At 65.1% G+C, this 50,336-nt stretch carries 49 protein-coding genes and 1 other RNA gene (1 of these 50 cut by a window edge); 22 read left to right on the top strand and 28 right to left on the bottom strand.

Annotated elements, in window-relative coordinates; translation table 11 throughout:
* The first annotated feature begins 69 nt into the window (after positions 1-69).
* Complete coding sequence (gene rsmA / locus Q8Q53_RS12665) at positions 70-903, top strand: 16S rRNA (adenine(1518)-N(6)/adenine(1519)-N(6))-dimethyltransferase RsmA (protein WP_305702134.1); 834 nt, start codon at positions 70-72, stop codon at positions 901-903.
* A 153-nt stretch (positions 904-1,056) separates the two neighbouring features.
* On the opposite strand, the gene Q8Q53_RS12660 is transcribed toward rsmA, so the two are convergent.
* Positions 1,057-3,132 (bottom strand): malate synthase G, encoded by a 2,076-nt coding sequence (locus Q8Q53_RS12660; RefSeq protein WP_305702133.1) that lies wholly within the window; start codon positions 3,130-3,132, stop codon positions 1,057-1,059.
* Between the two features lie 181 nt (positions 3,133-3,313).
* Here Q8Q53_RS12660 and Q8Q53_RS12655 point away from each other — a divergent pair, with 181 nt between their 5' ends.
* The 4 genes from Q8Q53_RS12655 to Q8Q53_RS12640 all read left to right on the top strand — a co-directional run bounded on the left by Q8Q53_RS12655 (position 3,314) and on the right by Q8Q53_RS12640 (position 7,177).
* Entirely contained in the window at positions 3,314-4,525 is a 1,212-nt protein-coding gene (locus Q8Q53_RS12655; protein ID WP_305702132.1) for a hydrolase, read from the top strand.
* Positions 4,522-5,553, top strand: coding sequence for an arginine N-succinyltransferase (locus Q8Q53_RS12650; protein ID WP_305702131.1), 1,032 nt, complete (start codon positions 4,522-4,524; stop codon positions 5,551-5,553). Before Q8Q53_RS12655 ends, Q8Q53_RS12650 begins: the two co-directional genes overlap by 4 nt.
* A 3-nt stretch (positions 5,554-5,556) precedes the next feature.
* On the top strand, positions 5,557-6,807 hold the full coding sequence (locus Q8Q53_RS12645) for an N-succinylarginine dihydrolase (RefSeq protein ID WP_305702130.1): 1,251 nt from the start codon (positions 5,557-5,559) through the stop codon (positions 6,805-6,807).
* Between the two features lie 127 nt (positions 6,808-6,934).
* The gene (locus Q8Q53_RS12640) at positions 6,935-7,177 is read left to right on the top strand and encodes a hypothetical protein (RefSeq protein WP_305702129.1); all 243 of its coding nucleotides are present in this window, start codon (positions 6,935-6,937) and stop codon (positions 7,175-7,177) included.
* Between the two features lie 100 nt (positions 7,178-7,277).
* Here the strand turns inward: Q8Q53_RS12640 and ssrA are convergent.
* Positions 7,278-7,652: a transfer-messenger RNA gene (gene ssrA / locus Q8Q53_RS12635) on the bottom strand.
* A gap of 49 nt (positions 7,653-7,701) precedes the next feature.
* Entirely contained in the window at positions 7,702-8,109 is a 408-nt protein-coding gene (mscL, locus tag Q8Q53_RS12630) for a large conductance mechanosensitive channel protein MscL (RefSeq protein WP_305702128.1), read from the bottom strand.
* Positions 8,110-8,287: 178 nt separating this feature from the next.
* Here mscL and Q8Q53_RS12625 point away from each other — a divergent pair, with 178 nt between their 5' ends.
* Genes Q8Q53_RS12625 through Q8Q53_RS12600 form a run of 6 tightly spaced genes read left to right on the top strand, consistent with a single transcriptional unit; the run spans position 8,288 to position 12,881 of the window.
* Positions 8,288-8,965 (top strand): LemA family protein, encoded by a 678-nt coding sequence (locus Q8Q53_RS12625; protein WP_305702127.1) that lies wholly within the window; start codon positions 8,288-8,290, stop codon positions 8,963-8,965.
* Between the two features lie 24 nt (positions 8,966-8,989).
* Positions 8,990-9,811, top strand: a complete 822-nt coding sequence (locus tag Q8Q53_RS12620) for a YgcG family protein (protein WP_305702126.1) — start codon at positions 8,990-8,992, stop codon at positions 9,809-9,811.
* Positions 9,811-10,494, top strand: a complete 684-nt coding sequence (locus tag Q8Q53_RS12615; RefSeq protein WP_305702125.1) for a TPM domain-containing protein — start codon at positions 9,811-9,813, stop codon at positions 10,492-10,494. The genes Q8Q53_RS12620 and Q8Q53_RS12615 overlap by 1 nt, the downstream gene beginning before the upstream one ends.
* Before the next feature lie 9 nt (positions 10,495-10,503).
* The gene (locus Q8Q53_RS12610; protein WP_305702124.1) at positions 10,504-11,034 is read left to right on the top strand and encodes an NUDIX hydrolase; all 531 of its coding nucleotides are present in this window, start codon (positions 10,504-10,506) and stop codon (positions 11,032-11,034) included.
* Positions 11,035-11,038: 4 nt separating this feature from the next.
* Positions 11,039-11,821, top strand: a complete 783-nt coding sequence (locus Q8Q53_RS12605) for an SDR family oxidoreductase (RefSeq protein ID WP_305702123.1) — start codon at positions 11,039-11,041, stop codon at positions 11,819-11,821.
* A 10-nt stretch (positions 11,822-11,831) separates the two neighbouring features.
* The gene (locus Q8Q53_RS12600; protein ID WP_305702122.1) at positions 11,832-12,881 is read left to right on the top strand and encodes a LacI family DNA-binding transcriptional regulator; all 1,050 of its coding nucleotides are present in this window, start codon (positions 11,832-11,834) and stop codon (positions 12,879-12,881) included.
* Between the two features lie 200 nt (positions 12,882-13,081).
* Here Q8Q53_RS12600 and Q8Q53_RS12595 read toward each other — a convergent pair whose 3' ends face one another.
* The 5 genes from Q8Q53_RS12595 to Q8Q53_RS12575 are packed head-to-tail and all read right to left on the bottom strand — an operon-like array spanning position 13,082 to position 18,754.
* Positions 13,082-14,446: a deoxyribodipyrimidine photo-lyase gene (locus tag Q8Q53_RS12595; RefSeq protein WP_305702121.1), complete on the bottom strand. Its 1,365-nt coding sequence runs from the start codon at positions 14,444-14,446 to the stop codon at positions 13,082-13,084.
* Entirely contained in the window at positions 14,443-15,375 is a 933-nt protein-coding gene (locus tag Q8Q53_RS12590) for a metal-dependent hydrolase (protein ID WP_305702120.1), read from the bottom strand. The genes Q8Q53_RS12595 and Q8Q53_RS12590 overlap by 4 nt, the downstream gene beginning before the upstream one ends.
* A 36-nt stretch (positions 15,376-15,411) precedes the next feature.
* The gene (locus Q8Q53_RS12585) at positions 15,412-15,837 is read right to left on the bottom strand and encodes a GxxExxY protein (RefSeq protein WP_371136553.1); all 426 of its coding nucleotides are present in this window, start codon (positions 15,835-15,837) and stop codon (positions 15,412-15,414) included.
* Between the two features lie 8 nt (positions 15,838-15,845).
* Positions 15,846-16,889 carry a 2-oxoacid:ferredoxin oxidoreductase subunit beta gene (locus Q8Q53_RS12580; RefSeq protein WP_305702119.1) on the bottom strand — a complete coding sequence of 348 codons (1,044 nt, stop codon included), beginning with the start codon at positions 16,887-16,889 and terminating at the stop codon, positions 15,846-15,848.
* The gene (locus Q8Q53_RS12575) at positions 16,886-18,754 is read right to left on the bottom strand and encodes a 2-oxoacid:acceptor oxidoreductase subunit alpha (protein ID WP_305702118.1); all 1,869 of its coding nucleotides are present in this window, start codon (positions 18,752-18,754) and stop codon (positions 16,886-16,888) included. The genes Q8Q53_RS12580 and Q8Q53_RS12575 overlap by 4 nt, the downstream gene beginning before the upstream one ends.
* A 173-nt stretch (positions 18,755-18,927) precedes the next feature.
* Here Q8Q53_RS12575 and Q8Q53_RS12570 point away from each other — a divergent pair, with 173 nt between their 5' ends.
* Positions 18,928-19,896, top strand: a complete 969-nt coding sequence (locus Q8Q53_RS12570) for an alpha/beta hydrolase (protein ID WP_305702117.1) — start codon at positions 18,928-18,930, stop codon at positions 19,894-19,896.
* An 8-nt stretch (positions 19,897-19,904) separates the two neighbouring features.
* Positions 19,905-20,390, top strand: coding sequence for an RNA pyrophosphohydrolase (locus Q8Q53_RS12565; protein WP_305702116.1), 486 nt, complete (start codon positions 19,905-19,907; stop codon positions 20,388-20,390).
* Between the two features lie 100 nt (positions 20,391-20,490).
* Here Q8Q53_RS12565 and Q8Q53_RS12560 read toward each other — a convergent pair whose 3' ends face one another.
* The 5 genes from Q8Q53_RS12560 to Q8Q53_RS12540 all read right to left on the bottom strand — a co-directional run bounded on the left by Q8Q53_RS12560 (position 20,491) and on the right by Q8Q53_RS12540 (position 26,237).
* Positions 20,491-20,997, bottom strand: a complete 507-nt coding sequence (locus Q8Q53_RS12560; RefSeq protein ID WP_305702115.1) for a tetratricopeptide repeat protein — start codon at positions 20,995-20,997, stop codon at positions 20,491-20,493.
* A gap of 37 nt (positions 20,998-21,034) precedes the next feature.
* Positions 21,035-22,213: an RsmB/NOP family class I SAM-dependent RNA methyltransferase gene (locus tag Q8Q53_RS12555; RefSeq protein WP_305702114.1), complete on the bottom strand. Its 1,179-nt coding sequence runs from the start codon at positions 22,211-22,213 to the stop codon at positions 21,035-21,037.
* 117 nt (positions 22,214-22,330) lie between these two features.
* On the bottom strand, positions 22,331-23,788 hold the full coding sequence (guaB, locus tag Q8Q53_RS12550; protein WP_305702139.1) for an IMP dehydrogenase: 1,458 nt from the start codon (positions 23,786-23,788) through the stop codon (positions 22,331-22,333).
* A gap of 85 nt (positions 23,789-23,873) precedes the next feature.
* Positions 23,874-25,334 (bottom strand): M28 family peptidase, encoded by a 1,461-nt coding sequence (locus Q8Q53_RS12545; RefSeq protein WP_305702113.1) that lies wholly within the window; start codon positions 25,332-25,334, stop codon positions 23,874-23,876.
* Positions 25,335-25,481: 147 nt separating this feature from the next.
* Complete coding sequence (locus Q8Q53_RS12540) at positions 25,482-26,237, bottom strand: 3-hydroxybutyrate dehydrogenase (RefSeq protein WP_305702112.1); 756 nt, start codon at positions 26,235-26,237, stop codon at positions 25,482-25,484.
* A gap of 114 nt (positions 26,238-26,351) precedes the next feature.
* On the opposite strand from Q8Q53_RS12540, the gene Q8Q53_RS12535 reads away from it, so the two are divergent.
* The 4 genes from Q8Q53_RS12535 (at position 26,352) to Q8Q53_RS12520 (ending at position 30,405) form a co-directional block, all read left to right on the top strand.
* A complete protein-coding gene (locus Q8Q53_RS12535; RefSeq protein ID WP_305702111.1) occupies positions 26,352-27,230 on the top strand; it encodes a neutral zinc metallopeptidase in 879 nt (292 codons plus the stop codon).
* Between the two features lie 82 nt (positions 27,231-27,312).
* Entirely contained in the window at positions 27,313-27,936 is a 624-nt protein-coding gene (locus Q8Q53_RS12530) for a hypothetical protein (RefSeq protein ID WP_305702110.1), read from the top strand.
* Positions 27,937-27,964: 28 nt separating this feature from the next.
* Complete coding sequence (locus tag Q8Q53_RS12525; protein WP_305702109.1) at positions 27,965-29,113, top strand: alpha-hydroxy acid oxidase; 1,149 nt, start codon at positions 27,965-27,967, stop codon at positions 29,111-29,113.
* 446 nt (positions 29,114-29,559) lie between these two features.
* The gene (locus Q8Q53_RS12520; RefSeq protein ID WP_305702108.1) at positions 29,560-30,405 is read left to right on the top strand and encodes a universal stress protein; all 846 of its coding nucleotides are present in this window, start codon (positions 29,560-29,562) and stop codon (positions 30,403-30,405) included.
* 60 nt (positions 30,406-30,465) lie between these two features.
* Here Q8Q53_RS12520 and sdhA read toward each other — a convergent pair whose 3' ends face one another.
* Genes sdhA through sdhC form a run of 3 tightly spaced genes read right to left on the bottom strand, consistent with a single transcriptional unit; the run spans position 30,466 to position 33,056 of the window.
* Positions 30,466-32,274 carry a succinate dehydrogenase flavoprotein subunit gene (gene sdhA, locus Q8Q53_RS12515; protein WP_305702107.1) on the bottom strand — a complete coding sequence of 603 codons (1,809 nt, stop codon included), beginning with the start codon at positions 32,272-32,274 and terminating at the stop codon, positions 30,466-30,468.
* Positions 32,274-32,657: a succinate dehydrogenase, hydrophobic membrane anchor protein gene (gene sdhD, locus Q8Q53_RS12510; protein ID WP_305702106.1), complete on the bottom strand. Its 384-nt coding sequence runs from the start codon at positions 32,655-32,657 to the stop codon at positions 32,274-32,276. The genes sdhA and sdhD overlap by 1 nt, the downstream gene beginning before the upstream one ends.
* 12 nt (positions 32,658-32,669) lie before the next feature.
* The gene (sdhC, locus tag Q8Q53_RS12505; RefSeq protein WP_305702105.1) at positions 32,670-33,056 is read right to left on the bottom strand and encodes a succinate dehydrogenase, cytochrome b556 subunit; all 387 of its coding nucleotides are present in this window, start codon (positions 33,054-33,056) and stop codon (positions 32,670-32,672) included.
* Positions 33,057-33,200: 144 nt separating this feature from the next.
* Between sdhC and Q8Q53_RS12500 the strand changes: the two genes are divergently transcribed.
* The 3 genes from Q8Q53_RS12500 (at position 33,201) to Q8Q53_RS12490 (ending at position 35,840) form a co-directional block, all read left to right on the top strand.
* Positions 33,201-33,917: an SDR family NAD(P)-dependent oxidoreductase gene (locus Q8Q53_RS12500; protein WP_305702104.1), complete on the top strand. Its 717-nt coding sequence runs from the start codon at positions 33,201-33,203 to the stop codon at positions 33,915-33,917.
* A gap of 100 nt (positions 33,918-34,017) precedes the next feature.
* Positions 34,018-34,899: a subclass B3 metallo-beta-lactamase gene (bla, locus tag Q8Q53_RS12495; RefSeq protein WP_305702103.1), complete on the top strand. Its 882-nt coding sequence runs from the start codon at positions 34,018-34,020 to the stop codon at positions 34,897-34,899.
* Entirely contained in the window at positions 34,896-35,840 is a 945-nt protein-coding gene (locus Q8Q53_RS12490; protein WP_305702102.1) for a 50S ribosomal protein L11 methyltransferase, read from the top strand. Before bla ends, Q8Q53_RS12490 begins: the two co-directional genes overlap by 4 nt.
* 155 nt (positions 35,841-35,995) lie before the next feature.
* Here the strand turns inward: Q8Q53_RS12490 and Q8Q53_RS12485 are convergent, their stop codons facing one another.
* From Q8Q53_RS12485 to Q8Q53_RS12450, 8 genes are all read right to left on the bottom strand, one after another.
* Positions 35,996-37,165, bottom strand: a complete 1,170-nt coding sequence (locus tag Q8Q53_RS12485; RefSeq protein WP_305702101.1) for a hypothetical protein — start codon at positions 37,163-37,165, stop codon at positions 35,996-35,998.
* Entirely contained in the window at positions 37,162-37,665 is a 504-nt protein-coding gene (locus tag Q8Q53_RS12480; protein WP_305702100.1) for a CinA family protein, read from the bottom strand. The genes Q8Q53_RS12485 and Q8Q53_RS12480 overlap by 4 nt, the downstream gene beginning before the upstream one ends.
* Before the next feature lie 31 nt (positions 37,666-37,696).
* On the bottom strand, positions 37,697-38,308 hold the full coding sequence (locus tag Q8Q53_RS12475) for a BRCT domain-containing protein (protein WP_305702099.1): 612 nt from the start codon (positions 38,306-38,308) through the stop codon (positions 37,697-37,699).
* Positions 38,283-40,439: an NAD-dependent DNA ligase LigA gene (gene ligA / locus Q8Q53_RS12470; RefSeq protein WP_305702098.1), complete on the bottom strand. Its 2,157-nt coding sequence runs from the start codon at positions 40,437-40,439 to the stop codon at positions 38,283-38,285. Before ligA ends, Q8Q53_RS12475 begins: the two co-directional genes overlap by 26 nt.
* A complete protein-coding gene (locus Q8Q53_RS12465) occupies positions 40,436-40,879 on the bottom strand; it encodes an endonuclease domain-containing protein (RefSeq protein WP_305702097.1) in 444 nt (147 codons plus the stop codon). Before Q8Q53_RS12465 ends, ligA begins: the two co-directional genes overlap by 4 nt.
* A 152-nt stretch (positions 40,880-41,031) precedes the next feature.
* Positions 41,032-42,696 (bottom strand): DNA repair protein RecN, encoded by a 1,665-nt coding sequence (gene recN / locus Q8Q53_RS12460; protein WP_305702096.1) that lies wholly within the window; start codon positions 42,694-42,696, stop codon positions 41,032-41,034.
* 77 nt (positions 42,697-42,773) lie between these two features.
* Positions 42,774-45,200, bottom strand: coding sequence for a TonB-dependent receptor (locus Q8Q53_RS12455; RefSeq protein ID WP_305702095.1), 2,427 nt, complete (start codon positions 45,198-45,200; stop codon positions 42,774-42,776).
* A 132-nt stretch (positions 45,201-45,332) separates the two neighbouring features.
* On the bottom strand, positions 45,333-45,515 hold the full coding sequence (locus Q8Q53_RS12450) for a YezD family protein (RefSeq protein ID WP_305702094.1): 183 nt from the start codon (positions 45,513-45,515) through the stop codon (positions 45,333-45,335).
* A 202-nt stretch (positions 45,516-45,717) separates the two neighbouring features.
* On the opposite strand from Q8Q53_RS12450, the gene Q8Q53_RS12445 reads away from it, so the two are divergent.
* Both Q8Q53_RS12445 and Q8Q53_RS12440 read left to right on the top strand, forming a co-directional pair.
* Positions 45,718-46,590 (top strand): UDP-2,3-diacylglucosamine diphosphatase, encoded by an 873-nt coding sequence (locus tag Q8Q53_RS12445; RefSeq protein ID WP_305702093.1) that lies wholly within the window; start codon positions 45,718-45,720, stop codon positions 46,588-46,590.
* Entirely contained in the window at positions 46,587-47,678 is a 1,092-nt protein-coding gene (locus tag Q8Q53_RS12440; protein WP_305702092.1) for a glycosyltransferase family 1 protein, read from the top strand. The genes Q8Q53_RS12445 and Q8Q53_RS12440 overlap by 4 nt, the downstream gene beginning before the upstream one ends.
* Here the strand turns inward: Q8Q53_RS12440 and Q8Q53_RS12435 are convergent.
* From Q8Q53_RS12435 to Q8Q53_RS12420, 4 genes are all read right to left on the bottom strand, one after another.
* Complete coding sequence (locus Q8Q53_RS12435; protein ID WP_305702091.1) at positions 47,620-48,081, bottom strand: Rrf2 family transcriptional regulator; 462 nt, start codon at positions 48,079-48,081, stop codon at positions 47,620-47,622. The genes Q8Q53_RS12440 and Q8Q53_RS12435 overlap by 59 nt on opposite strands.
* A 90-nt stretch (positions 48,082-48,171) precedes the next feature.
* Positions 48,172-48,969, bottom strand: coding sequence for an outer membrane protein assembly factor BamD (locus tag Q8Q53_RS12430; protein ID WP_305702090.1), 798 nt, complete (start codon positions 48,967-48,969; stop codon positions 48,172-48,174).
* Between the two features lie 77 nt (positions 48,970-49,046).
* The gene (locus tag Q8Q53_RS12425; RefSeq protein WP_305702089.1) at positions 49,047-49,970 is read right to left on the bottom strand and encodes a CmcJ/NvfI family oxidoreductase; all 924 of its coding nucleotides are present in this window, start codon (positions 49,968-49,970) and stop codon (positions 49,047-49,049) included.
* 95 nt (positions 49,971-50,065) lie between these two features.
* On the bottom strand, positions 50,066-50,336 hold the 3' end of the coding sequence (locus Q8Q53_RS12420) for an ABC transporter permease (RefSeq protein WP_305702088.1). It continues 620 nt past the right edge of the window; the window shows 271 of its 891 coding nt (coding positions 621-891); its start codon lies off the right edge, out of view — the gene reads right to left on this strand; it ends in the stop codon at positions 50,066-50,068.

Raw genomic sequence — 50,336 nt, 5'->3', positions numbered from 1 at the left:
GAGCGAAGTCGAGACCCGTTGCGCACACGTGTCTCGACTTCGCTCGACACGAACGGGTAAGGGGGCGTGGTGAACCAGTCTGACCTCCCCCCCCTGCGCGACGTCATCAACCGCCACGGCCTGTTCGCCACCAAGGCGCTGGGCCAGAACTTCCTGTTCGACGAACAGCTGCTGGACCGGATCGCCGCGATCCCCGGCAAGCTGAAGGGGCAGGACGTGCTCGAAGTCGGCCCCGGCCCCGGCGGACTGACCCGCGCGCTGCTGCGGGCAGGCGCGAATGTCACCGCGATCGAAATGGACAAGCGCTGCCTGCCAGCCCTCGCCGAACTGGCCGAGGCGTTTCCGGGCCAGCTGACCGTGATTGAGGGCGACGCGACCAAGATCGACCCCACGACACTGTTCGCCGGTCCCTATCACATTGTCGCCAACCTGCCCTACAACGTCGGCACGGCGCTGTTCACCGGCTGGCTATCGGGTGAAAGCTGGCCGCCGCAGTGGGCTTCGCTGACGCTGATGTTCCAGCTCGAAGTCGCGCATCGGATCATCGCCACCCCCGCCGACCCTTCCGCGTTCGGCCGCCTCGCCGTGCTGGCGCAGTGGCGCAGCGCGGCCAAGCTGGCGATGAAAGTCCACCGCAGCGCCTTCACCCCGCCGCCCAAGGTGATGAGCGCGATTGTCCACGTGACCCCCGCCGATATGCCGCAGGGCGTCTCGGCCCGGATGCTCGAACGCGTCACCGAAGCCGCCTTCGGCCAGCGCCGCAAGATGCTGCGCCAGAGCCTCAAAGGCCTGCCCGGCGCGCTCGCCGCGCTGGAAACGCTGGGCATCGACCCCCAACGCCGCGCCGAAACACTGAGCGTGGACGAATTCGTCAGCATCGCCCGCGAACTGTCCGGCGGTTAGGCCATTTTCCTACATCGCCGCCGCCTGTTACGTTCGCGGCGGCTCTTTCCATCGTTGTATATCGCACACCCGCGCCGACGGCCGCCTGTTTCGCATCGAAACAGACGCCCCGCGCATGACTTTCATCAACTAACGCGCCGCGACTCGGGCGAATCAGCCCGCCTTTCTGACCCGCCGCCAGGCGTGCAGCAGCGGTTCGGTATAGCCGCTGGGCTGCTCCACGCCCTTGAACACCAGATCGCAGGCCGCGCGGAAGGCCGGGCCATCCTCGTTCCCGGTCAGCGGCACATAGGCCGGATCGCCCGCGTTCTGGGCATCGACCTTCACCGCCATCCGCCGCAGGCTGTCCATCACCTGCTCCGCCGTGCAGACCCCGTGGAGCAGCCAGTTGGCCATGTGCTGGCTGGAAATGCGCAGCGTCGCGCGGTCTTCCATCAGGCCGACATCATTGAGGTCCGGCACCTTGGAACAGCCGACCCCGGCATCGATCCAGCGCACGACATAGCCCAGCAGCCCTTGGGCGTTGTTATCCAGTTCGGCGCGGACGTCCTCGTCCGACCAGTTGATCCCCTGCGCCAGCGGCACAGTCAGCAGGGCTTCCAGCGGCGGCACCGGCTGGCTCGCCAGATCGCGCTGGACGGCAAACACGTCGACCGCATGGTAATGCATCGCGTGGAGCGTCGCCGCCGTGGGTGACGGCACCCAGGCGGTGTTCGCACCCGAACGCGGGTGGCCGATCTTCTGGACCATCATGTCGCGCATCATGTCCGGCGCGGCCCACATGCCCTTGCCGATCTGCGCCTTGCCCGACAGCCCGCAGGCGAGGCCGATCTGGACGTTGCGCGCCTCGTAAGCGCTGATCCAGCTGGTCTGCTTCATGTCGGCCTTGCGGATCATCGGCCCGGCCCGCATCGCGGTGTGGATTTCATCCCCGGTCCGGTCGAGGAACCCGGTGTTGATGAACACGATCCGGTCCTTCACCGCATGGATGCAGGCGGCCAGATTGGCAGAGGTGCGGCGCTCCTCGTCCATCACACCTACCTTGATCGTATGGCGCGGCAGTTCCAGCAAGTCCTCAACGGCATCGAACAAGGTATTGGTAAAGGCCGCTTCTTCCGGCCCGTGCATCTTCGGCTTGACGATATAGATGCTGCCTTCGCGGCTGTTGCCGAACTGGCCAAGGCCCGCGACGTCCCGCGCCGAAATCGCGCTGGTCAGGACCGCGTCCATGATCCCTTCGGGGATCTCGCCGCCGTCTGCCAGCCGGATCGCCGGGTTGGTCATCAGATGGCCGACATTGCGCACGAACAGCAGGCTGCGCCCCGGCAGGGTCAGCTCGCTGCCATCGGGCAGGGTCCATGTCCGGTCCGCATTGAGCGTGCGGGTCAGCGTCTTGCCACCCTTCTCAAAGGTATCGGCCAGATCGCCCCGGATCACGCCCAGCCAGTTGGCATAGGCATTGAGCTTGTCCTCGGCATCGACCGCCGCGACCGAATCTTCCAGGTCGACGATGGTGGTCAGCGCGGCTTCCAGCACGATGTCGGCGATCCCCAGCGGATCGGTCTTGCCGACCGGATGCGCCGGATCGACCAGCACTTCGATGTGGAGGCCATTGTGACGGAACAGGAATGCGCCTTCCCGCTTGGCAACCAGCTGCTCGCACGGCTGCCCGGCCAGCGCCGCTTCCCAACCGGGCACCGCGCCGTTCAGGAACGCCCGCCCCGCCGCAATCACCGCCGCGCCGCGCACTTCGTCATAGCCGCCCGGCCGCGCCGGTTCAGCGTCGAGCGCGTCGGTGCCGTAGTAGGCGTCATAGAGGCTGCCCCAGCGGGCATTGGCGGCGTTGAGCAGGAAGCGGGCGTTAAGCACCGGCACGACCAGCTGCGGCCCGGCCATCTGCGCGATCTCGCGGTCGACGTTCTGCGTTTCAACGCTGAACGGGGCGGGTTCAGGCACCAGATAGCCGATTTCGCGCAGGAAGGCCTGGTATTCGGCCATGTCGATCGGCTTGCCCGCGCGGGCCATGTGCCAGGTGTCGATTTCGGCCTGCAGCGCGTCACGCTTGACCAGCAGGGCGCGGTTGACCGGGACCAGCCGGTCCACCAGCGCGGCAAACCCGGCCCAGAACCCGGCCACATCCTTGCCCAGCGGGGCCAGAACTTCGCCTTCAACAAACGCCGCCAGCGCCGCATCGACCTGCAAGCCGGACTTATCGACAAAACCGTTCATTGTTCCTCGCACATCATTGGACCGGGGACGCAAAACGCGCCTCGGCAGGGGTCATCAACGATTCCGGGGAGGAATACCAGCGGCTATGCCGCACTTGCGAAGGCAGCGCAACCGGGTCCGTCAAGGAGCTGTTCGGCTGGGGGTTGGAGAGCGCCCGATGGTCGGCTAGAGAAGGTTTCAGATGCAACAGCTTGACCCTACCGAACAGGCCCTGCTGGCCGCCGTCGATCCCGCGCCGATGCTGGGCCAGGTGCAGGCGTGGAGTGCAATCAACACCGGCACCGGCAACCTGCCAGGGCTAGCCGAGCAGGCGACCCTGCTGGCCGATGCTTTTGCCGCGTTGCCGGGCAATGTGACGCTGGAGGCCCCTGCCCCGATCACCCAGATTGCCGCCGATGGGCGCGAAGTGCGGGTCGAATACGGCCAGCATCTGGTCCTGCGGGTCCGCCCCGACGCCCCGCGCCGGTTCCTGCTGACCGGGCACATGGACACGGTGTTTCCCGCCCACCACGCGTTCCAGCACCAGCACTGGCTGGACGAGCAAACCCTGTGCGGCCCCGGCGTGGCCGACATGAAAGGCGGCATCGCGGTCATTCTGGCGGCGCTGACGGCGTTCGAAACCTCGCCTGCTGCTCCATCAATTGGCTATGACGTGCTGATCAATTCGGACGAGGAAACCGGCAGCCTGTCCTCCGCCGCGCTGATTGCCGCGCTGGCGCAAGGCAAGAGCGCCGCGCTGACGTATGAGCCGTCTGCCCTGCCTGACGGTACGCTGGCGGGTGAACGTGCGGGCAGCGGCAACTACAGCCTGATCGTGACCGGCCGGTCCGCCCACGCGGGGCGCAACCCGCAGGACGGGCGCAATGCGATCGTCGCCGCCGCCGCGCTGGCGCTGGGGCTGAAAGCGCTGGAACGCGAAGGACTGTCGGTCAACCCGGCGCGGATCGGCGGGGGCAGCGCCAACAACGTGGTGCCGGACATGGCCGTCCTGCGCTTCAACATCCGCCCACGCAGCACTGCGCTGGCCACAGCTTTCGAACAGGAAATCAACAACCTTATCCACAAGGTTGCCGCCGAACATGAAGTCTCGATCCACCGCCACGGCGGGATCAGTCGCCCACCCAAGCCGGTCGATGCAGCAGCGGAAAAGTTGTTCGGGATTGTCCAGGAATGCAGCGCGCTGCTGGGCCAGCCGGTTACCCGCGTGGCATCAGGCGGGGTCTGCGATGGCAACAACATCGCCGCCTGCGGGGTGCCGGTGGTCGACACCATGGGCGTGCGCGGCGGGGCGATCCATTCGCCGGATGAGTTCCTGATCGTGCCCAGTCTGGCCGAACGCGCGCGGCTGTCCGCGCTGGTCCTGCACCGCCTTGCCGAGGGAGCAACCTTTTGACTTTCCTGATCCGCGCCGCCACGCCTGACGATCTGCAGCACATCTATGAAATGGCCAAGCGCACCGGCGGCGGGTTCACCAACCTCCCGCCCGATCGCAAGGCGCTGACCGCCAAGCTGGAACGCTCCGCCGCCGGGTTCGCCCGGACCGAGGATACGGTGGAAGATGACCTGTTCCTGTTCATGCTGGAAAACACCGCCACCGGCGAAGTGCGCGGCACCTGCCAGGTGTTTTCCGCCGTGGGCCTGAAATGGCCGTTCTACAGCTACCGGATCGGCGCGCTGACCCAGCACAGCGAGGAACTGGGGCGCACGTTCCGCGCCGACATCCTCAACCTGTCGACCGATCTGGAAGGCGCGACCGAAGTCGGCGGGCTGTTCCTCCATCCGGGTGAACGCTCCGGCGGGCTGGGCATGCTGATCGCCCGCAGCCGCTATCTGTTCATCCGCAACCACCGCGCCCGGTTTGCCGACCGCACGCTGGCCGAACTGCGCGGCGTGATCGATGAAGCGGGCGGATCGCCATTCTGGGACGGGGTCGCCGGGCGGTTCTTTGGCATGAACTTTCAGGACGCAGACGAATTCAACGCCAAGTACGGCAACCAGTTCATCGCCGATCTGATGCCCAAGCACCCGGTCTATATCGCCATGCTGTCCGATCATGCCCGCGCCGTGATTGGCGTGCCGCACCCCACGGGCCGCGCCGCGATGCGGATGCTGGAAAACGAGGGCTTCGCCTGGGAAAACTACATCGACATCTTCGACGGCGGCCCGACCATGACCGCACGGACCGACCAGATCCGCTCAATCCGTGAAGCGCAGGACAGCCAGGTCGTGGCGCTCGATGAGCACCTGGGCGAGCATACGGCGGGCGAAAAGCGGCTGGTCGCCTGCGGCAAGCTGGCCGATTTTCGCACAACCTATGGCTGGGTCGATTCGCGCGGCGATGGCATCGCGCTCGATCCCGCCAGCGCGGGGCGGCTCGGAATCGAACCCGGCATGACCGTCACCCACGTCGCGCGGTGGTGAGCCATGGCGCTGGTTGAAATCAACTTCGACGGGATCATCGGCCCCAGCCACAACTACGCCGGCCTCAGCCTGGGCAACCTTGCCTCGGCCAGCAACGCGGGCGATGTGTCCTATCCGCGCGCGGCAGCACTGCAGGGGCTGGCGAAGATGCGCCACAATCTGGCGCTGGGGCTGGCGCAGGGTTTCCTGCTGCCACTGCCCCGCCCCAACCATGGTTTCAGCGCCGCGCTGGGACTGGATCAGGGCGAGGACCGGCGGCTGCTGGCGGCGGCGTGGTCAGCCAGTTCGATGTGGACCGCCAATGCCGCGACCGTCTCCCCCGCCCCCGATACGGCGGACGGGCGCTGCCACCTGACGGCGGCAAATCTGGTCACCATGCCGCACCGGTCGCAGGAATGGCCGGACACCGCAAAGCAGCTGCGACTGGCCTTCCCCGATCCGGCACACTTTGCGGTGCACGATGCCGTGCCGCCCTGCTTTGGCGATGAAGGCGCGGCCAATCATATGCGAATGGGGACGAGCCACGCCGCGCCGGGGCTGGAAATCTTCGTCTATGGCCGCAGCGGCGGCGCGTTCCCCGCGCGCCAGCACGAACAAGCCAGCCGCGCGGTGGCGCGGCTCAACCGGCTTGCGCCAGACCGGGTGCTGTTCGTGGAGCAGGCACCAGAGGCAATCGCAGCGGGCGCGTTTCACAACGACGTGGTGGCAGTGGCCAACGAACGCGTGCTGTTCACCCACGAACAGGCCTTTGCCGATCCGGACGGTACCTATGCCGCAATCCGCGCGAAGCTGCCCGAAGCGGAAATCGTGGTGGTCCCGGCCAGCGCTGTAAGCCTGACCGACGCGATCCAGTCCTATCTGTTCAACGCCCAGTTGCTGACCCTGCCAGGGGGCGAGATGGCGCTCGTCATCCCGCTCGAAGCATGGGAGCATCCGCGCGTGCGGGTCTGGCTGGACGGAATGCTGGCCAGCAACGGCCCGATCCGCAGCGTGCTGCCGGTCGATGTGCGGCAATCAATGGCCAACGGCGGCGGCCCGGCGTGCCTGCGACTGCGCGTGGTGGCTGACCCCGCAGCGGTCGATCCGCGCTTCCTGCTGGACGAGGCAAAGGCCAGCCGGATCGAGGCGGTAATCGCTGCGCGCTGGCCGGAAACCATCAGTCCGGAACAGCTCGGCACGTCCCGCCTTGCCCGTCAGGTCACTGCCGCGCGCGCCGAGCTGCTGGTCGAACTGGGCCTGAGCGAGCTGGCCTGAATGAACTGGCCTGAACAGGGTTGTCGGAGCGCTTTACAGCCGCACCAGGTTTAACCATTCACTTGCGCGCAATTGCGACACTGGCATGATGGTTGCAAGATATGCTGTTAAGAAATCGAGGGACCTGATGCTGCGCAAGATTAAACGCCTGTTCGTAATCAAATCCCCGATCGAGGCGTATCTGATCATCTATGCCCTGTCGCTTGGTGCGGTGGAGCGCGGGTCGATCTATCTGGTGCGGTTTCCGGGGATTGGCGGCAAGCTGCTGTTCCTGGCCTGCACCGGCGCAGTATTCCTGGCGGGCGCGAAAATCCTCGACTGCCTGAAACTGGAACGGGTGATCGCGGAAAAGCCGGAAAAGGTCATCTAAGGCACCGTCAGTGCACGGCCGTCCGTAGTCGGGCATGGGCCAGTTCAGCGCTGTTTGGAAAGGTGGGGTGGTTCTGTTGCTAGGCCCACCCCGGGCCCCCGGTATCCGTTCTGTTGCCCGGTCGGTCCAACCGCGCTTTAGCTTTGTAAATTCAGGCCGTTAAGCCGTCACATTACGCCGCAAGAGCGAGTGCTTCGTTGTCGTTGGCACTTGTGAGTTTTGAGCCTTGAACGGGTTACTCAGCCCGGGCAAAAACAGCGCTTTTCAACACACGTCGATCCTAGTTCGGCCCCATCATCACCCCGGCGACAACCGGGCCCCGGCCAACCCGTTTCCAGGCATCCAGGTGGTGGTGGTGGAGCCGCCGGGTACCGCCCCCGGGTCCGCTGCATCTATTGCACGCCGCAATTTATCACCATAGCCGGGCGAACCCGGCACCTCGTATATAGGATGCCCGCACGCAAAAGAAAAGGGCGGGACACGCCGAAGCGCCCCCGCCCTTACCTCAAGCACATGAAATCAATTTACTTTTTCAGTGAATCCCGGATTTCAGCCAGCAATTCCACCTCGGTCGGGCCAGCCGGGGCGGCGGGCGGCGGCGGGAAGGCCTTGTTGGCCTGGCGCACGATCAGGAAGATCACGAAGGCCAGGATCAGGAAGTTGATGACCGACGTCACAAAGCTGCCATAGGCCAGCACCGTGGCCCCGGCTTCCTTGGCGGCGGCCAGCGTTGCCCCGGCAGGGGCTGCGCCGGACAGCACCACATACTTGCCGGAAAAATCGGTATCACGCACGATCACGCTGATCAGCGGCATGATCAGATCATCGGTCATCGATGCCACGATCTTGCCGAACGCTGCCCCGATGATGACCCCGACGGCCAGATCCAGCACATTGCCGCGCGCGATAAAGGTCTTGAATTCACTCAACATTGCGCCCCATCCCCGTTCAAATTCCAATGCCAGCACTGTGCCAGCAAAGTCATGACGTCACAATAATCGATTGAAGGACCACGAATATCGACCGGTTGCCATTGAAAGCCCCGCCCCTCACGCTACATCTCTTCGCATTGCGGCCCGATGCCGCGTCTTGAAAAGGGAATGTGATCTGATGACCGCATCGCTTGTCCGCCGTTTCGGGCAGTTTACCTTTGCCGCAGCCGCCGCAGTCAGCCTGTCGGCCTGCGGGATCAACAGCGTCCCGACCGCAGAGGAAAACGCCAAGGCCAAGTGGGCCGACGTGGAAAGCGCCTATCAGCGCCGCGCGGACCTGGTCCCGAACCTGGTCGAAACCGCCAGGGCTGCCGCCGCATCCGAAACCCAGATCCTGACCAACGTCACCAACGCCCGCGCCGCCGCGACCTCGATCAACGTGCGGACCGAGGATCTGTCCGATCCGGCGACGTTCGAAAAGTTCCAGGGTGCGCAGAACCAGCTGACCCAGGCGCTGGGCCAGCTGCGCACGGTGGTCGAAAACTATCCCCAGCTGCAAAGCCAGGCCCGCTTTGGCGACCTGATGGTCCAGCTTGAAGGCACGGAAAACCGGATCAACGTTTCGCGCACCCGTTATAACGAAGCGGTGCAGGAATATAACACCACGATCCGCACCTTCCCCGATGCGATCGGCGCAAAGCTGATCCACGGCGCAAAGCCGATGATCCCGTTCAAGGCCGATCCCGCGGCCGCGACCGCGCCGAAGGTGAACTTCGGTTCGGGCGCTGCTCCGGCGGCTCCGGCAGTGAATGACAACACGGCCGCTCCCGCTTCGCCCGCTGCTGCGGCGAACTGAGTGAAAGGCTGAAAGGGCGCGTCGATGCGGCGCTTCTTCCTGTGGTGCGCAGCGGTGCTGGCCCCGGTCCTGTTGACTGTGGCTGGCACCCCCGCCCACGCCGAACTGCCGCCGCGGCCGGAAGGCCCGGTACTGGATCAGGCGGCGATCATCCCCGATGCGGATGAAGCCGCGCTGGACCAGAAGCTGCGCGCCTACAACCGGGATACCGGTCGCGCGGTGATTGTCGCCACCGTCTCCACCCTCGATGGGCTGGAGGTGGAGGATTACGCCCAGAAACTGGCCGAAACGTGGGACATCGGCGGCGCGGAAACCGAACAGGGCGTGTTGCTGCTGGTCGCCCCGAACGAGCGCAAGGTCCGCATCCACACCGCGCGCGGCGTGCAGGAACGTTTGCCTGATGTGCTGGCGGGCCGGATCATCCGTGACCAGATGGTGACGCCGTTCCGCGAAAAGAACTTCGCGGGCGGTATCAACGCGGCAGTCGATGCCATCGCCGCGCAACTGAACCGTGATCCCGCCGATGCCAAGGCCATCGCCGAAGCCGCCGCTGCCGCCCAGACAGCGGGCGGACGCGATCAGGCAAGCGCAGGCAGCGTGGTCTTCTGGATCCTGCTGATCCTGTTCTTCATGTTCGTGTTCGGCCGGGGCGCTCGCCGCGGCGCGCGGCGCAGCGGGATCGATCCGGGCATCGTGCTGTGGGGCCTCAGCGAAGTTTTACACCACACCACCCGCGGTGGCGGTAGCGGCTGGAGCAGCGGCGGCGGCAGCGACTTTGGCGGGTTCGGCGGCTTTGGCGGCGGCGGCGGCGGATTCGACGGCGGCGGCGCCTCAGGAGACTGGTAATGACCCCGCCCCTCCTCCTTTCCCCCGCCGATCACGCCCGCATTTCAGCGGCCGTCCACGCCGCCGAGCAGCACAGCGCGGGCGAAATCGTGACGATCGTGACCGACCGGTCCGACGGCTATACCGATATCGCACTCGCCTGGGCTGCGCTCGCGGCGTTCACTGCGCTGACCGTGCTGTCGATCTTCCCCGACTTCTATCTGGGTCTGTACGACCGGATCATGGGCCACTGGGACCGCGCCTGGACGCCCGCCGCCGTGCTGACACTGGGGGCCAGCTTCGCGATCCTGAAATTCATCGGCGTGCTGCTGTTCCAGCTCTGGCCGCCGGCCAAGTGGTTCCTGATCCCGCGCCACATCAAGGCCGCCCGCGTTCGCGCCCGCGCGATCACCTGCTTCAAGGTCGGCGCGGAACGCCGCACCGATGGCCACACCGGCATCCTGATCTATGTCAGCCTGCGCGAACACCGCGCCGAGATCGTGGCGGATTCCGCCATTGCCGCACAAGTTGCCCCCGAAATCTGGGGTGAGGCAATGTCCGCAATGCTGACCCACATCCGCGCCGGCAACCTGGCCGACGGGATGATCGCGGCAGTTGGCCAAGTTGGCACCGTGCTGGCGCAGCACTTCCCCCGCGCCGAAAATGACCGGAACGAATTGCCGGACCGCCTGATTGAAGTCTAAGTAGCCGGAATGGCTATCGAACAACCCGAACAAACCGTCTGGCAAGGCAAATTCATCACCGCAAAGGTCAAGGGCAAGTGGGAGTATGTCTCTCGCTCGCGCGGGATCAAGGCGGCGGTGATCCTGGCGATCGACGCTGAAAACCACGTCATTCTGGTCGAACAGTTTCGCGTGCCGCTGGGCCGCCCCTGTATCGAATTGCCCGCTGGGCTGATCGGCGATCACGGCGAGGATGAGGACGCGACCGATGCCGCCGCGCGCGAGCTGGAAGAGGAAACCGGCTATCGCGCCGCGCGGATGGAAAGCCTGGGCGAATACTATTCCTCGCCCGGCATGGTCAGCGAAAGCTTCACCCTGCTGCGCGCCCACGGCCTGACCCAGATCGGCCCGGGCGGAGGGGTGGACGGCGAGGACATCACCGTCCATCGTGTACCGATAACCGGGATCGGGCAGTTCATCACCGAATCGCGCGCACGCGGGCTTGGCATCGACGTGCGGCTGCTGATGTTGCTCGGCCCGGTGTTTCTGACGGGAGAGTAAGCACATGACAGGACGGGTTGCGGGCAAAAAGGCGCTGATCACCGGCGCGGCGCAGGGGCTTGGCGCGGCGCAGGCATGGATGCTGGCCCGCGAAGGTGCGCAAGTGCTGCTGGCCGATATCAACGCAGTCGGCGCGGCTGCGCAGGCCGCCGCGATCAACGCCGAACTCGGTGCGGGCACGGCCTTTTCCGCCGCGCTGGACGTGACGCAGGAAGACCAGTGGATTGACGTGGTCGACTACGCGTCCGAGGCGATGGGCGGCCTCTCGGTGCTGGTCAACAACGCTGGTGTTGGCGTACGCGGCAATATCGAAACCTGCACACTGGCGGAATGGCACCGGGGCTTTGCGATCAACGTCGATTCGGTGTTCCTGGGCTGCCAGAAGGCGCTGCCGCTGATGAGGGATCATCAGCCGGGCTCGATCATCAATATCTCGTCCATCGCCGGGTTGATCGCCAGCGATACGATGCCGGGCTATAACGCCAGCAAGGCGGCGGTGTGGATGCTGTCGAAATCGGTCGCGCTCTATTGTGCCAAGATGGGCTGGGACATCCGCAGCAACTCGGTCCATCCGACCTTCGTCGACACCCCGATCCTCGATGGCATCGCCGCCAGTTCGGGCCACCCGAAGGATGTGGTGATGAGCAAGCTGGCCCGCCAGATCCCGCTGAAGCGCGTCGGTGTGCCAGATGACATCGCCAACGGCGTGCTGTACCTCGCCAGCGACGAATCCCGGTTCATGACCGGGGCCGAGCTGAAGCTTGACGGCGGCATCTCCGCAATGTGAAGGCGCTTCGATGGATGGGGACAACAGCAAGGCCAAGGCACGCAGCTACCGCGTGACTTCGTTCGACGTGGCGGCCGAAGCGGGTGTCAGCCAGTCCACAGTTTCGCGCGCGCTGGCGGGCGACCCGGTGGTGAGCGAGGCAACCCGGCTGCGCGTGGCCGAAGCGGCTCGCCGCCTGAACTATTCCGTCGATGAAAACGCCGCGCGGCTGCGCACCGGCAAGACGGGCACGCTGGCGGTGGTGGTGATCTGCCGCCCGGATGAAGACCGCAAGGACCTCAACCCGTTCACCTATTCGCTGCTCGGCACGATCTGCGCCGCTGCCTCGACGCGCGGCTATGAGACGCTGGTCAGCTTTCAGGACGGGCCGCAAAACCTGTCGGGCCGGTACGAGGAACGCCGCAAGGCCGACGGACTGATCGTGATCGGCACGACCCAGAACCTGGACGCGTGGAATTATTACCGCGATCTGGGCCAGTCCGGCATGAAACTGGTGTGCTGGGGCTCACCGTTCGACGACCTCGAATGGATCCGCAGCGACAACCACGCCGGGGCCGTGCTGGCGACCGACCACCTGATCGAGGCGGGCTTTCGCCAGATCGTGTGCGTCGGCTCCGAGCAGTCGCTGCAGCGCCAGTTCAAGGAACGCTATGACGGATATTGCGAAGCGATCCGCGCTGCTGGCCTTGAACCGTCATTGGTGGAAATCGAGGAAGGCCTCAGCCGCGAAGAACAAGGCCGCCGCGCCGTCCGCGCGCTGAAGGCCAGCGGCCAGCCGTTCGATGCGGTGTTTGCGGTGTGCGACGAACTGGCGCTGGGCGTCCTGCGCGAACTCACCGAAACCGGCACCCGCGTGCCGCAGGACTGCGGGTTAATCGGCTTCGACGGCATCCGCGCCAGCGCCCACGCCATGCCGCCGCTGTCGAGCATCCAACCCGATTTCACCGCCGCCGGGGCGATGCTGGTGGACAAGCTGCTCGCCGTGATCGCCGGCAACGCCCACAAACCACGCCGCGTACCGGTGACGCTGCTGGCCCGTGAAAGCACGCGGCGGGGCTAGGTCCGCCCCAGCCCGCCCGCTCCCCTCAAATGTCGTCATGCTGAACTTGTTTCAGCATCCATCGTGCCGCGCGTGCAGAGCGAAGCTGGTTCAGCGCAACGACACCGCAGCCACGATCAGTTGGCCCTGCACTTGCCGAGAGATGGATCCTGAACCAAGTTCCGGATGACAGTCGGCGGACCACTGTGACTGGTGGCTCCCTAGCCTTTCAGTGCTTGATGCGCCGCCAGCGCCCGCGCGCGCGCGGCGGCGTGATCGACGATCTTTTGCGGATAACCGCGCACCGGCTTGACCGGATCGTGGATTTCAAGATCCGACAGGTGCGCCAATTCCGGCACCCACTGGCGGATATAATCGCCCGCATCGAACTTGGGCGACTGGGTCAGCGGGGCCATGATCCGCACGAACATGTTACTGTCCACGCCCGTCCCGGCGCTCCATTGCCAGTTGACCGCGTTCGATCCGTAATCGGCATCGACCAGCGTGTCCCAGAACCACTGATCGCCGCGCCGCCAGTCGACCAGCAGGTGCTTGATCAGGAAGCTGGCGGCAATCATCCGCACCCGGTTGTGCATCCAGCCCGATACCCACAGCTGCCGCATCCCGGCATCGACGATGGGATAGCCGGTACGCCCCTGCGTCCAGGCGGCAAAATCCGCGTCGGCATCCGGCCCTGCACGCCACGGGAACCGGTCATAAGCCTCGCGCGCGTTGCGGTTGCCATAGTCGGGCAACTGGACGATCACGTTCTGGGCATATTCGCGCCAGCCGATCTCCCCCAGGAACGTCGCCACTGATCCGCCCGCAGCCGCCGTCCGGTGCCAGACCATGGCGGGCGAGACTTCCCCGAAATGCAGGTGCGCCGACAGCCGTGACGTTCCTTCCATCGATGGCAGGTTGCGATGCTCCGCATATTTCGGCGCGCGGCGCACGAAGGTTTCCAGCCGCTCCAGCGCCCCGCCCTCGCCCGGCGTCCATTCCGCGCGAAAGCCGCCTGCCCAGTCCGGCTTGATCGGCAGCAGACCCCAGCTGTCCAGCGGATCGCTGGCAGGCCAATGGGTGGGCGCGGTCAGGTCCGGGACCGGCAGCGGCGGCGCGGGCGGCATCCGCTCACTCAGCGCGCGCCAGAACGGGGTGAAGATCTTGAACGGTGTGCCGCTGCCGGTCAGCACCGATCCCGGCGGGGCCAGCGTGTTGCCGTGGTGGAGGTGCAGCGGCATAGCCTTGCCCACCGCGCGTTCGGCATTGCGCCACCACGGCTCGTAATGGTGGAGCGCATGGACCGCGCTCGCCCCGGTTTCGGCCGCCAGCGCGGGCAGCACCTCGTCCACCTTGCCGCGCCGCAGGATCAGCCGCGATCCGCGTGCGCGCAGATCGGCATCCAGACGCTCCAGCGAATGATGCAGCCACCAGCGTGACGCGCCGCCCATCCGGCGGTGGCGGGGCGTATCGTCATCCAGCACATAGACCGGGATCACCGGCCCGGCCTGTGAGGCGGCGTAGAAAGCGGCCTGATCTGCCAACCGCAAGTCGCGCCGCAGCCAGACGATGGAGGGGGTGGTCATGGTTTGGGTTTCAGTGTTACCGTAAATCCGGATCGTGCCGGAGATTGCGCGAAACGCTGGTCGGTCAGCAAGATGCCCTTTGGTCCCACCTCGGCCAGTGGCATCCGGCTCCAGAACAGGAACGCCTCTGCACCGGCATTCCCCTTTGCCCAGGCAGTGATGCGCGGATCGGCCATGTTCGTCGGGCGACCCTGCACATCAACAGCCTTGGCCCCGCCGAACAGCGACCAGTCATAGGCTCCGTGCCGGTCCCCGCTGCGCCACAGGATTTCGCGCCGCCAAAACGCCAACGGCACCGGCTGCGACACCACGGTTGCGGGATAAGGCTCGCGCATCCGCGCCAGATCGGCCGACACCTGGCTGAGCACCATGTTCAGGCCGACATAGCCCGCCAGCGCAATCAGCGCCGCGCGGGCCGGGCGCGCCGGGCGCTCTGCCCCGTCCCGCTCCCGCCGCCGCGATTGCCAGACGCCCAGGCCCAGCATCGCCAGCACCCAGATGTCGATGATGAACAGCGTATCGCCATAGAACCAGCGGCTCGAAAACGGCTCAAGCAGGCGGATGCCGTAATTGTTGAACCAGTCGAACAGCGGATGGCTGATGCAGCCGATCAGGCTGAGGATATAGAGCCACGCAAAGCTGACTGGCAGCCGCCCTTCCGGCCGGGTGCCGCGCCGGGTTTGCCAGCGGTCATAGCCCCACAACAGCCCGGCCAGCACCAGCGGCAGCAGCAGCATCGCCGGCGGCCCATGCGTAATCCCGCGCCGGAACCCCAGATGCTCGGTCCCGTCCAGCCAGAGGAAGCAGCTTGCATCCAGATCGGGCAAGTTCGCACCGATGATCAACGCGGGCATGGCGAGGCCAGTCCGGCGCTTGAGACCAGCCTGCCCCAGCGCGGCACCGATCAGGGAATGGGTGACGTTGTCCACTATTTTGCTTCACACAAAGCCACGAAGATGTTTCGCCTAACCACCAGGAGCGTAATAGTCGTTGGCCACGCGTCGAAGGCCATCCTTGAAGGTCGTTTGACCGAAATTCATCAGCAGACCCAGCGGGAGTTGCATCAATCGAAGATAAGTCAAAACCTGCTTTGCATGAACCGGTGCCAGACGCTCGATCGATTTCAGTTCGATAATCAAAGTGTCTTCGACCAACAAATCGACCTTGAAGGCGTTGTCGACGGCAATGCCCCGATAATTCATCGCAACCGAAACCTGCCGCCGTACCGAAAGTCCAGCATTGCTGAGTGCTGCCGCTAGCAGCGCCTCATAGGCCGATTCCAGCAGACCCGGACCAAGATCCCGATGAATATGGTAGCCACAATCAATGACACTGCGAGTGATTGCCTCCAGTCGATCCGGATGCAACATCTTCGTGTCTTCGTGTGACACCAAATCCCTTAAGCCGGATGCCCTTCGTGGTCGTCCACCGTCCACGTCTGCCCCTTGGCGAGCAGCTTGCCGAGGTCGGCGACCTTGCCTTCGCGGGACTTGGCGTCCTGGCCCAGCACGGCGTCTTCGAACGTCGGGCGCGGATCGTCGTAGAGCACGCCGAGGGCCATCGGGAACGGACCGAACGGCATTTCCACCAGCATGTGTGCGATTGAGCGGTTGGTGACGTCATGCACGATCACGCCGGCCGCCTGCCAATCGCCGTCCGCCACGTCGACGACTTTCAGCGTCAGCGCTTCGACATCCAGCGCAATGCCCTTGGTGCCTTTGCCGAACAGCATCGGTTCGCCAGCCTTGAGCCACAGCTGCCGGTCTTCGGCGCCCTTCGGGGCGGCGAATTCCTCGAACCGGTCCTTGTTGTAGACGATGCAGTTCTGGAAGATTTCGATGAAGGCCGCGCCGCGGTGGGCGTAAGCCGCCTTCAGCACGCTGGGCAGTTCCTTCGACACGTCGAACCCGCGCGCGATGAACCGCGCACCCGCGCCCAGGGCAAAGGCACAGGGGCTGGCCGGACGGTCGACCGAGCCCAGCGGTGTCGTCGGGCTGTTGGTGCCCTGGCGGCTGGTGGGCGAATACTGGCCCTTGGTCAGCCCGTAGATCTCGTTGTTGAACAACATGATCTGACAGTTCAGATTGCGGCGCAGCACGTGCATCGTGTGGTTGCCGCCGATCGACATCCCATCACCGTCACCCGTCACCAGCCAGACATCCAGTTCCGGATTAGCCAGCTTGATCCCCGTGGCAAACGCCGGAGCGCGCCCGTGAATGGTGTGGAAGCCATAGCTTTCAACGTAGTAGGGGAACCGGCTGGAGCAACCGATGCCTGATACGAACACCGTCTTGGATGGGTCCGCGCCCAGTTCCGGCAAGGTGCGCTGCACCGCTTTCAGGATCGCGTAGTCACCGCAGCCGGGGCACCAGCGCACTTCCTGATCAGTTTCCCAGTCCTTCAGCGTGGTCTGGACCTTGGCGATAGGGGTCATGTCGTTCATGAAAGCGCTCCTTCAATGGCCGCCTCGATCTCAGCGATCGTAAAGGGCTGGCCGGAGGTCTTGGTCAGGGGCTTGGCGTCCACGAGATACTGGTCGCGCAGCACGGTCTTGAACTGGCCGGTGTTCATTTCGGGCACCAGCACGCGGTCATAACCCTTGAGCAGTTCGCCCAGGTTTTCCGGCAGCGGCCAGATGTGGCGCACGTGGATGTGGCTGGCATCCTGCCCCTTGGCCCGCGCACGGCGAACGGCCTGGTGGATCGGGCCATACGTGCTGCCCCAGCCGACCACGGCCAGCTTGCCGCCTGCGGTGCCCAGCGTCACTTCCTGCGCCGGGATGCTCTTGGCGATGCCGTCGATCTTGGCCTTGCGGGCGTCGGTCTGGGCCTGATGGTTTTCGGACGAGTAATCGAGGTGGCCGGTATCGACCGCCTTTTCGATCCCGCCGATGCGGTGCATCAGACCCGGCGTGCCAGCCTTGATCCACGGCCGCGCGCCCTTTTCGTCGCGCTTGTAGGGCAGCAGGGTATCGCCTGCGTTCTTTTCCTGCAGGAACGATACCGGGAACGGCGTGAACGTGGCCGGATCGGGCACTTTCCACGGTTCCGCGGCGTTGGCGATGTAGCCATCGGTCAGCAGGATGACCGGGGTCATATACTGCACCGCGATGCGGCACGCCTCGATCGCGCAGTCGAACGCATCGGAGGGGCTGCGGGCGGCAACCACCGGGATCGGTGCGTCACCATTGCGGCCATAGACCGCCTGATAAAGATCGCTCTGCTCGGTCTTGGTCGGCAGGCCGGTCGACGGACCGCCGCGCTGCGAATTGACGATCACCAGCGGCAGTTCGGTCATCACGGCCAGGCCCATCGCCTCACCCTTCAGCGCGATACCCGGACCGGACGAGGACGTGACGCCCAGTTGCCCGGCATAGCTGGCCCCGATCGAGGCGCAGATCGCCGCGATTTCGTCTTCCGCCTGGAACGTGGTGACGCCGAATTCCTTCAGCCGGACCAGGCTGTGCAGGATCGAGCTGGCGGGTGTGATCGGATAGCCGCCGAAGAACATCGGCAAGTCGGCCAGCTGCGCGCCCGCAACCAGCCCCAGCGCCACCGCATCCGCGCCCGTGACCGTGCGATAGAGGCCCGGCGGCGAGGCCACCGGATCGAGGTGAACCTTCTTGATCTGGCCGCCCAGTTCCGCGGTTTCGCCATAAGCATGGCCAGCGTTCAATGCGGCGATGTTGGCATCGGCGAGCACCGGGTTCTTGGCGAACTTACCCTTCAACCAGTCAATCAGCGGCGCGCGATCCCGGTCGAACATCCACAGCGCGAGCCCCAGCGTCCACATGTTCTTGCAGCGCAGCGCTTCCTTGTTGCCAAGGCCGAACGGCTTCACCGATTCCAGCGTCAGCGCGCTGATATCGAAGGCCAGCAATTGCCACCTGGCCAGACTGCCGTCTTCCAGCGGGCTGACGTCATACTTCGCCTTTTCCAGGTTCCGCTTCGAGAACTCGCCCGTGTCGGCAATGATCAGCCCGCCCGGCTTCAGGGCCTGCACGTTGGTTTTCAGCGCCGCCGGGTTCATCGCCACCAGCACGTCGGGCGCATCGCCCGCAGTGTCGATCTCGGTCGATCCGAAGTTGATCTGGAACGCCGAAACGCCAAACAGCGTACCTTGCGGCGCGCGGATTTCCGCAGGGAAATCAGGGAATGTGGCCAGATCGTTGCCGGACAGCGCGGTCGAAAGGGTAAACTGCCCACCGGTCAACTGCATCCCGTCGCCAGAGTCTCCGGCGAACCGGACGACGACTGATTCGGGGGCGTTGGTGGACTGGACTTTGGGATCGGCGAGTTGCGTTGCCATGCTTGTTCCTTGTCAGGCGGACCGGCCGCCCCTTCTCACTCGGAAGCCGCCCTAGTCCCCTCCTTGCCGACTGCGCAATCAAGAAAAACTGTCTCGTCAGCAAAACCACAAGAGGAGCGCCAAGGCGGCTAGTCAAGTGGCATTTAGCGACTTAACCTGCCGATTAAACAGCAATGAGAGAGGATTCCCTGATGCCCGATACCACGCCCTACGTGCGTCCCGACGTGAAAGCTGTGCTTGATGCACTGGTTGCGATCGGCGGCCCGGAAATGAGCGACATTCCGCTGGCCGACGCCCGCGCAGCCTATCTGGCGATGGGCGCGATGCTGGAAGCGGACGCCTTGCCGCTGGCGGTGATCAAGGACCTGGCCTGTCCCGGTCCTGACGGCGACATCCCGCTGCGCCTGTATGACGCCCGCGAAACGCGCGCAGCCGGGCCGGTCATCATGTTCTATCACGGCGGCGGGTTCGTGATCGGCGATCTGGATACGCACCACGCGCTCTGCACCGAAATCGCCACGGCAATGGATCTGCCGGTGGTGGCAGTGCATTACCGCCTTGCCCCCGAAGCGCCCTATCCGGCGGCGGCGGACGATTGCGAAGCGGCGACCCGCTGGGTGGCGGAAAGCCCGGCTGACCTTGGCCTCACCGTCACCGGCCTGATCACCATCGGTGACAGCGCGGGCGGACATCTGGCCATCGTCGTGCCGCAGGCGCTCGCGACCAAGGCCGCCGCCGTGCCGGTGATCATGCAAGTGCCGATCTATCCCGCAACCGACGAATCGTCGGATGGCTCGATGCAGGAATTCGCCGAGGGTTTTGTTCTGACCAAGAAAACGATGGACTGGTTCATGGACTGCTACGCCCCGGTCGCGGGGGAAGCGCGGGCCTATCCGATCCACGGTGACCACACCGCCGCGCCGCCAACCGTACTGGCCACGGCGGGACTTGATCCCTTGCGCGATCAGGGCCGCCGCTATGCCGCCGCGCTGATCCAGGCCGGGGTGGAATGCCACTACATGGAAATGAAGGGCATCGTTCACGGCTTCGTCAACTTGCGCAAGGCTGTGCCCAGCGCGCAGGCCGATACGCACACCATCTTCAAGGCAATGAAGTTGATGCTGGAGCGGATTTCGGCCTAAAGGGCCCCATGACCGATCCATTTGCCAATTTGCCGTATCGCCCCTGCGTGGGCGTGATGCTCGTCAATTCCGCCGGCCACGCCTTTGTCGGCCGGCGGATCGACAACCAGGAGGGTGAATTCTGGCAGATGCCGCAAGGCGGCATCGACGACGGCGAAGACCTGCGCGACGCGGCCTTGCGTGAACTGTGGGAAGAAACCGGCGTCCGCGCCGAACATGTGACGATCCTGGCGCAAACGCGCGAGGAGCTGCTGTATGATCTGCCGCCCGAGCTGCTGGGCCGGGTGCTGGGCGGCAAGTTTCGCGGCCAGCGCCAGCACTGGCTGCTGGCGCGCTTTTCGGGCGAAGATGCGCAAATCGATCTGGAAGCGCACAATCCGCCGGAGTTCTTCGACTGGAAATGGCTGGAACCGGCGCTGCTGCCGGATGTGATCGTGCCGTTCAAAAAGCGCGTTTACCGTGCCGTGCTGGATGAGTTCCGCGATCTGATCTGAACCACCACCTGACTGCTCCCCCGCGCAGGCGGGGGCCTCAGGCGGGTAGACGCGATGGGGTGCGGTTCACTGCGCGAGGATGCGAGTCACCGCGCGGGGCTCAGTTTTCCACCACCACCGGCTCGGCCTTGATCTGATCGGCGGTCACCACCTTGGGCACCGGGCCAGCCGCAATCGCCGCTGCCAGATCGCGTGCGGGCGCACAGGTTCCGCCGCACAACTGGTTCAGCCGCGACAGGTTCCGCCGCGCCTTTTCGACCGCGCCCTTTTCCACCAGCGCCAGGCCTTCGCCGCCGATCGCGTACTGGTTGTCCGGTTCCAGCTTCAGCGCTTGCCGGTAATAGCGCAGCGCCTTGCCCTGCATCCCCTGCTTGCGGGTTGCTTCGGCCAGATTGAGGTAAATCGCAACATGGCCGGGCTGCACCACCAGCGCGGATTCATAGGCGTCGATCGCCCCATCGACATTGCCAGCGGTCAAGGCCGCGCGGCCTTGCTGCACCAGCGACGCAGCGCGCGGATCAAGCGGCGCGGGGGCTTTGCCCTGACCCACGCTGGACGTCACCGCGACCAGCATGGCCAGCGCGAGGGCAGCGGGGGTATAACGCATCATTTGCTCCCGAATGGTCGGCATATCAGTTGAGCTATCACAGCTTCAGCAGGCGCGCGACGAAAAAGCCGTCGGTGCCGTCATCCCACGGCGACAGCCGCAGCCCCGACCCACGCGGGTTGCCTGCGCCGATACCGGGCGCCTCGGCCCGCCAGCCCGGCTGGCGCGCCAGAAACGCGTCGATCTGGTTTGCCCCTTCGGCATCGAGCAGCGAGCAGGTGACAAACACCAAACGCCCACCGGGGCGCACCAAGCCGGCTGCAATGTCCAGCAAGCGCGACTGAACCGCAGCATAGCGGGCCACTTCCTGCGGGCTGAGCCGCCAGCGCGCTTCCGGGTTGCGCCGCCAGGTCCCGGTGCCCGAACACGGCGCATCGACCAGCACCGCGTCGGCCTGTCCGGCGAGGTCGGTCAGCAACGCTGTCTCACGCTGCGGATCGAGCAGCCGCACCTCGATATTGCTGACCCCAGCCCGCTCCGCGCGCGGGGTCAACCGCGAGAGGCGCGTCCGATCGGTATCGCAGGCGATCAACCGCCCCTGCCCGTCCATCGCTGCCGCCAGCGCGAGCGTCTTGCCGCCTGCCCCGGCGCAGAGGTCAATCACCGTTTCCCCCGGCTGCGCGGCGACTGCCAGACAGGTCAGCTGCGATCCGCCGTCCTGCACCTCAATCTGACCCGCCTGATAGGCGTCCCAGCTTTCGACATTGGTGCCGTGCGGCAGGCGCAGTCCCTGCGGGGCGAGCAGCGGTTCGCCCGCCAGCGGCAGGTCCAGCGTAGCGCGGTCCGCCTTCAAGGAATTGACCCGGATATCGAGCGGCGCCCGGTCCAGCAGTGCGGCGGCATTGCTCGCGCTTACCCCGCTGGCGCTCAGAGCCTCGGCCAGCCAGCGCGGTGCGATCCCGGCTTCGGCCAAGGGTTCATCGGCAGCGATGGGTTCAGGCGCATGGCGCGAACCGTCGAACAGTCCGGCCAATGCCGCATTGCCGCTGGCCAGCAGCACCACCGCCGCTCGCCCGTTTGCGGGGATTTCACCGCAAGCGCGGATCGCGGCGTAGGCCAGGTCGCGCACCGCGCGGCGATCCCCGCTGCCTGCAAAGCGGCGGGTGCGGAACCAGTCCGAGATGATCCGGTCGGCCGGAGCCCCGCCCCGGCGCGCGGCGTCAATCACCAGATCGAGCACTTCGATCGCAGCCTGAACGCGGGCCTGTGGGGTCATGGTGTTTGGTTACCCCTGCGCAACGTGTCTCGACTTCGCTCGACACGAACGGATAAACTCAAGCAAGCCCAACGACGTTCGTGTCGAGCGAAGTCGAGACACGCCCGCACCGCCCGGTTACCGCGTCGGGTAATTGGGCGCTTCGCGGGTAATCGTCACATCGTGAACGTGGCTTTCCTTCAGCCCCGCCCCGGTGATCCGCACGAAGTTGGCCTTGGTCCGCAGTTCCTCGATGGTGGCAGAGCCGGTATAGCCCATCGCCGCCTTGATTCCGCCGACCAACTGGTGAACGACATCCTTGGCCGGTCCCTTGTAAGGCACCTGGCCTTCGATCCCTTCAGGAACCAGCTTCATCTGGTCCTTGATATCGCCCTGGAAATAGCGGTCCGCGCTGCCGCTGCCCATCGCACCGACCGAGCCCATGCCGCGATACGACTTATAGGCGCGGCCCTGATAGAGGAACGTTTCACCCGGTGCTTCCTCGGTCCCGGCCAGCAACGATCCGACCATGACCGACGAGGCCCCGGCGGCGAGCGCCTTGGCCGCATCGCCCGATGTGCGCAAACCGCCATCGGCAATGATCGGCACGCCCGCGTCGCGCGCGGCGCGTGATGCTTCCATGATCGCGGTCAGCTGCGGCACGCCCACGCCCGCAACGATGCGGGTCGTGCAGATCGAGCCGGGACCGATCCCGACCTTGACCGCATCCGCACCAGCATCGATCAGCGCGCGGGTGGCGTCATAGGTGGCGACGTTGCCGGCGATGACCTGCGCAGAGTTGGACAGCCGCTTCACCCGTTCCACCGCGCGGGCCACGTCCTTGTTGTGACCGTGCGCGGTGTCGATGATCACGACGTCGCATTCTGCCGCCAGCAGCGCCTCGGTCCGTTCAAAGCCCTTGTCACCCACCGTGGTTGCTGCGGCCACGCGCAGGCGTCCGGCGGAATCCTTGGTGGCGTTGGGATACGTGACCGCCTTTTCGATATCCTTCACCGTGATCAGGCCGACGCAGTGGAACGCATCGTCCACCACCAGCAGCTTTTCGATCCGGCGCTGGTGGAGCAGACGGCGCGCTTCTTCCTTGCCCACGCCCGTGCTGACCGTGGCGAGGTTTTCGTGCGTCATCAGTTCACGCACCGGCTGGGCCGGGTTATCGGCAAAGCGCACGTCGCGGTTGGTCAGGATTCCGACCAGCTTGCCACTGGCTTCGACCACGGGAATGCCGCTGATCCGGTTGGCCTGCATCAGCGCGCGGGCTTCGCCCAGCGTCGCGTTCGGATCGATCGTGATCGGGTTGACCACCATCCCGCTTTCAAACCGCTTCACCGTGCGGACGGCAGCGCATTGTTCTTCCAGGCTGAGGTTGCGGTGCAGCACCCCGATGCCGCCCAGCTGGGCCATGACGATGGCCATATCGGCTTCGGTCACGGTGTCCATCGCGGACGACAGCACCGGGATATTCAGCGCAATCTCACGCGAAAGCCAGGTCCGGGTATCGGCCATCGACGGCACGATATCGGATTCGGCGGGCTGGAGCAGGACGTCGTCAAACGTCAGGCCAAGAGGGATATCGATAAATGCCACAGTGCCTCGGGGGGTCTAGAATCGTGGCGGCCCATGTAAACCCACTCCCCGAAAAGGGCTAGTGCGTTTTGCCGCGCTATTTCGCGGGTGGATCGGCCGGTGCAGGGACCTTCTTCGGATCGGCGAACCAGCGGGCCAGCGCAGTCAGGAAAGTCACGTCATCCGCCGCCCCGCCCAGCTCGATACCGGGCTTCACCTTATCGCTGGGGCGGTGATAATCACCGTCCATGAACCGTTCCATCCGGCCCATATCCGACCACGCGGTGGACACCATCACGGCCGGAACATCATGCTGAAGCAGCGCCCAGCCATCCTGCCGCCGGACAAACGCATTGGCCTCGTCCCCGGCCACCAGTTTCTTTTTCTGCGCCTTGGCCGCTGCTGCGATCTGCGCGTCCAGCCCGGTCATCCCCTTGCCGACGACCGCGAACGGCGATCCGGCGGGCGACACTGCAACGGTATCGATGTTGAACGCCGCCACGATCTGATTGAGCGGCAACGGCGGATTGTCGGCAAAGGCGTGCGCGCCCAGCAGGCCGATTTCCTCTGCCGTCGTGGCCAGAAAATAGACATCGCGGTCCGGCGTGATGCCCCGCGTCAAGCGCCGGGCAATCTCGGTCAGCACGGCCAGCCCGCTGGCGTTGTCGATCGCGCCGTTGCAGATCAGGTCTTCGGCAGGCGGCTCGGCGCAGCGCCCGAAGTGGTCCCAGTGTGCCAGCAGCAGCACCGCCTTGCCATCGGGCTTGCGGCCCGGCAGCTTGCCGATCAGGTTGTGGGTGTTGATCCGCGTTTCGCGGGTGGTCGCCTCCAGCGTCGCGGTCAGCTCGATCAGGCGCGGGACAAAATCGGGGGCCGCTGCGGCAGCCTGCAACCCTGCCAGGGTCTGGGATGTTCCGGCCAGCAACCGGTCCAGCCCTGCGCGCGTGATGAAACCTTCCAGATCGCCGCCCAGGCTGTCACTGGCCAGCGCATAGCCTGACCGTTCACGCCGGGCGCTGACATTTTCGAGCGTCCGGTCGCCATCCAGCACGGTAAGCACGGCGGTTGCCCCGCCTTTCAGCAGCGCGTTCTGCCGGTCCGAATCATCGCGCCCGCCATCCAGCAGCAGCGCGACCCGTCCGGCCAGATCAGTGCGCGGCGGGATCACCTGCCCGGTACCGACGAACACGATCGGCGCGTTTTCCACCAGACTGCGCTTGGCCGACGTCAGCACCAGCGCAGAATCGGCTGGCAGGATCAGCCGCCGCCCCTTGCGCAGAAACATCGCATTGCTGCCATAAGGCTCCCGCGCGACCAGTTTGACCGGCGCGAACCAGCTGTGCAGCGGGTCGTTGGTGCCCGATTCCAGACCGATATCGAACCATTGCTTGCCCAGATAACGCAGGGTCTTCGATTCCCCCTCCGTCCCCGGTTCGCGCCCTTCATAGGCGTCGCTGGCCAGTTCGGTGATGTGGGCCAGCAGCTGGGCTTCCAGCGCCTTGTCCCGCTTGGGCGCGGCGACGGCCGGGGACAACAGGGCGCAGGTGGCGAAAGCCACCACCACCCCTCGCCTCATCGCTCTAAAGCCACGCTTCATCGCGGCGAGCCTACACAATGCGCAACCGGCCACAAGCGCCGTTCGTCGAGTGGATTCAGTTAAAGCCGTGTGGTGGCAGGAAAGTTACAGTAGCCCCGGCTCCGCGCCTTATTCCGCCGTCCAGCCGCCATCCATGCTTATATTCGTACCGGTGATGTTCGCTGCGGCATCCTTGCACAGGAACACCGCCATTTCGCCGATATCGGATGGCTGGACGAACTTCTTGGTCGGCTGGCGCTGCAACAGTACATCGTTGATCACCTGTTCGCGCGTCAGCCCGCGCGCCGCCATCGTATCGGGGATCTGGTTTTCGACCAGCGGCGTCCAGACATAGCCCGGACTGATGCAATTGGCGGTGATGTTGTGCGTCGCCAGTTCCAGCGCGAGGGTCTTGGTCAGTCCGGCCAGACCGTGCTTGGCCGAGACGTAGGCTGCCTTGAACGGCGATGCGGTGAGCGAATGGGCGCTGGCGGTGTTGATGATCCGCCCCCACCCTGCGGCCTTCATGTGCGGGATCGCGAGCCGGCAGGCATCGAACGCCGCCGTCAGGTTGAGCGCGATGATCGTGTCCCACTTTTCGACCGGGAATTCTTCCACCGGGGCGACGTGCTGCATCCCGGCGTTGTTGACCAGGATGTCGATCGGCCCGGCCCCGGCCATCAGCGCCTCGACCCCGGCGCGCTGCGACAGGTCGGCAGCGACGTGGACCGCGCCCAGTTCAGCGCAGAGCGCGGCAATCGCGGCTTCATCGCCAAAGCCTGACAGCACCACATCGGCCCCTTCGGCCCGGAGCGACCGCGCAATGGCGAGGCCGATGCCCGACGTTGAACCCGTTACCAGCGCCCGTTTGCCCGAAAGGAACATTCCCGACTCCAACCCTATGAGAAAACACGTTACACGCGGGCATTGCCGCTGGGTCGCAGCCCTGTCCAGCGTCTTGGCCAAAGTTGCATGGCCGTTGTTTTGAGAGGTAGCGCGATGCGTCTTGACGATTTCGATCCCAACGCCGTGAATGTCGAGGATCAGCGCGGCGGGGGCGGCGGATTCCGGATGGGCGGCGGGGGCGGCAAGATCGGCTGCGGGACGCTGGTAATCGCGCTGATCGCGGCGGTCGTGTTCGGGGTCGATCCCACCCAGATGCTGGGCGGGCTGCAACAGATGCAGCAGGCCGGACCGGAAGTGGCCGGACCTGCGCAAGGCGGTTCGACTATTTCCGAAAGCTGTTCGGTCGATGCAATGAGCCGCGAAACCTGCAACGCGCTGTCCTCGCTCAACAAGACCTGGGAACCGATCCTCCGGGCGTCCGGCACCGCGTTCGTGCCGCCCAAGCTGGTGTTCTATGCCCAGTCCGGCAATTCCGGTTGCGGCGCGGCGCAAAGCGCGATGGGTCCGTTTTATTGCCCCAGCGACAACGGGATCTACATCGACACCGATTTCTACCGCGAGATGGAACAAAAGCTGGGTGCGGGCGGCGATTTTGCCCGCGCCTATGTGATCGCCCATGAATATGGTCACCATATCCAGACCATCACCGGCATCTCCGAGCAGATCAGGAGCGCCCAGGCGCAGAACCCGCAGGCTGCCAACCGGTTGCAGGTGCGGATGGAATTGCAGGCCGATTGCTACGCCGGGGTCTGGGCCGCCAAGAACGCCGACCGGATCGAACCGGGCGACATGGAAGAAGGGCTGAACGCCGCGCACTCCATCGGGGATGACACCCTGATGAAAAAGGCGGGACGCCGCCCGGTTGAGGCATCGTTCACGCACGGCACCAGCGAACAGCGCATGACCTGGCTGAAGCGCGGGCTGGAAAGCGCGAGCGGGGACGCCTGCGATACGTTTGCTGATCTGCGATAGCCGCCCCGATTTGCGATAGCCTGTTGCCTGCAGGCGGCGGGACTGGTTGGGATTTGCGGCTGGGTGTGACACTGTCCGGACCATGCGCTTTACCCCTGCCCTGTTGCTGTCGCTGATCCTGATGGGCACCACTGCCCCGCTGCTGGCCAGTCAGGAGCAGGAAGCGGACAAGCCCGTAACCAACCGCGACGTCAGCGCAGGCGATGTGGTGCGCACGCCGATTTCCGATCTCAACTTGCGCAAGGGTGATATTCCCGACCTGCTGATCGCCGCGCAGGCCGATCCCTATGGCGTCGCGGATTTGCGCAAATGCCCGCAGCTGTCCGCTGCCGTGGCGGACCTTGACGCCGTGCTGGGGGATGACATCGATCTGCCGACGGACGGCAAGCCGAAAATATCCGCCGGGCGCGTCGCCCAGGCGGCGGTCGGTTCGTTCATCCCGTTTCGCGGGCTGATCCGCGAGATTTCCGGCGCGAATGAGCAGGACCGCCGGTTGCTGCTGGCCGTACAGGCCGGGTTTGCCCGCCGCGCCTTCCTGAAAGGTTACGGGCAGGCACGCGGCTGCCGCTATCCCGCGCGCGCCGCGCCGCTGCAAATGCAGGCGTCGGCCCCTGCGGCAACTGCCAAATCTTCCGCCAGGGAGAAGCGCCAGCGCGGGCAGAAGGTCCAGTTCACGTCTCAGCCGGTCGTGCAAAAGGTCGACTGATCGGCCATCCTGCGTTAGCCCTGCGGTCATGCGCCTGACCGACTGCCACAACATCGACGATTTCCGCCGCCTCGCACGGCAGCGGCTGCCCTGGCCCGTGTTCGATTACATCGACGGCGCGGCGGACGATGAACTGACCAAGGTGCGCAATACCGAAGCCTATGCCCGCGCCGATCTGGTGCCGGACGTGCTGGTTGGGGTCGACACCATCGATACCAGTTGCACCATCCTGGGCCGCACCAGCGCCTTGCCGCTGATCCTGTCTCCCACCGCGCTGCAACGCGTGTTCCACTGGCAGGGCGAACGCGCCGTCGCCCGCGCGGCAGCGAAGTTCGGGCTGTGGTTCGGCATTTCCAGCCTGGCCACCGTCTCGATCGAGGAGATCGGGGCGATGGGTGACAATCCCAAGATGTTCCAGTTCTATTACCACAAGGACCGGGGCCTCAACCGCAGCATGATCGAACGCTGCCAGGCGGCAAAGTTCGATGCCATCGCGCTGACGGTCGACACCATCGTCGCCGGCAAGCGCGAACGCTGCTCCCGCAGCGGGTTCACCTCACCCCCGAAGTTCACCGCCCGCAACCTGCTGGGCTATGCGATGAAACCGCGCTGGGGGCTGGATTACCTGCTGCGCGAAAAGTTCGCACTGCCCAACCTCGACACCCACGTCAGGGAAGGCACCGGCGAGGCTGTGTCGATCGCGGGCTATTTCAACACCATGCTCGACCAGTCGATGGACTGGAAAATGGCCGGGCAACTGCGCGAGGACTGGGGCGGCAAGTTCGCGCTGAAAGGCGTGATGAGCGTGTCCGACGCGCGCCGCGCGGTGGCAATCGGTGCCGACGCCATCATGATTTCCAACCACGGCGGCCGCCAGCTGGACGGCAGCCGTTCCCCCTTCGACCAGCTCCCCGAAATCGTCGATGCGGTCGGCGGGCAGATCGAGATCATCTGCGACGGCGGCGTCCGGCGCGGCACCCACGCGCTGAAAGCGCTCTGCGCCGGGGCCACGGCGGCATCGGGCGGCCGCCTCTACCTCTATGCCCTCGCCGCTGCCGGTCAGGACGGGGTCGAACGCGCGCTGGGCATCCTGCAGGACGAAATCGAACGCGGGATGAAGCTGATGGGCGTCACCCGCGTCGATCAGTTGACGCCAGACCGGCTGCGCTGGCGCTGATCGGGCGGTTTTGGGGTGCCTGAGCGTTCAAGCCGTGTAACAAGCCTGAAATGCCCCGATTGATTTAAAACGACTTTCTCCAGGTTAGTTGATGAAAGTCGTCCTCTGGGCAATGTTTTTGCAGCAACGGGGCAGCCCTGCCCGGTGGAGCGCCATGCGTGAATCCAACACTGTCAAAGAACCGTTCCCCAGTGTGACAGCATGACGTGATGTAGGAAAACGCAGGCTTTGCCTCGACGCGCCCGGCATCCTCGACGGCGAGGTCAAACGCGGCTTGAACCTGACGCCGATTGCATTACTTTGGCAACGCGGGCCGGGCCCCTCTGGCGACCAGACCGGTCGTGATGTCGGACCGCATCGGGTGTGCCCGATGCCGGTTTGCTGAATATTCGCCATGCCGGTGCGTGGGCCACTCGTTTCTGAACGACGAAACGAGGAACTTGCCAGTGACCGACATCAATCGATCCAGATCCGTGGCGCTCTATGCCCCGCTGGGCAGCTTCGCCGTGGACCGGGGGCCTGCAGCATACGCACCGGCACTCTGTCAGGCGATCGGTGCCAGCCTGACCGGACTATTGTTCAACATCGAGGCCAATACCGCTCCGTCCGCCGAAGCACGCAGCTTTGCCGTGCTGGAACAGGAAGCGCGCGATCGTGATGGCATCAACGCCGACAATGCCGCGCAATTGGAACAGCACTGCTCCGCCCTGGGTGTAACCGCCCGCACCGTGACCGCGATTGACCATTCGCACGGACTCATCAACTACATCGCCGACCATGCGCGGCTGCACGATGCACTGGTGATCGGATCGAACCGTTCCGGCCCACTCAGCGACCGGATCATTGCCGAAAATCTGCTGTTCGAAACGGGTCGCCCGCTGCTGGTTGTTCCGGCTGCGCACGACGGCAGTTTTGCGGCGCAGCGGATCGTGGCCGCGTGGGACAACACCCGCAACGCCGCCCGGGCACTGGGCGATGCGCTTGCCCTTCTGCCGCAAATTGCCGAAATCGTGCTGGTCATGATCGGTGATGACAAGGCGATCTATTCAACCCTCGATCACGCCGATCTGACAGAAACCCTGGCCCAGCGCGGCATTGCTGCACGGGTCGAGCAACGGCGTCTGAACGGCCGCAAGATCGGCGACGCCCTGCAGGACACCGCGATAGAACTGAACGCCGACCTGCTGGTCATGGGCGGCTGTGGTCATTCACGCTTGCGTGATTTCCTGCTGGGGGGAGCCACGATGAGTGTGCTCGACAACCCGCGCCTGCCGGTCCTGCTGTCGCACTGAAAGAAAAAGGCCGGGGTTTTGCGCCCCGGCCTTTTTTTCATTTTCTTGCGAATGCGCGGCTTAGTAAACCCGCTTCTTCGGCTTGATGTAGTCCACGTCGTCGGTCAGCGTGAATTCGTGCACCGGGCGGTAGTCGATCCTGACCTCGCCGCCCTTGCCGCCCCAGCCGTTGAACCACGCGGCGGTGTGCTTCATCCATTCGGCGTCGTTGCGATCGGGGAAATCCTCGTGCGCGTGGGCGCCGCGGCTTTCCTTGCGGTTGTGGGCGCCGTGCAGGGTGACGCTCGCCTGGCTGATCAGGTTGTCCAGTTCCAGCGTTTCGACCAGATCCGAATTCCAGATCAGCGAGCGGTCGGTGACGTGGATGTCTTCCATCCGCTGGTAGGTTTCGGCCAGCTTGACCTTGCCTTCCGCCATCAGTTCATCGTTGCGGAACACGGCGGCATGGGTCGACATGATGCGCTGCATATCGGTGCGCACTTCGGCCGTGGGCGATCCGCCCTTGGCGTTGCGGAAGTGGTCGAGCCGGGTCAGCGCGAGGTCGGCGCTGTCCTTGGGCAGGGCCTGATGCGCGGTCTGCGGCTTGATCAGTTCCTTCAGGCGGTGACCGGCGGCGCGGCCGAACACCACGAGGTCGATCAGCGAGTTCGAACCCAGACGGTTGGCGCCGTGGACCGAAACGCAGGCCGCTTCGCCCACCGCGAACAGGCCGGGGACGATCGTTTCCGGATTGCCGTCCGCGCCGATGGTCACGACTTCGCCGTGATAGTTCGTCGGAATGCCGCCCATGTTGTAGTGCACGGTCGGCACCACGGGGAGCGGCTGGCGGGTCAGGTCGACCCCGGCAAAGATCTTGCCCGATTCGGTGATCCCCGGCAGGCGTTCGCCCAGAACCTTGGGATCGATGTGATCGAGGTGCAGGTAGATGTGGTCCTTGTTCGGACCGACGCCGCGCCCTTCGCGGATTTCCAGCGCCATCGAGCGCGAGACGACGTCGCGCGATGCCAGATCCTTGGCCGAGGGGGCATAGCGCTCCATGAAGCGCTCCCCTTCGGAATTGGTCAGGTAGCCGCCTTCGCCGCGCGCGCCTTCGGTGATCAGCACGCCCGCGCCGTAGATGCCGGTCGGGTGGAACTGCACGAATTCCATGTCCTGCAGCGGCAGGCCCGCACGCAGGACCATCGCCCCGCCGTCACCCGTGCAGGTGTGGGCCGAAGTGGCAGTGTAATAGCTGCGGCCATAGCCGCCGGTTGCCAGCACCACGGCCTTGGACCGGAAACGGTGGATCGAGCCATCGTCCATGCACAGCGCAATCACGCCGCGGCATTCGCCGTTTTCCATGATCAGGTCGATCGCGAAGTATTCGATGAAGAAGTCCGCGTCGTACTTCAGGCTTTGCTGATAAAGCGCGTGGAGCATGGCGTGGCCGGTGCGGTCCGCCGCGGCGCAAGTGCGCTGCACCGGCGGGCCTTCGCCCATGTTCTGCATGTGGCCGCCGAACGGGCGCTGATAGATCGTGCCATCGGCGTTGCGCGAAAACGGCACGCCCGCGTGTTCCAGCTCATACACCGCCTGCGGCGCTTCGCGGACCATGTATTCGATCGCGTCCTGATCGCCCAGCCAGTCAGACCCCTTGACGGTGTCGAACATGTGCCAGGTCCAGTGATCGGGCGAATTGTTCATGAGGCTTGCGGCGATCCCGCCCTGCGCGGCCACGGTGTGGCTGCGGGTGGGGAACACCTTGGTGATGCACGCGGTCTTCAGGCCGGCTTCGGCGCTGCCCATCGTGGCGCGCAGGCCAGAGCCGCCCGCGCCGACGACGACGGTGTCATACGTATGATCGATGATCTTGTAGGCAGGCGCGGACATCAGGCAGCTCCCAGCGCGAGGCGAACGATGCTGAACAGGCCGAAAGCGGCCCCGGCAAAGGCGGAAAGGTTGAGCAGCGCCATGCAGGCGAACTTGTTGGCGTGTTCGTGGACGTAATCCTCGATCAGCACCTGGATGCCCAGCCGCGCGTGCCAGAACACCGACACGATCAGCAGCACCATCGCGGTGGCCGGGATGCCGCCCGAAATCCATTCGCGCACGGTCTTGAAGTCATAGTCCGGCAGCGTCACCAGCGAGATGATCAGCCACAGCCCCAACACCAGGTTGCCAATGGCGCTGAACCGCTGGACCAGCCAGTGATGTGCCCCCGAGTGCGCCGAGCCAAGCCCGCGCACGCGTCCGATCGAAGTTCCGTTACCCATGTTCCAGCACTCTCAACGCAGGATCGTCGCCCAGGTGGCGACAGTCAGCACGATGGCAATGATCGGTGTAATCACCGACCAGAAATTGTTGCTTTTCAGTTCAAACCCCGCGCCGATATCCAGCACGAAGTGGCGCAGACCAGAGCACATGTGGCTGAAAAACGCCCAGGACAGCCCGATCAGCACGACCCGGCCATACCAGGCGGTCGCGTGTGCGGTGAATGCGGCATAGGCAGCTTCGCCGCTGACCAGCGACCCCAGCCACCACAGCAGCAAACCCAGACCGGCAAAGGCCAGCGCGTTGCCGGTGACGCGGTGCAGGATCGAGATCGCCATCGCCGGACCCCAGCGCCAGATCTGCAGGTGCGGCGAAAGCGGGCGGTTGTTCACTCCGGCCATGCGGCTGTTCCCTTTCGTGACTCTGATCGGACGCGAACGCGCCCGTGTTCGAGCCAACCCCATAACCAAAACGCGGGGCCGTGCAAGCGGTCCTAAGGGCTTATCTGACTTGTCGAAGGCTACGCCCTGCGCCAATGGCATGGGATGAGCACACTTACCGCCCTTGTCACCGGATCGTCGCGCGGGATTGGCGCGGCCATCGCCGCCCAGCTGCGCGCGCGCGGCGTCACCGTCATCGGCCATGCCACCCGCGCGGTGGATGCGCACACCATTGCCGCCGACCTGACCGATCCCGGCGCACCCGCGCGGATCTGGGCCGAGGCGCTGGAGCGCAGCGGCGGGCGGATCGACCTGCTGGTCAACAACGCGGGCCTGTTCAGCCCCAACCCGATTGCGCTGTCGGACATCGCCTGGCTGGACAACTGGGAAGACACCCTGCGCATCAACCTGACGGCGGCGGCGGAACTGTCCCGCTTTGCCGTGAAGCACTGGCTTGACCGGGGCGCGGCCGGGCGGATCGTCCACATTGCCAGCCGCGCCGGCTATCGCGGCGATTCGCCCGATCACTGGCACTATGCCGCCGCCAAGGGCGGGATGATCGCCATGCACAAGACCATCGCCCGCCAGTATGCCGCGCGCGGCGTGATGAGCTATGCGATCTGCCCCGGCTTCACCGACACCTCGATGGCCGACGATTATCTGAGCAGCCGGGGCGGCGCCGGGCTGCTGGCCGACATTCCGCTGGGCCGGGTGGCGACTCCGGACGAGATTGCCGCCATCGCCACGTTCTGCGGCCTCGATGCGCCGGAAAGCATGACCGGCGCAGTGCTGGATGCCAACGGGGCGAGCTATGTTCGCTGACGCCCCCCACCACCCCAAAACCCCCTCCTCTGAAGAGGATGGGGCTTCACGGCGGCGCTCTCGACTCCCCCTCCTCTTCAGAGGAGGGGGCCGGGGGGTGGTGAGCGGTCTTGCCCTTGCGCTGCTGCTCGGCGCCGCCCCCGCCCCGCTGGCGAGCCCGCCGGGTGCCAGCAAGGACATCGCGGGGGCCTGCGCGGGGCGTGACGGCTGGTCCGATCCGGCTCCGCCGACGCATATCCATGGCCGCAGCTGGTATGTCGGCACGTGCGGGATCACCGTGGTGCTGGTCGAAACCGCTGCCGGGCTGGTGCTGATCGATACCGGCCCGGAAGAGGCCGCGCCGCACGTGCTCGCCAATATCCGGGCGCTGGGGTTCGAGCCCCGGCAGGTCAAATGGCTGCTGATGACGCATGAACATTTCGACCATGTCGGCGGCATGGCTGCGATCCAGCGGGCGACCGGCGCGCGGCTGGCCGTGGGTGAGGACGCGGCCGCTGCGATGCGCAACGGTCAGGCCGATGCACACGACCCGCAAGCGACTTGGCTGGCGAAATATCCGATGGCCCCCGTCCGGGTCGACCGCACGCTGCGCCATGGCGGCGCGCTGGTGGTGGGCGGAACACGCTTCACCCTCCACGCCAACCCCACTCATTCGCCCGGATCGACCAGCTGGACCTGGCAAAGCTGCGCAGCGGACCAGTGCCTGACGGTGGCCTATGCGGATTCCACGAACACGATTTCCGCCGACGATTACCATTTTACCGCCCACCCGGACCGGATCGAGGCAGCCCGCGCCGGGCTGCGTGTGATCGAGGCCTTGCCGTGCGACGTACTGCTGACCCCGCATCCGGGTGGCAGCGCCCTGCTGGAACGGCTTTCCGGCAGGGCAGCGCTCGCCCAGCCGCGCGCCTGCATCGCCTATGCCGCCGGGGGGAGCGATCGCCTCGCCAAGCGGCTGGCCAGGGAGGCGGAAAGCAAATGACCAGCTGGAAACTCACCACCTACGCCCCCCGCGCCGTGATCGAAGGCGCGCTGCTGGCGCATGAGGACGCGCTCGACTGGGACGCAGACATCGTCATATCCGGCAGCGAAATCGCCGAGGACAAGCCGGACGACTGGCGGCTGGAAGCGTGGCTGCCGCGCAAGCCATCCCGCGCCGACAAGGCCGCGCTGACCGGCCTGTTCGCGGGCAAGCCGCCCAGGTTCGATCTGGAGCAACTGCCCGAAACCGATTGGCTGACCGCCAGCCAGCAGGGGCTGGAGCCGATCCGCGCCGGACGGTTCCATGTTCACACGCCAGACCATCCGCCGCTGAACGAGCCGGGGGTGCGCGATTTCTGCATTCCGGCCAGTCAGGCGTTCGGCACCGGCCAGCACGCCACGACCGCCGGGTGCCTCGCCATGCTGGACGCGATGAAGCGCAGCGGCGTGGCGGTGAAGAACTGCGCCGATATCGGCACCGGCACGGGCCTGCTGGCCTTCGCCGCGCTGGACCTGTGGCCGCGTGCGCTGGCCACGGCGAGCGATATCGATCACGTCTGCGTCGGCGTGGTGGAAGACAACGCCGCGCTGAACGGCATAGCAATAGGTGCGCGGCCCGGTGAACTGATCATGCTGGTGGCCGATGGGATGGACCATCCGCTGCTGGCCGCACGCGGGCCATATGATCTGGTGATCGCCAATATTCTGGCCGGACCACTGATTTCACTCGCCCCCGATTTTGCCCGCACACTGGTGCCGGGTGGGCACTTGCTGCTGGCCGGACTGCTCGAAACGCAGGAACCGCAAGTGCGCGCCGCCTGCCGCCGCGCCGGGATGCGGCTGGCGGGACGGCTGGTGAACGGTGACTGGTCGATCCTGTGGCTGCGCAAACGCGGCGGCGGCCGGGTCTACGGCTCACGCCCCGGCACGCTGCCCGAATAGTCGCGCCGGAGGTGAGCGCCCGGAGTCTGTGAAGCTCTTGCGCAAATTGCCCCTCCCCGGTGGGGAGGGGTTGGGGTGGGGTTTATACCTCGACAGGATAGGCCCCCATCCCACCCCTTCCCCACCGGGAAAGGGCTTTTGCGATTGGACAGTCCCTAGAACCGCGCGAAATGCTCCAGCCTGATGCGGGCAGTGGTATAGGATGCCAGCCCGTCATGCCGGTAGACCCGCACGCCTTCCGCCCGGAACGTCAGGCCGGCCGGTCCGAACAGCCGCCCCGCCGCGCCGCCGCCCAGTTCCTCGAACCGGTTGTCGCGCAGCCCCTTGGTGTCGAACCCGGCCGCGCCGTGGAGATAGGCGTCAAACGCCCAGCGCTCACTTTCCGCCAGTCGCAGGCCGGGGCGGACGCGGGCGGTGAACAGCACGTTGTCGTCATAGCGGGAATAATAGATCCCGTCGGCATAGACGTCCGCGACCGGGCGGATGCCACCGCCGTCGCGCGGGGCCATGTTCCAGTCATTGAAATAGAGAAACCCGCCGCGCAGATCGCCGCGCCAGCGCGTTCGCCCCCGGTCGGCCAGATCATAAGCCGCGCCGCCTTCGACGAACAGCGCCAGGCCGGTCAGCGGGCGAACCCGCAGGCCCACCGCCAGCGCAGCCATGTTGTCGGTAAAGACCTGCGGCCCGAATGGTCCGCTGCCAGAGCGGCTGTCGGCATTGATCCGCACGCCCAGATAGCCTTCGACCATCGGACTACCGGCCAGCACCACGCCGACCCGCGCCTGGACCGGCAGTACCGCCATGTCCCAATGCGAGTTGTACTCAGGCGCTGCGTACGTTTCGGCAAAGACATCGCCCTTGCCCGCCGCGCCGGCTGCGTTATCGGCCTCACTGAGATAGGCGAGTTCGCCCCGTGCCGCGTCATCCGCCGGGTCCACTTCGACCGCGCGGGTGAACGCCGCCAGCGCCCCGGCCCGCTGGCCCAGCGCCTTGCGGATATAGCCGATCTGCCGCCACAGGTCCGCGCGCTCCGGCTGGATCGCGACCGCGCGTTCGAACCACGGCAGCGCTTCGGCCTGACGGTCCTGCCGGAGCAGGTAATAGCCCGCTTCCAGCTGGATGCGCGGATCGTCCGGATAGCCCGGCGCGGCCTCTGCCAGCGCTGCAAAGGCGGTGGCCGGGTCCTGCGGCGCCTGCGCGTAATAACGGTTCAGCACAGCTTCGGGACTGGCATGGGCCGCCCCGGCACCAACCAACGCCGCCCCCGCGAGCAGCGCAGCGGCCAGACGGGACCAGCGGACGGGCACACCCGGACCGAACGTCATTTCTGCCCCCCGGCTTGCGCCAGCACCCCGTCCAGCAGGCTCAGCGCGGCGCGGGTAAAGGTCACCATGTTGCCGATCCGGTCATCGCTGGCGGTCTCGGTCACGCGGACCTGTTCCACGCCGGGACCGACGACCGCACAAGCGCTGATCCCCGATGCCACGCCCAGCGGGTGCGCGCTGCCCCCGGCGGAACCGGTTTCGGCAATGCCCCACTCCGCCCCGAACCGGTCCCGGATCGCGCGGGCCTGAAGCACGGCATATTCGCTCGTGGCGGACCGCATTCCGGCATAGGCATCACGCGGCAGATCGAACAGCACATCGCGGGCGCGCAGCGAATAGACGATCCCCCCGCCGACATAGAATTGCAGCGCCCCCGGAACGGTCAGCAACGCTGCGGCGATCAGCCCGCCGGTTGACCCGTCCGCCACCGCGATTTTCTCGCCCCGCGCTTTCAGCGCTTCGGCGATCCGCGCCGCAATCGGGTGAAATTCGTTGAGCACAATTAAATCACCTCGGCATTAAGTCGATAACCTACAGGAACTGACACCAGTGCGCTTCGGAGACAATCGAGATTGGGGCTCCCCCTTGGCGGAGTTCACAAGCCCTCAAAATTTTGGCACCCATTGAAGAATGTTTCCATGAGTCAGTCGCATAACTCCCGATAACCAGATAATCTGTCTTGCGAGTTAGGGAACCGATTTCACCGTTTCGTTCAAGCACGGCACGTTCGCAATCTTTCCTTTGGCCATAGGAAAATGTTCCTGTGAAGACAAACTGTTGGCCCTCAAAAGTGACTGAGGGAGCTGGACTGCAAAGCGGCAAAGTTGTCGATTTCAGCGCTTCACCTAGCTCAATTTCGCTTCCGCCAAGATTCTGCAAGGTCTCGAACAGATCGGCGTGCTCGTCTTGATCCATCACTCCATCCTTCAGGACTGCGTTCACCCGCACCCACAGAGTCTGGAGTAGAGGTTGATCACTTACCGAAAGACTTGCTGCTAACCATCCTTGAAGGAACTCAACTTCACTCTGATTCAATGTTCCGTCTGCACATAAACCACGAGCCAAGCCGATCATCTCGTCCATTTGACGCGCGGAAATGCGGTCGTTTGAGACCTTGTTAAAAAAAGAGTTGTCCTTGGTCATGCGTATCCCCAAGTTTTTCTACTCGGCCAGTGACTTGAAGCCATTCCTGCTCAGTCATCACTTTAATTCCTAATTCCAAGGCTTTCTTACGCTTTGACCCGCCACCCTCTCCAACAACCAGGATGTCGGTGCTGCGGCTGATTGACGCAGCCACACGCGCGCCTAATTTTTCCGCCAAGGCCTTTGCTTCGTCACGCCCCATCGTAGCTAATGTGCCTGTGAAAACAATGGTTTTGCTTGTCACTTCACTCAGGACAACTTCAATTTCGAAATCTTGCGGGTCAACCTCGTTAAGCAGGTCAGTCCACACTTCGCAATTGTGTGTTTCATGGAAAAAGTCTGCAAGCGCAAAAGCGGCAGAAGTTCCGATACCCTGGGAATTGACCGCTAATATTTTCCGCACTGATTCAATCATTCTCGCGTTGAAAGACGCCTTGCTTTCCTCGACCTCTTGCTTCGCATATTGGCGCAACAAATATATTTCGTTCGCCAATTTGGGTAAAACCCTCAAATCCCGAACGCCCTTCATTAGCTCGCGAGCCGTGACTTCTCCGATTTCTGGAATTCCAAGAGCTATGAGAAATCTAACTGAGTCTGGCGTTCGCTTTGCTTCAATCGAAGCGAGTAACTTCTCCGTAGATTTGAGGCGCTTACCCTTTGGGCCAGCCATCTCGTTCTTATATTTCTTCAATCGGAAGATATCTGCTGGATTTTTAATCCAATCCTTTGCGAGAAAATCCCGAATTTTTCTCTCGCCCAGCCCCTCGATATCGAGCGCACCCCGGCTGACGAAGTGCTTCAGCCGCTCGGTCCGCTGCGCCGGGCAGACCAGCCCGCCGGTGCAGCGCACATCGACCTCGCCTTCCTCAGCCACCGCTTCGCTGTCGCACTGCGGGCAATGATCGGGAAAGGCAAAGGGCGCGCGCGGTTCGTCGCGGGTCAGGTTTTCGACCACTTGCGGAATCACATCGCCCGCGCGCTGGATCACCACCCGGTCGCCGATCCGCACCCCCAGCCGCGCGATTTCGTCGCGGTTGTGGAGCGTGACGTTGGAGACGACCACGCCCCCCACCGTTACCGGGGTGAGCCGCCCTACGGGTGTCAGCTTGCCAGTGCGGCCAACCTGAATGTCGATGGCTTCCAGCGTGGTTTCGGCGCGTTCGGCGGGAAACTTGTGCGCCATGCCCCAGCGCGGCGCCTTGGCGACAAAACCCAGCCGCTCCTGCCAGTCGAGCCGATCGACCTTATAGACCACCCCGTCGATGTCATAGGGCAGCTCCGCCCGCTCCCGCTCGATCCGGCGGTAGTGGTCCAGCATCGCCGCGGTATCGGCGCAGCGCACCAGCAGCGGGGATACCGGCAGCCCCCAAGCGGCAATCGCCTGCATCACCTCCAGCTGGGTCGCCCCCGGAACCGCGCTCGCCGCGCCCCAGCCGTGCGCCCAGAACCGCAAGGGGCGGCTGGCGGTGACGCTGGCGTCCTTTTGCCGCAACGATCCAGCGGCGGCGTTGCGCGGGTTGGCGAAGACCTTGTCGCCCTTTTCTGCCTGCGCGGCGTTGAGCGCGGCGAAATCGGCCTTGCTCATGAACACTTCGCCGCGAATTTCGAACACGTCCGGCACGTTGCCGCGCAGGATTTGCGGAATGTCGGCAATGGTCGCGACATTGGGCGTCACGTCCTCACCCACCTGCCCGTCCCCGCGCGTCGCCGCGCGGACCAGCAGGCCCTTTTCATAGCGCAAGGAGCACGACAGCCCGTCGATCTTGTCCTCCGCCGTCATCGCCACTTCGGCGTTCTCCGGCAGCGCCAGGAACCGCCGCACCCGCGCGACGAATTCGGCCACGTCCTCGTCCGAGAACGCGTTGTCGAGGCTCATCATCCGCACTTCATGGGTGACTTTCGACAGCGGCGATGCAGCGACTTCATGCCCGACCTGACGGCTGGGCGAATCAGGGCGGATCAGGTGCGGATAGGCCGCTTCCAGTTCCGCATTACGCCGCACCAGCGCGTCATAGTCCGCGTCGGAAATCTCCGGCGAATCCTCGGCATGATACAGCTTGTTATGCCGCGCGATCTGGCGCGCCAGCCGCATCAACTCGTTGGCGGCGTCGGCTTCGGATATCGGGTTCATGCCGCCTGCTCCCCCTCCTCTTCAGAGGAGGGGGCGTTCATCAAGCAAGACTCCTCCCCCTCCTCTTCAGAGGAGGGGGCTGGGGGGTGGTGCAGCGCCCCAGCCCAGCGATTGCCCCGTTCTGCCAGAACATCCGCCAGCATCGTCAGCACCCCGTCGCAATTGCGCATCACATCCTCGTTCGTGAACCGCACGGTCCGGTATCCGCTTGCGCGCAGCATCCGCGCATCGCGCAGGCGGTCTGTGTCCGCATCGTGCGTATCGCCATCAAGTTCGATCGCCAAGCCCTTGGCAGGACAGAAGAAATCGACAATCCGGTTGCCGATCACGGCTTGCCTGCGGAACTTGTATCCGGCGAAACGGCGGTCGCGCAGCTCCATCCAGAGCTTGCGTTCGGGCTCGGTCGGGTTGCGGCGCATCGCGGCGGCGCGTTGCAGCAAGGTTTGGCGTGTTACGCCACCACCCCCAACCCCCTCCTCTGAAGAGGAGGGGGCTTTAGCGGCCTGCCCCCGCTGCTTCGAAGAGGAGGGGGCTTTAGCGACCTGCCCCCCCTCCTCTTTAGAGGAGGGGGCCGGGGGGTGGTGGAGCCCCATCACACCCGCTCCAGCAACCGGTCCGCTTGCGCCCGCGCCTCTGGCGTCACTTCCGCGCCGGACAGCATCCGGGCGATTTCCTGCCTCCGACCGTCCGCGTCGAGCAGGTGGACCGAGGTGCGCGTCACCGTCCCCTCGCTCGATTTCGCGATCACGTAGTGGCGGTTGCCGCGCGCGGCGACTTGCGGGCTGTGCGTGACGGCCAGCAACTGGCCCCCGCTAGCCAGCCGCGCCAAGCGCTCACCAATCGCCGACGCTACCGCACCGCCAACGCCGCGGTCGATTTCGTCGAAGATCACTGTCGCCGCGCCGCCCTGCTCCGCCAGCGCAACCTTGAGCGCGAGGATAAAGCGCGAGAGTTCGCCTCCGCTTGCAATCTTGCCCAGCGGGGCGAAATCCGCGCCGGGGTTGGTCGAGATCAGGAATTCCACGCCGTCGCTGCCGCTTGGCCCCCAGCGGTCCTCCGGCAAGGCGGTCACGCTGGTGCGGAAGCGGGCCGCGTCCAGCTTGAGCGGGGCGAGTTCCGCCGCCACCGCCGCGTCCAGCCGCTCCGCCCCGGCGCGGCGCAGCGCGGAGACTTCGGCGGCCAGCGCGCGATAGGTATCGCCCGCCGCCTGCGCCGCCGCTTCCAGCCCGGCCAGCGCCGCTTCCCCGCCCTCGATCGCATCCAGCTGCTCGCGCATGCTGCGCATTTTTGCTGGCAGGTCATCGACCTGGCAGGAATGCTTGCGGGCCAGTGCGCGCAGATCGAACAGGCGGGTTTCGATCCGGTCGAGCGCGGCGGGATCATGGGCCAGGACTTCAACCGCGCGGGAAATCTTGTCCTCGGCCTCGCCCGCCTCGATCACGGCGCGGTCCAGCGCTTCCAATGCCTCGGTCAGCAGGGGATGCTCCGCCGCGATCCGGTCCAGCCGCCGCGCCGCGCCGCGCAGGGCCGCCAGCGCCGAATCCGAGCCGGTCCAGAGGTGCTGCAATTCGGCCAGATCGCCGGACAGCCGCTCCCCCTTCTGCATATCAGCGCGGGCGGCGGCGAGGTCTTCCTCCTCGCCCTCCACCGGGGCCAGCGCGGTCAGTTCAGCCAGATGCGCCAGCAGCAGATCGCGGTCCGCCGCCGCCTGCGCAATCGCTGCGCGGCGTTCTTCGAGCGCGCCCGCCGCAGTGCGCCACGCTTTCCACGCCGCATCCATGCCCGCCCCGTCGGCGCGGGCATAGCGGTCCAGCAGCTGGCGATGCCCGCGCGGATTGACCAGCCCACGGTCGTCGTGCTGGCCGTGCAGTTCCACCAGAAACGGCGCGAGTTCGCGCAGCAGCGCCGCGCTGACCGGCTGGTCGTTGACGAAGGCCTTGGACCCGCCGTCCGCTTTCAACCGGCGCTTGATCAGCAACGGCTCGCCCGGTTCGACGTCCACTTCCGCTTCGGCCAGCACGGCCCGCACTCCGGCGGGCAGCTGGGCAAATTCAAAGCTGGCGACCACGCTGGCCTGCTCTTCCCCGCCGCGCACCAGCCCGCTGTCGGCCCGGTTGCCCAGCACCAGCCCCAGCGCGTCGAGCAGGATCGACTTGCCCGCCCCGGTTTCCCCGGTCAGCACGCCCAGCCCATGCCCGAAATCGAGGTCCAGCGCCTCGATCAGCACGATGTTGCGGATGGATAATCTGGTCAGCATGTTCGCGACTCGTTCTAGCGAACATGCACGCGCGCGCAAATCCCCCTGCCGAGATTGGCAGGGGGATTATCCGGAAATCAGAACGTCGCCTTGATTGTCGCACCAAAGGTACGCGGATCGCCCGGCTGCCCGGTGATCAGCCCGGTGTTGCCGCCGGGCACGTTGAGCGCTTCGAAGAATTGGACGTCGAAGGCGTTGCGCACCCAGCCGAAAATGTCGAACCCGGCATCGGTGCGGAAACCGAGGCGGAAGTTGTTCAGCGAATAGCCGTCCACCCAGGTGTAGGCCGAGGGCGAGGGATTGGACGAGAAGCTGGAGCGATAATTGCCGTCAAACCCCAGATAGACCTGCCCGTCCTGCCCCAGGAACTTCGCCGGAACATTGTATTCCGCACCGTAACTGAAGGTCCATTCCGACACGCCGGGCAGGCGCTGGCCGGATATGTCGCAATTGGCCGGGCTGTTGGTGCCGGGGACGCCCGGCGCGCCGATCACCGCGCCGCTGCCACCGCCCGACAGTTCCGGCGGGCACGGCGCGTCGACGAACTTGCGGTACTTTGCATCGTTGTATGCGCCGTTGACGTAGACGTTGAACCGGTCACTCGGCCGCAGTGAAAAGTCGACCTCGATCCCTTGCGAACGAACCTGCTGGGCATTGGCCAGATAGCCGCGCACCAGCCCCAGGCTGCCATTGGTGACTTGTGCCTGATAGTCCGTGATGTCGGTGCGGAAGATCGACAGATTGAATGTCGCCTTGCGGTTCCAGAACTGCGCCTTGATCCCGGCCTCATAGTGGTTCAGCGATTCCGGCAGGATGGTCTGCGCCGCCAGCGCCGGAACGCCGGTGGTATCATTGGGGACGCCGTTCTGGTTGATCCCGAACGACTTGAAGGTCTTGGCATACGTCGCATAGGCCAGCACATCGGCCGCCAGTTCGTAACTGAGCGTCAGGTCATAGCTGAAGTTCCAGTCGCTGCCTTCTGGCGCGTAGGATTGCGGTGCAAAGATCGCCAGTTGCGCCGCCTTCACCGCCCCGGACTGGCCCAGCAGCACCGGATTGCCCAGCCCATCGAACACCTTGCGGTCGTAGAAGCCCTTCTTCTTGTCATAGTTCAGCCGCACGCCCGGCTGGATCGACAGGGCATCGGTAACTTTCCAGCTGGCCTGCCCGAACAGCGCCGCGCTGGTGTTGATGAGGTACTGCGTGTTCAGCGCCGTCAGCCCGTTCAGCACCGCCGGATCACCGGCCAGCGCATTGGTCGGATTGATGTTCCAGCGGCTCGACGCGGGGCCGTGCTGTTCAGTCCCCTGCGTGTCGATCCGCTGGTGATAGGCGAACGCACCCAGCACGAAATCCAGCTGGTCCCCGCTCTGCGAATAGCGGAACTCCTGCGTGTATTGATTCTGCTGCGATGGGTTCTGTGATTTCGTGACGATCGGCAGGCCGGTGAAATCGCGGTCGTTTTCCGGCTTCCAGTCCCAGAACCGCCACGCCGTCACGGAAGTAAACTCACCCGCACCCAGATCCCATTTGATCCGCAGCGATGCCCCGCCGATCTTGTTGCCCGCGTTAAGGTTGGCGTCGATGTCGGTCAGCCGGTCAAACGCGTTGGTGCTGACCACGGTAAAGTTCTGCGCGGCGGCCAGCGCGGCGTATTGACGGGCCAGCGGTCGCTGGGTCGATCCGGTGCGAACATAGACCGTGCCGCAGCATTCCGGATTCTGCGCGCTGTAGTCCCCGGCCAGCGTGATATCGAGAGTATCGGTGGCGCGCAGCAGCAGTTGGGCGCGCAGGCCGAGGTTGTCCTGTTCGTTGATCCAGTTGCCGCTGGTAACGTTGAAGATCGTGCCCCGGCGGCTGGTGGACGACAGCGCGATGCGCGCGGCCAGCCGATCGGACAGCGGACCGGAAACCGCCGCCTTGGCCTGCTTGAAGCCGAGGTTGCCGACGGTTACTTCGGCGCGGCCTTCGAAGTCGAACGTCGGCTGGCGGGTCGCGATGTTGATCGCACCGGCCGTGGTGTTCTTGCCATAGAGCGTGCCTTGCGGGCCGCGCAGCACTTCGATCTGGGCGACGTCCAGAAAGTCGAACGTCGATGACGCCGCGCGCGAATAATAGACGTCGTCGACATAAATGCCTACGCCCTGCTCGATCCCGTCGTTGGTCAGGCCGAACGGCGCGCCCAGCCCGCGAATGTTCGCGGCGCTGTTGCGCGGGTTGGAGGAATAGAACGTCACCGACGGGGTCAGCTGGGTCAGACGGCCGACATTGAAGCTGCCGGTGTTGTCGATATGATCGCCGCCTACTACCGAGATCGCCAGCGGCACCTCTTGCGAGGTTTCCTGACGGCGGCGGGCCGTGACAAGGATTTCCTGTTCCGGAGCGGTCGCGCCGGTACCGGCCGCGGAAATCTGCTGGTCATCGGCGGGTAAACCGGCAGCCAGCGCGGGAACCGCGATGAACGCGGCGGACGTGACAAGGGCGGTGCGGACGAACGAATGCATTTCCAATTCCTCTGAAGGGTATTGGCCGCATCCGGTGGTCCGGTCTGCAACGGTGGTGGGTGGCTTTGGTATCGGGTTAACGGGTTCGGGCAGGTCCGGTCATGCGCGGCCGGACCTGCCCGGCGGAGGGCATCAGCCGAAGCGCTGCCGCTCCGTAACATCGAGCTGGACGACCCGGCCTTCATGGACGGTCAGCTGGACCACCCCGAATCGCAGCTTGCCGACCGCCCGCGAAACGGCATCGAGCACGGACTCTGGAATCCGGCCGGGCGGGCTGTTGCGGTTGGCGGCAGGCGGCAAGACTGGGTGCTCCATCGGTCGGCTCCTTCGCCGCCGACACTAACTCTACCTTATAGATAGACAAGTGCAGATTCGCTTCCACGCGATGAAGCGCAACTTTTGTGCGCCGGACCGCTGCAGGCCCGCTTGTGTAACCGAACCGTCACCGCCCTGCCACGCAACCGCAACTTTCGCGGCGCAGTGGAGGGTTCCGAGTTGGCCCATTCCGGAGAGCGCCATGGCAAGTCGGATACGCACCACGATCAGTAACCTGCCCGCCTGGCTGGACCTGCCTGAACCACAAGCATTCCGGCCCAAGCAGCGCTATCGCACGATCTGGATTTCGGACATCCACCTGGGCACGCGCGGCTGCAATGCGGTCATGCTGCTGGATTTCCTGCGCTCGGTCGAATGCGATGTGCTCTATCTGGTCGGCGATATTCTGGATGGCTGGCGGCTGCGCAAGGGCTGGTACTGGCCCGATGCGCACAACGAAGTGGTCCGCCGCGTGCTCAAGATGGCACACGGCGGCACACGCGTGATCCTGATCGCGGGCAACCACGACGAGATGCTGCGCCCCTATGCGGGGATGAGCTTTGGCGGGGTCGAAGTGGCGCTCGATGCGATCCACGTCACCGCCGATGGTCGCCGCCTGCTGGTGACGCACGGCGACAGTTTCGACAGCGTGGTGCTCTATGCCCGCTGGCTCGCGTTTCTGGGGGACCAGGCCTATTCCGTGCTGCTGCGGCTGAACGTGGTGCTGAACGCGGTCCGGCGGCGGTTCAAGCTGCCGTACTGGTCGCTGTCCGCCTATCTGAAAAAGCGCGTCAAGAACGCGGTCCAGTTCATCGGCGCGTATGAGGAAGCCGTGGCCCATGCCGCGCGTGACCAGTTCGTCGACGGGGTGGTGTGCGGCCACATCCACAGTGCCGAAATCCGCCAGATTGGCGACATCACCTATTACAACGACGGCGACTGGGTCGAAAGCTGCACGGCGCTGGCCGAAGCGCGCGACGGCACGATCAGCCTGATCGACTGGGCCGAGGAATGCCGCCTGCGCGCGGCCAAGGGCACTGTCACCACGGTTTTGGAAGAGAAGGAATACGCATGAGGATCGCGATCTGCACCGACGCCTGGCACCCGCAAGTCAACGGCGTGGTCCGTTCGCTGGCGATGACCGTTCATCAGCTGGTTCAGCGCGGCCACGCGGTGGAACTGGTGACGCCCGATCAGTTTCACACCCTGCCCCTGCCCGGTTACAGCGAGATCCGGCTGGCGCTGGCCCCGCGCTTTGGCACGCGGCGGACGCTGACGGCGTTCGCGCCGGATATCGTCCATATCGCGACCGAAGGCCCGATCGGCTGGAGCGCGCGGCGCTGGTGCCTGGCCAACGCCGTGCCGTTTACCAGCGCGTTCCACACGCGCTTTCCCGATTATGCCGCGCTGCGCACCGGGCTGGATGCGGAACGGTTCTGGCCGCTGATGCGCCGGTTCCACGCCGCCAGCCGCGCGGTGCTGGTATCGACCCCGGCGCTGGGCGTTGAACTGGCCACGCGCGGCCTGCCGCAGTGGCGGCTGTGGTCCCGGGGGATCGACCGCGAGGTATTCCGCCCCGGTCATGCTCCGCTGCCCGAACTTGCCGCATTGCCCGGCCCGATCATGCTGTATGTCGGGCGGGTTGCCGCCGAAAAGAACCTGCCCGCGTTCCTCGACACCCCCGTCACCGGCACCAAGGTGGTGGTCGGCGAAGGGCCGGAACTGAACCGCTTGCGGCTGCGCTATCCCGAAGTCCGGTTCATGGGTGCGCTGACCGGCGAGGATCTGGCGCGGGCCTATTGTTCAGCCGATGTGTTCGTGTTCCCCAGCCGGACCGACACCTTCGGGCTGGTCCTGATCGAAGCGCTCGCCTGCGGGCTGCCCGTTGCTGCATTCCCGGTCCCCGGTCCGCTGGACGTGCTGGGGCCGGACGGGCGCGGCACGGATGGCACGATGCCCGCCACGGTCGGCGTGCTGAATGAAAACCTGGCCTACGCGATCCAGCGGGCACTGCGCCTGGATCCGCTGGCAGCGGCGGTCTATGGGGCCAGCTTCGGGTGGGATCGGGCGACCGACCAGTTCACCGACGCGCTGACCGAAGCGCTTACTCAGCCGCTTGCTGTTCCTGCACCGACGCATCGGGAAATGGCGGTTCCAGCGTGATCTGATCGGCCAGGCTGACCCGGTCCAGCATCGCCGCCATCTCATCGCGCAGGGTCAGCATCAAGCCGCGCAGGCGGCAATCGGCTTCGGGCAGGCAGTTCTGGCAGGTTTCGTGCGCGTTGCGGCTGGCGCACGGGACCAGCGCCAGGCTGCCGCGCGTCAGGCGGATGATGTCGCCATACCGGATATCGACCGGGGCCAATCCCAGTTCATAGCCGCCGTCCCGCCCGCGGTGCGAGATAACCAGTCCCTCGCGCACCATTTCCGCCAGAATAACGGTCAGGAACTTGCGCGGGATGTTCTGCGTTTCCGCGATGGTATCCAGCCGCACCGGACCCTGCCGCCAGGTGTCGGCAAGGTGCTGCAAGGCGCGGATCGTATAGCGGGTTTTCTGCGATAGCATAAGCGGGGCTTATCAGCGCCCGCCCACGCCAAATGTCAACCGGCTGGGTAGAAAGTTTTGGCCTGTGGCGTTATTGCCGCATGGCAGCGCTTACGAAACCTGCGTTCCGGCCGCGTGCTTCTGCATCAGGTCGAACGCCTTTTGATACCATTCACTGCCGGGATAGTTCGATCCCAGCACGGCAGCAGCCTTTTGCGCTTCTTCCGGAATGCCCATCGCCAGATTGGTTTCCACGATCCGGAACAGCGCCTCAGGCGTGTGGCTGGTGGTCTGATATTGATCAACCACGGTGCGGAACCGCAGCGATGCGGCCAGCCAGCGGCCCGACCGTTCATAGAACCGGCCGATTTCCATTTCCTTGCCCGCCAGGTGATCGTTCACCAGATCGATCTTCAGCCGCGCATCCGACGCATAGCGGGTGCCCGGATAGCGCCGGACCACTTCGTTCAGCGCGTTGAGTGCCAGCAGCGTGTTCTTCTGATCGCGCGACACGTCGCTGATCTGTTCGTAATAGCACAGTGCGATCAGGTAATAGGCATAGGGTGCATCGCGGTTGCCGGGGTGAATTTCCAGAAAGCGCTGCGCGGCCTGCGTGGATTTGTTGTAATCCTTGGCCACGTAATAGGAGAACGAGCTCATCAGCTGGGCCCGGCGCGCCCAGGGCGAATAGGGGTGCTGACGCTCGACCTCATCAAACAGCGCAGCGGCGACGCGGGTATCACCCCGGTCCAGCCGGTCTTTCGCGGCGCGATACAGCGTATCGACGTCGCGCGCGACAAACGCGGTGTCGCGCGGCTTTCCGCCTCGTCCGCCACAACCGGCGGTCAGCGAAATCGCCACAGTGGCGGCGGCAAGAATGGCGAGCTTCAGCGGAGAACGAGCGTGCATGGGACGGCCTATAACCACCCCCAGCCTGAACGCCAAGTGAAGTTGCAGTGTTGTGCCCGATCCCGCGTCATCGCGGCCTATTCCCAATATGCGATGCAGCGCACCTCGATCGAGTTGCGCGTCCGGGTATCTGGCAGGCTGGTATCGTGAAACGCGGTGTGCGGGCAGCGCCACGTCACCTCGTGGTCACTGTCATAGAACTTGAACAACAGCACATCATCTGCCGCCATGTTCGAAAAATACCACCACCGGTGGGCAGCGCGGTACCGAAAGATCGACGCGGCGACCCGCTGGTCCTCGCCCGCAACCGGCGCGATCAGATCATCGCCAGTCGGGAACTCGTCCACCACGAACAGCGTGTTGTTGGCGGTTTCATCGCCCACCACGGACCGCCCGTCCATCACCGCCAGCGGCCAGTCCTGCGGCCCCGGAGAGAACGTGCGCCAGAACGAAAAGCAGCAGTGCCGCCGGTAGCCCGGCCCGTCCGGCCGCCGCTCCGCATAAATCCGTGCGCCCGTGCGTTCACCGGTCAGCGGGTTGTAATCGACATGCGCCTCGCCCGCCGGGGGCTGGAGGCCGCCGACGTGCTGGTAATTTTCCACCTTTTCCTGCGCGCGTGCGGTCAGGTCCGCCGATGTCCGGATCATCCAGCCTTGCGCCGCGACAAAGCTCGCCCCGGTGAGCGCCGCAACCGCGCGCTCCACATCGGCGTTGTAGAGCAGGTTGATCGCGCCGGTATCCGCGAAGTCCGCCACCGGGGCAGGCCACTTGCCCAGCATGAAGCCATGGGTATCCAGCGTGAAGTGATCGCGGATCGGCATCCCGTCACGCACCGGCATCGGATGATCGACGTAATCCCCGGTGTTCATTTCCGCGCCGCAGCTGACATAGCGCCGGGTGATGTAATCGCCGTCCCCCAGATAGCGGATCAGCGCGGGCGCAACGCGCGCATCCGCCTCAATCGCCGCATAGTCCGTGCTGGCGGCGGTGCCGGTTGCCATGTCTCTCTCCAGTGCATTTGTATGCTTCACCGACAATCTTATCGATTGTCAGGACACTGGCAAGCGGAACTGGCTGAATGCGAAACCGGCGGGGATCAGCTCTTCAGTTTCCAGCCGCTGCGAAGCAGGCGATACAGCACCAGCGCCAGCACCACGTTCAGCACGCCCAGCCCGACCGCGCCGTGCAGCACCGCCAGGTTGGTATCGCCGATATCGCTCTGCCCCAGAAAGCCGAAGCGGAAGCCGGAAATGACATAGAAAAACGGGTTCAGGCGGCTGATCGTCTGAAACAGCGGAGCCAGGTTGTCGATCACATAGAACGTGCCCGACAGCAGCGACAGCGGCGCGATCACGAAGTTGGTGACC

The organism is Novosphingobium sp. (assembly GCF_030699305.1).
In the GTDB taxonomy this organism is placed as follows: domain Bacteria; phylum Pseudomonadota; class Alphaproteobacteria; order Sphingomonadales; family Sphingomonadaceae; genus Novosphingobium.
This window is presented reverse-complemented; position numbering and strand designations above follow the sequence as displayed.

Coding starts and splice junctions, on each gene's coding strand:
- Q8Q53_RS12445 (WP_305702093.1), top strand. CDS start 45,718: ATGGCAAGTCGGATACGCACCACGATCAGTAACCTGCCCGCCTGGCTG.
- Q8Q53_RS12640 (WP_305702129.1), top strand. CDS start 6,935: ATGCTGCGCAAGATTAAACGCCTGTTCGTAATCAAATCCCCGATCGAG.
- sdhC (WP_305702105.1), bottom strand. CDS start 33,056: ATGGCCGGAGTGAACAACCGCCCGCTTTCGCCGCACCTGCAGATCTGG.
- mscL (WP_305702128.1), bottom strand. CDS start 8,109: ATGTTGAGTGAATTCAAGACCTTTATCGCGCGCGGCAATGTGCTGGAT.
- Q8Q53_RS12660 (WP_305702133.1), bottom strand. CDS start 3,132: ATGAACGGTTTTGTCGATAAGTCCGGCTTGCAGGTCGATGCGGCGCTG.
- Q8Q53_RS12490 (WP_305702102.1), top strand. CDS start 34,896: ATGACCAGCTGGAAACTCACCACCTACGCCCCCCGCGCCGTGATCGAA.
- Q8Q53_RS12500 (WP_305702104.1), top strand. CDS start 33,201: ATGAGCACACTTACCGCCCTTGTCACCGGATCGTCGCGCGGGATTGGC.
- Q8Q53_RS12625 (WP_305702127.1), top strand. CDS start 8,288: ATGACCGCATCGCTTGTCCGCCGTTTCGGGCAGTTTACCTTTGCCGCA.
- Q8Q53_RS12485 (WP_305702101.1), bottom strand. CDS start 37,165: ATGACGTTCGGTCCGGGTGTGCCCGTCCGCTGGTCCCGTCTGGCCGCT.
- Q8Q53_RS12570 (WP_305702117.1), top strand. CDS start 18,928: ATGAGAGAGGATTCCCTGATGCCCGATACCACGCCCTACGTGCGTCCC.
- sdhD (WP_305702106.1), bottom strand. CDS start 32,657: ATGGGTAACGGAACTTCGATCGGACGCGTGCGCGGGCTTGGCTCGGCG.
- Q8Q53_RS12555 (WP_305702114.1), bottom strand. CDS start 22,213: ATGACCCCACAGGCCCGCGTTCAGGCTGCGATCGAAGTGCTCGATCTG.
- Q8Q53_RS12605 (WP_305702123.1), top strand. CDS start 11,039: ATGACAGGACGGGTTGCGGGCAAAAAGGCGCTGATCACCGGCGCGGCG.
- Q8Q53_RS12525 (WP_305702109.1), top strand. CDS start 27,965: ATGCGCCTGACCGACTGCCACAACATCGACGATTTCCGCCGCCTCGCA.
- Q8Q53_RS12565 (WP_305702116.1), top strand. CDS start 19,905: ATGACCGATCCATTTGCCAATTTGCCGTATCGCCCCTGCGTGGGCGTG.
- Q8Q53_RS12450 (WP_305702094.1), bottom strand. CDS start 45,515: ATGGAGCACCCAGTCTTGCCGCCTGCCGCCAACCGCAACAGCCCGCCC.
- Q8Q53_RS12475 (WP_305702099.1), bottom strand. CDS start 38,308: ATGACCAAGGACAACTCTTTTTTTAACAAGGTCTCAAACGACCGCATT.
- Q8Q53_RS12455 (WP_305702095.1), bottom strand. CDS start 45,200: ATGCATTCGTTCGTCCGCACCGCCCTTGTCACGTCCGCCGCGTTCATC.
- Q8Q53_RS12575 (WP_305702118.1), bottom strand. CDS start 18,754: ATGGCAACGCAACTCGCCGATCCCAAAGTCCAGTCCACCAACGCCCCC.
- Q8Q53_RS12620 (WP_305702126.1), top strand. CDS start 8,990: ATGCGGCGCTTCTTCCTGTGGTGCGCAGCGGTGCTGGCCCCGGTCCTG.
- Q8Q53_RS12580 (WP_305702119.1), bottom strand. CDS start 16,889: ATGAACGACATGACCCCTATCGCCAAGGTCCAGACCACGCTGAAGGAC.
- Q8Q53_RS12435 (WP_305702091.1), bottom strand. CDS start 48,081: ATGCTATCGCAGAAAACCCGCTATACGATCCGCGCCTTGCAGCACCTT.
- sdhA (WP_305702107.1), bottom strand. CDS start 32,274: ATGTCCGCGCCTGCCTACAAGATCATCGATCATACGTATGACACCGTC.
- Q8Q53_RS12535 (WP_305702111.1), top strand. CDS start 26,352: ATGCGTCTTGACGATTTCGATCCCAACGCCGTGAATGTCGAGGATCAG.
- Q8Q53_RS12600 (WP_305702122.1), top strand. CDS start 11,832: ATGGATGGGGACAACAGCAAGGCCAAGGCACGCAGCTACCGCGTGACT.
- Q8Q53_RS12425 (WP_305702089.1), bottom strand. CDS start 49,970: ATGGCAACCGGCACCGCCGCCAGCACGGACTATGCGGCGATTGAGGCG.
- Q8Q53_RS12615 (WP_305702125.1), top strand. CDS start 9,811: ATGACCCCGCCCCTCCTCCTTTCCCCCGCCGATCACGCCCGCATTTCA.
- Q8Q53_RS12560 (WP_305702115.1), bottom strand. CDS start 20,997: ATGCGTTATACCCCCGCTGCCCTCGCGCTGGCCATGCTGGTCGCGGTG.
- Q8Q53_RS12655 (WP_305702132.1), top strand. CDS start 3,314: ATGCAACAGCTTGACCCTACCGAACAGGCCCTGCTGGCCGCCGTCGAT.
- Q8Q53_RS12530 (WP_305702110.1), top strand. CDS start 27,313: ATGCGCTTTACCCCTGCCCTGTTGCTGTCGCTGATCCTGATGGGCACC.
- Q8Q53_RS12610 (WP_305702124.1), top strand. CDS start 10,504: ATGGCTATCGAACAACCCGAACAAACCGTCTGGCAAGGCAAATTCATC.
- recN (WP_305702096.1), bottom strand. CDS start 42,696: ATGCTGACCAGATTATCCATCCGCAACATCGTGCTGATCGAGGCGCTG.
- Q8Q53_RS12595 (WP_305702121.1), bottom strand. CDS start 14,446: ATGACCACCCCCTCCATCGTCTGGCTGCGGCGCGACTTGCGGTTGGCA.
- Q8Q53_RS12645 (WP_305702130.1), top strand. CDS start 5,557: ATGGCGCTGGTTGAAATCAACTTCGACGGGATCATCGGCCCCAGCCAC.
- Q8Q53_RS12440 (WP_305702092.1), top strand. CDS start 46,587: ATGAGGATCGCGATCTGCACCGACGCCTGGCACCCGCAAGTCAACGGC.
- Q8Q53_RS12540 (WP_305702112.1), bottom strand. CDS start 26,237: ATGTTCCTTTCGGGCAAACGGGCGCTGGTAACGGGTTCAACGTCGGGC.
- ligA (WP_305702098.1), bottom strand. CDS start 40,439: ATGAACCCGATATCCGAAGCCGACGCCGCCAACGAGTTGATGCGGCTG.
- Q8Q53_RS12430 (WP_305702090.1), bottom strand. CDS start 48,969: ATGCACGCTCGTTCTCCGCTGAAGCTCGCCATTCTTGCCGCCGCCACT.